Genomic DNA, 57147 nt, shown 5'->3' on the forward strand with positions numbered 1-57147 from the left:
CAAAATTAGCAACCACTACAAAAAATACCCTTAAAAATCCCACAACAGTCCGCAGAGCGGGCCAAACTTATTCCTTCAATCAATAAAAATCCGTAAAATCTCTGGCCAAAATCAGCAACAACTACCACGACATAATATCCTTCAAAAATCAACAATAGTTCGCAGAGCGGGCCAAACTTATTCCTTTAATCAGTGAAAATCCGCTAAATCCGTATAATCTGCGGGCAAAATTAGCAACCACTACAAAAAATACCCTTAAAAATCCCACAACAGTCCGCAGAGCGGGCCAAACTTATTCCTTCAATCAATAAAAATCCGTAAAATCTCTGGCCAAAATCAGCAACAACTACCACGACATAATATCCTTCAAAAATCAACAATAGTTCGCAGAGCGGGCCAAACTTATTCCTTTAATCAGTGAAAATCCGCTAAATCCGTATAATCTGCGGGCAAAATTAGCAACCACTACAAAAAATACCCTTAAAAATCCCACAACAGCCCGCAGAGCGAGCCAAACTTATTCCTTCAATCGCTGAAAATACGCTAAATCCGTATAATCTGTGGACAAAATTAGCAACCACTACAAAAAATACCCTTAAAAATCCCACAACAGTCCGCAGAGCGGGCCAGATGTGTTACAAGCTGGTTAATCCTGCTTTTATAAAACGATAAATCCTATCCAGTGAGAGTTAATCCTTTTGATCCAACATTTCATACGCCGAATTCATGCTTTTGAATTCAGGTACTATCTTCTTCATTTGAGTCACTATCGCATCATTGGCAAACAAATCTGCCAGACGAATCAATTCATTTATATCAGTATGCAACCCCTCGAACTCTTCTTGTATTTCTTGTGCAATCATAATTTTAGCATGATGCGTTGGAATCGACTTTGAAGTATCATTAAGCAACTCTTCATACAGTTTCTCTCCGGGTCTCAAACCAACAATATCAATTTTGATGTCTTTATCAGGAATGAATCCTGCTAACTTAATCATCTTTCGTGCCAAATCAATTATCTTAACCGGTTTACCCATATCAAAAATATAAATTTCACCGCCATTCCCCATAGCTCCCGCTTCCAAAACTAACTGACAAGCCTCAGGAATAGTCATAAAATAGCGAATAATGTCTATATGCGTAATGGTAAGTGGGCCGCCTTCAGCGATTTGTTTGGTAAACAAAGGAACAACAGAACCATTGGAACCCAAAACATTTCCAAAACGAGTGGTAATGAATTTAGTAGCATGAGAATCCTTCTCTTTTTGGTCTTTCAATTGTAATGATTGCACATATTTTTCAGCTATTCGCTTACTGGCACCCATTACATTACTGGGGTTTACCGCTTTATCAGTTGATACCATTACAAATTTTTCGACGCCGTACAAACAAGCTAAATCAGCCAAATTTTTAGTCCCCTTTATATTGGTGAAAATTGCCTGACAAGGATTTTCTTCCATCAGCGGAACATGTTTATAAGCAGCAGCATGAAAAACAACTTCGGGTTTATAAGATGAAAAAAGCCTATCCATTGCCTCTAAGTTCCTAATATCCCCAATAACGGTTCGGATTTTGGCGCGGGTAATAATACTGTCCGTTTCTAATTTGAGATGGTGCAAAGGCGTTTCAGCCTGATCTAAAATAATAATTTTTTTTGGATCAAATAACAAAACCTGTCTCACGATTTCACTCCCTATAGAACCGGCAGCTCCCGAAATCAATATCACTTTGCCTTTCAACTGATTTGAAATGGACTTGTTGTCCAATAAAATTGGTTTTCTTTCTAGAAGATCTTCAATTTGAATGGTCTTTACTTTTTGGGAAATCTCTTTTTGATTTTCCCAATCAGATATTAAGGGTACGGTATATACCTTGTAGTTGTATTCCAAACACTGGTCTACAATGATAAGTTGTTCATCTTTTGACAATCCCTTATCAGCAATGATAACGCCTTCCGCTGCTACCGAACGCATCAAAGCAGGCAACTTTTTCTTTTGCACTAAAATAGGAAGATCCAACATGCGTTTGGAAGCATTCTTATTTTTTTTATCGACAAATCCCACAATTTTAAAACGGGAAGGTGTTTCAAATTTTAAAGCGTTAGCAACCGATATTGCATTGGCATCGGTTCCGTAAATGACAGTTCGTATTAATTCTGAATTGCTCTTTTCAGAAAAATATAGTTCAAATGTTTGCTTCACCACGACTCGATATAAAAACAAGCCGCAAAAAGACAGAACAATATTGATAAAAATAGCGGTATTTAAAAAGGCTTTTGAACCAAGGATAATCTCGTGTAAAAAATTAAAAGCAAGAAACACAATTAAAACGGCCGATTGTGAAAACAATAATTTAACCGCATCAATATTAGAAGAATGCCGGATAATTCCGGAATACGTGCGAAATAGCCAGAAAAAAAACAAATTGATTCCAAAAAAAGAACTAATGAAAATGATAGTATGAGGCGTCGTTATATAATCCAAACCCGTACCTCTAAAGAGTAGAAAAGTAAAAAAGAACGACAACAGCAGAACCATCAAATCAATGCATACGATGATCCAGCGGGGCAAATAACCCAAATTATGCATATTCAATCTAAGGTTCGTTTTTGAAAAAACGTCAGAGACAAACTGTGCTGCCCTTTTATTTACAGGAATACTCAAAGTAATTTATCTTTTTTTAAATGAAACATGGCGAATAATAAATCGGAATCAAATATAGGAAATAAAATAAAGTCTTAAACAAACACCTTTTTTACATATTAACGAATAAAATACGCTGACCGTATGTAGAATCGTTGAACAAATGCAAAAAAGGGCTATATTTTATGATATTGTGCTTGCAGATCTTTAATAAGTCAGGCTATTAACTGATAATCGAAACAATTAGTAATAGCTGATGTGTATAATTATATAAAATTAAGAATTTCAAAAAAGATATAAAAACACCAACTTCAACTTAAGTAAGCGCAGGATTACAACTTAGTAAAAAGAATCGAATAACCCGATTCTGAGTCCATATGGCTATGATTTACTAAATAAAGTGAAAAGTCTTAATAGAAATACTTAAAAACTACGATTTTATGTGTTTAAAAAATAAAACATAGTGAGTTACAAAAACTACTAATAATAATGATAAAAAATCGATTATCCTTTCTTACCAAACAACTGCGACAAAACACGATGAATTCTATTCCGATCTTCTTCCGTTAAATTAGAACCAGAAGGCAGACAAAGTCCATTTTCAAACAGGGTTTCAGCCACTTTTTCTCCATAGTACGGATACTTTTTAAAAATAGGTTGCAAATGCATCGGTTTCCAAAGGGGTCGGGACTCAATATTTTCTGCTTCCAATGCCAATCGAATCGTTTCTCTGGTCATTCCATTCGCCTTTTCAGGATCAACCAATATAGCACTCAACCAATAATTAGCAAAATAATCATCGTTGGGGACGGTAAATACAGTAATAGCTGATATATCATTAAAAAAAGCACCATAAAAATCATGCATTGCCCTGCGTTGCCCAACATGATCGTCCAAGACTTCCATTTGGCCTCTACCAATACCGGCACAAACATTACTCATGCGGTAATTATAACCTATTTCGCTATGCTGGTAGTGTGGTGCATCGTCTCTGGATTGGGTAGCAAAGAAAATAGCTCTTTCTTTTAAAGCTACAGTAGGCATTACAATGGCTCCCCCTCCTGAAGTGGTGATGATTTTATTACCATTAAAAGACAAAACCCCAATATCTCCAAAAGTTCCACATTTCTTCCCTTTATAGCTGCTGCCCAAGGCCTCGGCAGCATCCTCTAAAATGGGAATTGCATACGCATCTGCAACGGCCCTAATCGCTTCAATTTGAAATGGCACACCATACAAATGAACTGCTATAATAGCTTTAGGTTTCTTTCCTTTTGCGATCCGGTCTTTAATGGCTGCTTCCAAAGCTATTGGACATAAATTCCAAGTATCCAATTCACTGTCAACAAAAACTGGAGTTGCCCCCTGATAAAAAATAGGATTAACCGAAGCAGAAAAAGTCATACTTTGGCAGATTACTTCGTCACCTGAGGTCACACCCAATAAAACTAAACCCAAGTGAATGGCTGCTGTTCCGGAACTTAAAACACCTACAGCAACTTCCCCTTTAGATAAATATTTCTCTAAATCTTGTTCCAGCCCAGTAACATTTGGACCAAGTGGAGCTACCCAATTCGTATCAAAAGCCTCCTGCACATATTTCCGCTCACTTCCACCCATGTGTGGGGAAGAAAGCCATATTTTTGATTTATTCATTATCTGAGTATTGTTTTAATAATTATTTTTATATCGATAAATAAATTGTTGCAATAAAAATATTCTAAATTCATTTTCACCTTGTCGGGAAAAATAACGGTATCGTTATAAGTTAATGGATCCTGTTGCTGAGCTAGTAATTGTTCTTCGTTAAAGTATTTCAACGAGGCTGCACTGGTAAGTCCCGGTTTCAACTCTAATATTTTTCTTGATTCCCCTTGCAACTGGTCATAATAACCAGGAATATCCGGTCTTGGTCCAACCATACTCATATTTCCAATTAAAATATTTATCAATTGGGGCCATTCATCTATTTTTATTTTACGAATAAAATTTCCAAAAAGCGAAATTTTTTTAACATCATTATCATACTCTCGTACTGATTTTAATTTAATGATATAAAAAGGTTTTCCAAATTGTCCTATCCTTTTCTGAAAAAAAAACCCATTTGATTTAGTATCTATAACTACAACAAACCATACTAAAATAATTACCCAACCCATAAAGCAAAGTCCAACAATAGCAAATAACAGATCAAAAAATCTTTTTATCATTACATTAATGTTCTGAATCAAATTTCATTGCCTTAGCAAAATTAATTTAGCTTATTATACAGCGGAAAAAATGAAGTATCAGTGCGATTCAACTTCTCATTTCCTGATAGAACTCTTAATTCTGATGCTTTTTCAATGAACTGATCATATATTTTCTGATTTATAATTTTTCTGCCAGTATAATATGAGACCACATCATTTGGAAAAAATGATTTTTTATATTTAAATATTCCATCCTCAAAACCATAACCTCCTCCAAGTACATAATATTTCTTATTTTTAAATCTTGCCCAATTCAGAGCTTCAACTTTTAAAAAATCATTTGGTCTTTTTTCAAAATAGTTTTCATCGGTTCCGCCAAGAAACGAATATATCATTTCTTCCGAAACTAATAACAACTCAGACGAAATTGGAATTGCTTCAAAATAAACCGTACAAATTGCTACATGTTTTTCATTATAATTAATAAAATTTTTAAAATCATCAAAACTATACAAAAAATTTACCGTAGCATTTGTTCTTTTCATTGTGAGCATGTAAATATCATAAAATTCTAAAATCTTATCTTCTTCAATATTTTTATAATGTACTTCGCTTGTCAAATTTTCTCTTTTAGCTTTATTTATATTTTTCCTAACCTTATGATCGAAAGACACCCATTGTGATTCCTCATCAATAATTTTCCCTTTGACATTCAACATTGTAGGAACTACATCTCCTGAATATTCATTATAATTTCCTGAAAGATTAAACCGAATAAATTCGGTCACAACATTATTATCTAAATACCATTGGTCAACATTTTTCCAAAATTCGCAAATATCTAAATCTCTTATATTGGCCGAGAAAAAGGGACCAGTATACCCGTAAGGGGTAATGAAATCAAAATAATCGGTTTTTTCACCACCTATTGCAATGGGTCTTAAATAGCCAGGCATTATGACAATGAAATTATTTTCATCTGAAATAAATGAAAAGCAAATCAGATTTTCTAATCCACCGCTAAAAACATTAATGTAATCTGGTAAATAGTAAGGATTGTTTATACCTAAAGAAGAAAGAAGTAATTTATAATTATCAATTCCTTCTTTGGTATATAATTTATAAATAGTAAGCATTTGTTTCATTTAAATTATTAAAAACATCTTTTATCTTACCATTCATTCTTGCGGAAATTTCTAAAACAATAAATTGATAGTGGCTTACGCTTAAGTCTTTTACATCTTGGTTTGTAATAATAGTATACGTTTGACTTGAAATTCTTTCAAGAATTAATAAATCATGAACCAGAATTGTTCTGTTATTTACAATTGTAGCTACTTTATTATTCTCATAATAAATGCTGTCAAAGCCATTGTTGTCTTTTAAAAAATAAATATCAGATATATTTTCAATATTCAATTTGTTTGAATCCCTTGCAATACTCTTCCATGTTGATTTTTTCTGAATTTCTAAACCAAGACTTAAATACCATTTTAATGCTTTGTGATTAGACAAAAACACATCTAGTTCAAAAATTTTTTGACTGCCGTCGTACGATAAATTCAAACTTTCTTTCAAAAAATGCTTTCCTATTCCTTTTCCTTGGCATGATTCATTCAAACAAATATTATTCAAAAAAATGGTGTTTTCAAACAGTTTAAAATGAATAAAACCGCTCAACACGTTATTGATCTTAAGAACAGAAACAAAATTAGTTGTTTTATTCCGGATTACATTTTTAAAAAAAAATGGAAAATTAGCATCAAAATAAATAAGATGCCCGTCGACAGTTGTTCCTTTTGAAATTAATTTATGTAAGTTGATGATTGTATTAAAATCATCATCAACCTTTTCGTATCTAGTTATTTGTATTACTTCTTTCATCATTTAGATCTTTCATTAAAATACTTGGATCCACACTCACTCCTTGTGAAAATAAAACAACATTTATAGAATTAAAAATTATAGCAATATCATTTCTAAAAGAAATGTTTTTTACATATTCTACGTCAAAGGCAAGCCGCTCATCCCATTTCACTGTGTTTCTTCCATTAACCTGTGCAAGACCTGTAATTCCAGGTCTGACGGTATGACGAAATCTTTCTTGTTCTGTATAAAAAGGAAGATAAGAAACTAATAAAGGTCGAGGTCCTATCAAACTCATATCCCCAACAATCACATTTATTAGTTGAGGGATTTCATCTAAAGACGTCTTACGGACAAAGCTACCTATTTTTGTCAATCGTTTTGTGTCAGCAAGCAAATTTCCTTGTTCATCTTTTTTATCATTCATGGTCTTAAACTTAATGATTTTAAAATTATGCTCACCTTTTCCAGGGCGCATTTGAAAGAAGAATGGTTTGCCTTGATTTGCAAAAAATAATCCAGTGGTAATTAATATAAATATTGGACTTAAAATGAGAATACCAAAAAAAGCAACTAAAAAGTCAATCAAACGCTTGAAGAAATTTTTATACATTTTCAAGTCTTTTTTTTATAAGTTGATAGGAACGGTCAACATGAAATTCTGTTACTAATAGTTTCCATGCATTCTCCTTCATTTGCAAATAATTTTCTTCATCATCGCAAAATTTATTAATTGCGTTTTGCATTTCTTTTTGATCTCCAGATAATATCCAGTAGCCACATTTTGCCTTTTCAATTACTGAACCAACATCAGTATTAGGGTCAGTTGCCGCAAGAACTGGTAATTTAATCTCTAAATAAGATAGCAGTCTTGAAGGGAAATTTGGTATTGTGAAATCTCTGTGTAAAAAAAGCATCCCTACATCACAGGCTCTTAAAAGAAATTCATAATCGTCTTTTGGCAAACCCTTCATCATCATAGCATTTTTGGGTTGCTGTGTTTCAAACCATTTTTTTATTCGATTGTATTCAGTACCACTACCAATCACTAAAAAAAACACATCTTTTCTTTTAGTAGCTGTAATGGTTTCCAAGAGAAAGTCAACACCTTGAGGTTTTCCTAAATTTCCTCCATACACAAAAATTTTTTTGTTTAAAGGAAGTCCATACTTCTTCTTGATAATGTTATTTTCTTCTTTTGCTTGAAATAATTCTAATGGAGAAATTGAATTTGGGTTGACCTCAACTTTCTTTAGAGCAATATTTGGATTATGGGTTAAAAGAAATATCTTATTAGCTTCTGACATGCATCCTATTGCGTCAGAAACTTCATATAATTTTCTTTCTTTTTTCAAGAAAAATTTATGAAGCAGACTTCCTTCCTTCAGCATTTTCATATCAATTGCATTTTGCGGAAAGATATCCTTAAGCATAAGGTAAGAGTAAGCATTATCTCTATTTTTAATGTAGCTTATAACCTTAGAGAATGTAATTGGTGGAGTTGAATATGTAATGAGGTCAAACTCTACATCAGATAAATATTTTTTTATCCCTCTTAAAAATTGATATTCTATTGCAAGTGTCCCTATTCCTTTTTCTATAATATTTGTTTTTTGAATGTTTAAGGTCTGAATATTTAAAATCACGCCTCCTTTTTCTTTAATAATATTGGTTTTTTTGTTTTCTCTTCGTTCCATTGGAGTAACAACATAGACATTGTGACCTTCTTCAAAAAATTTTCTCAAAAGATCTGTATAAACTCCTCTGTCATCGAGAGAACCAATTCTGGCCATTGTTAAAAAAAGTACATTCATATATTTTAATTTAATTCTCTCCAAACAGTTCTTTTCACATAATCCGTATAACTCAGAATAATACGTACCATTTTCTCGGACACATTGGGCATGGAATAATCAGCAACAGGCCTAAAATTTCTTTCAGAGCCTCTTTTCTGATATTGCAATTGTACCAATCCCTGCATGATTCGTTCCGGATTCAATCCCACCATCATAACGGAAGCTTCTTCCATCGCTTCGGGACGTTCGTGCGCATCACGAATATTTAATGCTGGGAAATTCAATGTGGATGATTCCTCAGAAATGGTTCCAGAATCAGAAAGAACAGCATACGATTTCATTTGCAGAGCGTTATAATCATTGAATCCCATTGGTTTCAAGAATTGAACTTCCGGCCGCATAGCAATATTTTTGCTGTCAATCATCTTTTGTGTACGAGGATGGGTACTAACAATGATTGGGTAGCCATACTTTTCTGCAATCAGATTCAAACTATCCATCAAGCCTTTGAAGTTTTTTTCGCTATTGATATTTTCTTCTCTATGAGCCGAAACTACAAAATATTTGTGCGCTTCTAATTGTAAAGTATTTAAAATCTCTGAAGCTTCAATTTCTGGCAAATAATGATTCAAAACCTCAAACATCGGTGAACCTGTTTTAATGATTCTATCTGCCGGCAAACCTTCTCTTAACAAATATTCCCTAGCAATATCACTGTATGTCAAGTTAATGTCCGAAACGTGGTCTACAATTTTTCGGTTAGTTTCTTCAGGAACGCGCTGATCAAAACAACGGTTACCCGCCTCCATGTGAAAAATTGGAATATGCCTTTTCTTAGCTGGAATAGCACAAAGACAGCTATTTGTATCGCCTAAAACTAAAAACGCATCTGGCTTTTCACGCTCCAATAGCGGGTCGATTTTGATTAATATTTGTCCTATAGTCTCAGTAGCTGTTATTCCGGCCGCATCTAGGAAAAAATCAGGCTTACGTATCCCTAAATCGTCAAAGAAAATTTGATTTAGCTCATAATCATAATTTTGCCCTGTGTGCACAATCACATGGTCTATAGCTTCTGAATGGTCTAAAGCTGCCATTACTCGGGATAATCGAATTATTTCTGGTCTGGTCCCAACCACTGTCATTACTTTTAATTTCGTCTTCATATATATTTTATTTCTTATTTGAATCTTTTATCATTTTGCTTTTTCACTTTTTAAAAATTTTAGTGTTTTTGTTTTCACGCAGATTTAAAAGATTCAAAGGATTTTTTTTTATTTATAAAAATCTCATGATTGTTGATATAATCGAAATTTAAGATGATACTTTTAATTCTTCTTATATTTTCTATTTTGAAATCTATATTGAGAATTACAACCATTTAAAAGATTCAAGGACTTTTTTTACTACTAATTGTGTCTTTTCTATTGATACAATTAAAAATTAATCTATATAATTATTTACAATGCTTTTGATGCTTTCCCTAATGGAATCTGTTTTGAAATTTACTAAAATTCCTACTGGGATAGAAGTCAGTTTGAGATATGTTATAATTTGTTTGTAATGTACTTTAGATAATTCTTCAACAGATTTAAGTTCTAAATAACTTTATTTTTTACCAAAATATCAATTCTAAAGGCGACATCTAAAATTATATCTTCGTAATGAACTGGTAATTCCAACTATCTTTTGAATGCTAATCCAGCCTTATCCAATTCATAAAATAATGCAGATTGATAAACAGATTCAAACAAACCTGGACCTAATTTATTATAGACGTTAAAAATACATCCTCTAATTTGATATGTTAATACCTCTTCTTCCATTTCAATCTTTTATTGAAAATTATAATCTTTAAAATCAAAATTTAAAATTATAGAAAATCTTTTAAATCTGCGTGAAGTGATAAAAGACTCTTAATACATATTCAAGCAATTTAAAAATCAAAACTTTATATTATAGAAAAAAAAAAAAAATGAATCCTTTAAATCTGCGTGTAAAATTTTACACATTTTCAAAATACGTATCGGGATCATTCTCATCATAAAATTCATTAATCCAAAAATTAGTATACAAAACCTCATCCCCAATATTTTTGATATTGTGGGTATACCAGATGGGCATGTCTACATACGCTGGTTCAGCACCATCTAAATAAAAATCCAGAACCTCATTAGTTCCAATGCGTCGCAATTGAATTAGTGCCTTTCCTTTAATTACGGCAAAGCGTTCAATTTTTCGTGTATGATAATGATTCCCTCTTGTTATTCCGGGTACCGTTGTAGAGAAAGACACTTGACCGCCAATCCCCAGTCGAATCACTTCGACAAACGAACCCCGAGGATCTATATGCTGGATGAATTTTACTGGAAAATGATTTTTTATATCCATATAACAACGGAAAGTATTGAACAAATTCAACTCAAAGATATTTTTAATGGCGGGTATTTCGCCTTTATCCTGATATTCTGATTTGTATTTTTCCAATAAAGCCAAGATTCCTGAAACTTTTGACTCTGAAGTAGAAGGAATCCAAACCTCATCGCTGCTTACGCCACTTCGAATTTCTTTCAAAATTTCCGCGACCAATTCCCCAACATAAATTAATTTCATGTCGCCATCAACTTCTATTAGAGGAGTTTCTCCGTGTGCCAATTTATGGCAAAAAGTAGCAACCACTGAATTATAATTTGGATGACCAAAAGGCCCGAAAACATTGGGAATAATCATTCCTGTGAATTTTCCCCCTGATTTTTCAGCCCAGCGAATCATCATTTCACGGCCTTCTTTTTTAGATTTTCCATACAAATTATCTCGCTCTTCTTGTGTGGAGGAGGAAAATAAAATATGGGCTTTGCTATTGGTTATAGTGAGCGAATGGATTAGTTTTTGAACCAATCCAACATTGTTATCGTAAATAACCTGTGGCTCATTGTGACGATTCATCGCCGCCAAATGTACAATAACATCGCATTGTGAAACGAAATGATTTAAATCAGTTTCAGTATCAAAAAATTTTCTTTGAAAAGCAATGCATTTAAATTCATCAGGAAACAATCTTAAAGTATTGTATAAATGGGTTCCGACAAAACCGGCCTGACCAGTGATTCCTATTTTTATCATTATCTATTTGTTTCTCGCAAATTATATTTTGTTTTTCGCAAATCTATGCTGATTTTATTTAACGCTGATTTTTTTATACAATTTGCGCTAATCGGCGTTTTTGGATATGCATCAATCCTCGTGAAACTTTAAACGAAGTAATCCACCTCATAACGATATTCATCTTGAATGGCTCCTAACAAATAATCGGATAGGACGAGCAATTTAGAACCTTGCTCTAAAGACTGAATGCTGCTCACATATCCTGATGGCACATGCAATACATCCAATTTTTCTGAATCGACAATATAAGTTAACTGTTCCAAATCTATGGAAGGTTTTTTCCAATGATCAATGGCTATCAACTGAATGCGAAACGAACCCTTTATCACCGAAAACCATCGTTGTTCGATTTGATGTCCTTGCCAAGCCCGAACAAAATCAGTACTGTGATTTTCTATCACATACATTCTTTTGATTGCCGAAAGATCAAAATCATTATTGTAAAACAAAGTCCCTCTTAAATCCGTATGACGGTCTCCTTTTTTTATTGTTGGAATCATTTTCCTAATTTACCGATTACTAACTACTCATCGCTGATTACTGATCGCTGAAAGCTTTTTTCTATCCCGGCGTTTGAGCCACATCTTCTCCAAAAACCTCTTTTTTGAGCAGTGGCAGATTTACTAACAACTTTTTCATTCCTTCAACGCCCAACTGTTCTGTATTATGGGAGTGATAATCTTCAATTAGAGATACATCTTGTTCCCCTTCCGAAAAATACTGCGCATAATTCAGATCCCGGTTATCAGCCGGAATTCTGTAAAAATCGCCCATATCTTCAGCCTTTACCATCTCTTCGCGGGTACACAAGGTTTCATAGAGTTTTTCTCCATGACGGGTTCCGATTATTTTTATTTCATTATCGGCATGACAAAGTTCTTTTAATGCTTGTGCTAAATCACCTATTGTCCCTGCAGGTGCTTTATTGACAAACAAATCGCCTGAATTCCCATGTTCAAAAGCAAATAAGACTAATTCTACAGCTTCCTCTAACGACATCAGGAAACGGGTCATTTTAGGATCCGTAATTGTAATAGTTTTACCTTCCTGAATTTGTTTTAAAAACAATGGAATCACAGAGCCTCTGGACGCCATTACATTTCCGTAACGGGTCAGACAAACCGTGGTGTCTGTAGTATTTCTGGAAGCCGCAATCGCAACTTTTTCCATCAATGCTTTAGAAATTCCCATCGCATTAATCGGATAGGCCGCTTTGTCCGTACTCAGGCAAATTACTTTTTTTACTTTATTGGTTGCTGCTGCATCAATTACATTTTGCGTCCCAAACACGTTGGTTTTAGTCGCTTCCAACGGGAAAAACTCACAGGAAGGCACTTGTTTTAAGGCCGCAGCATGGAACACATAATCAACCCCGCGCATCGCTCTTTCTATACTGGTATAATCACGAACATCTCCAATATAAAATTTGAGTTTGTCATTTTTCAGCTGGTTGCGCATATCGTCCTGCTTCTTCTCGTCACGGGAGAAAATACGTATTTCTTTAAAGTGGTCGGTATGAAGAAATCGGTTCAAAACCGCATTTCCGAATGAACCTGTGCCTCCTGTTATGAGAAGTGTTTTATTTTGTATTTTCATTTACTTTATTTTACAAATTATTTATCATATCAAAAATCTTTTTTACTTGTGATTCTGGATTTTTATTTGTCAGAATAAATTCGGACGCTTTTGCTCCAAAGTCTATCAAATATTTTTCTTCTTTATTGCAAACCTCAATTATTTTATCCTTTAAACCTTCAGCATCTTCTTTTTCTGCAATAAAAAGAAAAGGAAAATATTCAGGTGGAATGGCTGGCAAACGGTGCATTATACAAGGTGTTCCAGATGCTAAATATTCCATTGTTTTTGATGGGAAGGAATATTTAGTGTAATCACCTTGCGACGTACGTGGATTAACAAGTACTGTAGCTCTTTTTTGCATTTTTTGAATTTCAATAAAAGGGAGTTGTCCAAAATATTTAATTCTTTTATCTATTAGTGATTTCTTAATAATTTCACCTTTGTAATCTCCATCGCCACAAATCCATAACTCGTAACTCACATCTTGAATTAACATAAAAGCATTCATCAAATTTTTAATCCCATAAATTTCTGCCAGTGAACCAGTATACAAAATAACTTTTCGACCTTCCTTACTAACCGCATGCACATTTTTAGTAGGCAAAAAAATACCTTCAATTCTAGTCCATGGTTTATTTTCTACCACTATGAAATCAACCATTTGATCACTAAAAAAAACAAAAGAATCGATTGCTCCTAAATACTTCTTTATATTATGTGAATCAATCCATTTGAAAAACACATAAAATATGTTCTTGCTAGCAGACATAAACTGAGGCAAGTCGGGAATCACGAGACAGGTTTTCAAATTATAACCATTAGCTTTCAGTTTGAATACAGCTTTTAGAAATGGAGAATGCATTGCATAGATGATTATTGTTGTCGGTTCATTGGAATCAATTTTTTTTAATGTTTGATATAAATTATAATATTTGCTTACGTGCTTTATAAGGGGCAAATTTAAGAACCCCACACTTTTATCGTTACTTTTTTCCTTATGAAAAAAAAAAGACTTGGAAAAGTAGGCTTTTTTATAATGAAATGGATAAGAACCTACTGCCGGCAAAGTTATTAATTCAATGTCAGGATAATAGCAGTCGAGCCCATTAATTAACGCCCATTGAAAATTATTGGCTGCATTATCAATGTAACCTTTGCTGTTACTAGTTATTTCTTCAGTTCTTTCAATTGGAAAAAAACTCCCTATGTATAATACTCTCATAATTGGTAACATTTTATTTTAGATAATCAAGAGGACAGTAGCCAATAAAGATATTTCACTTTAGACATCTTTTAATGGTCAAAAACACTTTCTAAATTAAGTATCGTATCTGGAATTATTTTTGAATTATCTAAACTAGAATAAAGTGTAAAAATAAACATTGCCCCAAAACCCAATATTAAAATAAACGCCCAGACTCTTTTTGGAAATATTTTTTCTAAAGAGGGTAGTACAATTGGAGCAAAAACTATAAAATAGGTAGCAAATCTAAAGATAAAATAAAAGGAAGGCATCAAATTATATAAAAGAACACCAATAAAAAAAAGGTTGAATACTATTTTGTACTGTACATCTTCATTTCGTTTTTTATAGAAAATTAATAAGATCAGCACCAAATTAAAAAAAAGCGTAAGATACCCAGATTCATTTACTAAAGTAACTTCCTCTTCAAAATACCAATAATAGAGCGTAAAATATTGAGCCAAAAAAGAGGTTAGGTCAATTTTTAATATTTGCCCCACGATATAGGAAACCACTAGTACATTTATTAATAATTTATTTGAATAGAGACGATTAATAATAAAATAAAAAGGCAATAAAAAAATGGCAGAAATATGAAAAGTTGCTGCTAATAAGACACAAAATACATAATGCAGAAATTTACGATTTTCAACGAAGCGGATGCTGTACATGAAAAGCGATGCGGCTCCCATCTGCCTTACCAAATTAAAAGTATTAAAATAGAAAATGCTCCCTGTTAAATAAATGAATATAATCAGAAACGTATTATTGTATCTATAAAAAGAGTTTATAAACAGATAATTGGTCATTAGCGCCATCATCAAAAAGAAGAACACAGGACTTAATTCTGTAAAGTATACGATATTAGAAAAAACTGAAAATCCGGGCTCTTTAAGTGTATATTCGTTAAAATACCCATTAATTAAAAGGTCATGGTATCCGTCATAATCTTGCCCCAGTCCGTCTCTAAAAGCAGCAAAATACACTACTACTGTAATAAGGCAGATTTGCGCAAATTTACGAATATTGGGATTTAATTTTTTATCTGTAGAGATGAAACAGAAAAAAAGCGCAATAATTATAAAATTAATCCAGTACAGCATAAGATTCTTAACTTTTGATTCTAAATTATTTTTTTCCTAAAATCTTATATATTACTGAAATTACAGTTTTATTTTCTGAGTTAATCATCTCATATTTATTCAAGCATTCCTGTTCAAACAAAGCATATTTTTCTGTAGATAAAGTTGCTGAACAATTAATCGTTGCTGCCAGCTCTTTTGCATTACCTCTTGTAAAGAAAAAACCGGTTTTGGGCGACACAATTTCATCCATTCCGTTCACATCACTGACCACAACAGGTTTGCCAACCCTATAAGCTTCTAATACTGGTCCAGCAAAATGCGGGATGGTTGACGGGAATAACAAATAGTCACACGATCTTAAATAATCATACACATTGTTGATAAGCCCTATTTCTATTACCTTATCGCTTTTCCTTAATTTTGCAACCCAATACGATTCAACCATCTTTTTTAAATTTCCAAAAAAACCCGATCTGGATTGGTAGTCGATGTTTCCTGCAAAAAATATTTTCACATTAGCATTTAAATAGGGCAATGCAGAAACAAGGACATAAAAACCTTTGATCATCTGCAGTCCTCCCAGGTACAAATAATATTTTTTGTCCAGATCGGTCTTAATTGCTTGTTTATATGTAATGGCTCTCATTGGATCATAGATTACTGTTGTTTTAGAAAGTAAATTAACACGACTAGCATTGTCATTACTAATGGCAATAATATGATCCACCTTTTTGGAAATAACTAATTTAAATAATGAACGCCTTATCCCTAAAAAACCTTTACCCAGAGGCTCTCTTACATGTACTATAGTTTTCTTTTTATTTAAAATGGTCCAATCTGTTAAAAATGTTGAATTTAAATATAAAATATCAAATTCATATTTTTTCAACACGTTTTTGGAAAAATATAAAGCGTTAAGTATGTAACTTATAAAGAACCGTGGCAAGAGTATCAGCGATGTAAGACTATAGGTAGTTCCTTCAATATGCGGCCAAAAAGAATAGATCTGTTTAAAGAAGAAAGTATTTAAAAAAATCGTCTCAATACCGCTTTCCTGAAAAAAAGATACTGCGGAACTATTTTTTAAACACAAAATTGTAGGTTCAATTTCATCTGCCATAGACAGCACGAGTTCCTTTAAACAAATAGACGCCCCCCCAATACCCGTTCCATGGTGAATAAATAATATTTTTTTTTTTACATTTGCCATTACCGATTATTTTTACTTCCAACGAAACCAATTTTTAATTTTGCGTAATGAATTGTTAAATACTTCATATAATTATAATAGGTATATAACCACCTTAATTTATGTACTTTAAAATGTTTCTTCAGAACGCTAATAACATCTTTATTCTCTTGTAGATCTTTGCTTTCTACAGAAAAATCGAATGAACTATCGGTATCCATTAATTGATCGCGATATATGTTTGATTCAATTATTCCGCCATGCAGCCCACTTCCGTCATGTCCATGATTGCGAACCTTGGAAACAGAAGGAAACAAACAACGCATGTTGTTCTCAATTAAATACATTGAAATAAAAGTGTCAGCCGTCATATGATTATTGTTTATAATCTGCAATAAAGCAGGCATATAATGGCTTGAATAGCGCTCTAACTGGACTGCATTTTTTGGATTAATCAAAAAAGAATTAATTTCATCGGGGTTTAAACTTATTTCGTTCCACTTATCTTTCCAGATGCCACAGCCCCAGGCAGAATATCCTTTCCATAAATACGCGTTTGCTTTGTAAGAATGTGGCATATTGATAGGATAATTATAACCACATACAGCGAAAACATCCTTTCTATCATTGTATAAATTGAGTCCTTTATTTATATATAGTAGAAAGTTATTAGAAAATTCATTATCATCTTCAGTGACAATTAGTCGATCATGTGTTTTAAATAGGTCATCGAACGCTCCAAAAACATTTCTTTCTGCTCCATAGTTAACATCACGTCTGATAACATTTATAGATTTAAAGCCTTTTATAGTAGGTATGTATTGTTCAATTTTATTATAACCTTCCCAATGCGCGTCTTTTGAAGGATAATCAAAAGCAATATGCAAATCCGTTTTATCTGCATCAATACAAGCTAAAAGTGACGCCACACATCGTCTGAAATGGTCATGTCGGTTTAGTACAGTAATTAATATAGGTGCGTGCATATTCATTTTAATTTCTTTTTAAAATAAGTTTCTTTAATTTTTTGAAAAAAGCTTGAAATTAAAGCGGTCTCATTACGCTCAATTCCTATAATATAAACAGCTGCTAGTAACCAAACTATTGATAAAGTACCCATACATAAAAACCGTAAAAGTCCTGCATCGAAAAAATCACGGATAATAAACAACGGTGAAACAAAAATCGAAACGAGCATCATCTTGAAAAACGCTTTTTTAATAAAAAATTCGATATTAAAATTTAAAATTATCTTTAACATTACCAGTTGCACAATAAAAATTATAATGGATGTACAAGTATATACAATTAATATTGAATAAGGAGGCAAGCCAAATGTAAAAGCTATATAAGCAGCAGGCAACCCTAGTAACATTATTGAACTTAACACTATTTGGAAATACTTTATCTTTCCAGTAGCTTGTATTGCTGCTGGCACACCTGCACTCATCGTAGTAATCAGCGCATTCACTAGCATAATTTGTATGAATATCTTTGTAAATATTGGGACTACAGTAAGCCACAGATTTAAAATAAAGTTCGTTTCCAAAAGAAGCGGTAAACTTGGAATAAGCATCAGGAAAAAAGAATATTTCGATGCATAAATTACCAATTGTGCAGTTCTATCTGTCCTGCCACTACTATAGCTTTTTGTTATTTGGGGAATTACGGCTTGACTCAAACTTTGAGAAAACATTTTAACAAAGCTATTGACCTGACTTGCAATACCAAAACCAGAATTTAGAATTGTACCAAAAAAAGAATTAATGATTAACGCCGATCCTTGCGTTTCGCCTACGCTTGCCCCAGCGCCAATCATGATCCAGCCTGAAAAGCCCATCATTTCTTTGTATTTGCTTTTATCTTTTTGCACTTTCCAATTGGTAATACTTGAAAAATTATACCTGCAATATAAATAATAGAGCACTGGAGGAATTGATGTTACTACTGAAACTAAAACAGCATACAACCGCAGCCTATTTCCAGAATAGTTCATAATTAAAATTATGGCCACCAGACTAATCAAACTTTTAATTATTTCAATGGGCGCTGTTATTGTGAATTTTTCCTTTGCAGTGAGTAATCCTTGATAGGGAATGGTAATAATAGATAAAACCACCCCTAGTACCGAAAAGAAAAAGACAAAAAAAGCATCATCAAGTTTACCGTTGTCAACTTTTAAAAAAAACTTGATATAATAAACCCCAAATGTTAATGCGAAAATAACCACGAGGAGTGCAAGTACAAGATGAATGATCAAACTAATATTAAACACTTTATTTACATCCTCTAATTTTCCTCTTACTATTTCAAATGCAATAAATCTGTAAGTTGTTGAAATCATAACGATATTTAAAAATGACATCATGGTAACAACACCTCCTACTACATTATATAAACCAAAATCTGATACTCCCAAAGCCTGAAGTATAAATCTTGATGAAACAAGCCCGATAACTGAAACAAAAATGAGCCTGATATAAAGTACTAAACTATTTTTAACGATTGTTGAATTTTCGCTCATATAAATTATTAATAAAAAATTCCAAATTTCGACCTAAGGATATCACTATTGAAGGCATGGAAACATGGAAATAATTGTAATGCAAAATCATCACAAACAGCAGGGACTTTGGCTAAAGTCGTAGGTTTTATATGTATTAAGCAATTGCAGTGTAGACTATTAAGATTCAATTGCTGTCTATAATCCCAAATAGAGAATAAAATTTTAAAAATATTTTTAATGAGACCCGCTTACTTTGGATCCATCAAGATAAATTAAGATACAGGTCATCATTAATTCTTCACCCTCCGATTCATCTACAATGAAGTGATTTTTTTGATAAACTTTAATAGCTGAAATATTGCTCTTCTTTACATACAAAAACACTTCTTTTAAAGCGAGCATTTTCTTCGCATAAATCAATATTTGAGAGGTTGCCTGATTTGCAACACCTTTTCCCCAAAATGATTTTTCACCAATAAAAATATGAAATTGAGCTTTTGTATCTGCTATGTCTGTTAATTGAACATTTCCCACGTATTGATCATCAACAGTTATAGCAAATCTGCGGCTGGATTCTTCATTGACAACTCTTTGAATCCATTCCATTTCTATCACTGGTGTGATCAATCTATCCGGCCTATTACCTGTTTGAGACCACACTTCAGGATCATTTCTCCATTTCCATGAAATTAACGCATCTTCAATAACTAATGGACGGATTAAAATTTTATACATACTTTAAAATATTTAACATATCATTTGAACCATAACGCTGGTCAATAGGCAAATATACCACCTCAGCCGTTAAGCGGTATTCCAAGCTGGCCGGTCTGCACGATTCTTTTACATTGGGCCAATATGCAGCTGTATAGATTTTTTCCTGAAGCAATCGTTGTCTTAATGCTTTATCTTCAGTCCAATATGGATAAACCATTGGTACCGAATCACTTGATAAACGCAATGTAAGTTTGTTGGTTTGGTGTAAGGCCTTCTCCAAACACCTGTAATTTTCAATTCTTTTTTGAGCTACTGTTTCATAATCGATTGACCCCAGTATAGCTGTAGTTAGTCGTGACATTATTTTGATAGGATTTTGTTCCAACGCCTTGTCATTAGCTACAAAATGACGATATCCGGCTTCCGCCGAATCATCTTTGCGGATCAGTAAATGTGCCATCCTGTCGTAAGAACTATCTTGTTCAAATTTATCTGTAGATTTTGTATCGGTATACAAATAGGCTCCATCCGCTACTCCAAAAAATTTTCTAGCGGAATAAATAGTGGGTTCACCCTGAAATGGTTTGTCAAAAAAAGCTTGTGCATTGTCTACAATCAACTGTTTACATTGCCGGGCAAGTTGTGCCACATAATCACTTTTTAATCCAAAATAATTGGTATATAGAAATGCATCGTCATCGTTCAACGAAGTAAAATCAAACAGGGGCTCCAATTGTTCATCAATAGCATAAAGCCTAACTGGTATGTTTAATTTTGCCATAGGTTCCAACAGTACCTCGCAGGTAAAATATGGTATGTATATTTGCTTGAAAGTGCGAACTCTCAATAAATATTCCAACGCATTCCTAGCCGTATTCAATGCTATAGCCTGCGGATGATAGCAATTTCTTATCTCGCTGGCCTCCAATTCCAGATACCCGCCAATCGCTGTTCTTAGTTTTTCCATTTGACGTCGTACTGCGATATCAGCTCAGCAGTTTGTTCAAAGCCATTAAACAAAAGCATGTCAATGATTGATAATCCAGCTACAAAAGCATCATTGCCTTGATTGTATTGCTTCAAAACTGGTTGAATAAAACCCAATTTCATGTTGATGTTGGAAAATGGTTCAGGAAAAATAAATGATTCTCCACCTTGCGCGTTGATATAATGGGTTGCGTTGAGTTCTTTTGCAATAACCCTTCCCCAGTCTCCTTCTTCCGGCTTTTGTTCAAACCAGAAATTATAGTCTGTATATTTATCAAATTTTGTAGTAAAACCCAAAGCCTTACTAATCTCGATAGTTGACTCTATATTAAAAGATGTCAGATACTCATAATCTTTTTCAAGAATTTTTTCAATTAAGGCCCTAATTTCATAGAAAAATGGCGCTTTATTTTTATAACCGTTCAATTGCTCTAATAATTTCAATTTCCAGTAGTCATGGTTATCTAACTTTACCGTTGTAAATAGCGCTTTGTAATCTGGTTTGATTAGACTGGGTCTAATAAAATAAGGTTCTGCCTTCTCAATATTTAACAGCCTGTTTCGTGACATCCAGGATTTTTTAAGATATTGGACATCATCAAAAAACATAAAATGCTCGACACTATGGATTAAAGAAAAATATCCAGAATACGGAAAAAAATACGGCTGCATTACTGCTACTTTCATAATTAGTTATTTTGAACTCTTAACATTAAACGACAAATCAAATCTACCTCTTCCAATGTCAAATCATGAAATAAAGGAAGACACATTATTCTTTTGGAGATATCTTCCGTAATAGGCATTTCAACGGATTCTAAATAAGGTAATATATTTGACAACGAAGGATAAAAGTAACGCCTTACGAATATTTCATTTAATTTCAGCGTATCAATACATTTATGAAGTAGCTCCTCACTTTCAACTACTATTGGATAATAGGCATAATTTTGTGATCCCTCCTTATGCCATATTTGCTTAATTGCTTTGTAATCTTTTAGTTTTTCATCGTAGCGATCAACAATTTTTTTTCTATTATTATGAATTTCTTGAATAAAGTTCAGATTCACTAACCCCATGGCTGCATGAAATTCTGAATTTTTTCCGTTCAATCCTAACTCGGCAAAAGCCTCTGGGCCATCAAAACCAAAATTTCGCATAAAAGCGAGCTTTTTGAGTAATGCTGTATCTTTTGTAATGACCAATCCTCCTTCGATTGAATGGTACAGCTTTGTTGCATGTAGGCTACAAATGGAAATATCACCATAATCAAAAATAGACTTATCATTTACTTGTACTCCAAAAGCATGTGCTCCGTCATAAATGACTTTAAGATGGTGTTTTTTGGCTATCTTTTCAATAGCAGCCACATCGCATGGATTTCCATACACATGGGTAGCCAATATAGCCGAAGTATTTTCGGTTATGGCACTCTCAATTTTATTGGGATCTATATTCAAAGAATCTTTATCAATATCAACAAATACTGGTTTGCACCCTTCCCAAACGATACTGCTTGTGGTCGCTACAAAAGAAAACGGTGTTGTAATTATTTCTCCTTTTAAGTCTAACGCTCTTATAGCCATTTGTAAGGCTACAGTTCCATTAGTGACAAAAAGCAAGTGGTCTACTGACAAATAGTTTTTTAATCGCATTTCGAGGTCACTTGCTAATGGCCCCATGTTTGTAAGCCATTGGCGTTTCCATATACCCTGAAGATGTTTGTTGTATTCCTCCTGTGGAGGGAGAAAGGGTTTAGTTACTGGTATCATTTATAGTATATTATTAGGATTAAAGGAGATAATTTTCCAAAAACGAGATGATTTTTATTTTTAAAACAGCTATTGTTTACTTACTTTTTTTAAATATTTGAAATAATCTCCTTTTAAGTTCTCGATTTCTTCATATAAAGCAATCTTGTCTATCCAATTGAAATTTATGGCTATCTTTTCCAGACAGACGATTTTCAATGCTGTCCTTTTCTCTACTGCTTTTACAAATTCAGTAGCTTCTGTTAAAGACTCATTGGTTCCTGTATTTAGCTATGCAAAGCCTCGGCTCATAATCTGAACCCCGAGTGAATTGTTGGCCAAATAGCATTGACTGACCTTGATTATTTCTAATTCACCCCGATAAAAGGGCACCACTTTCTTTGCAATTCCTATCACTGAATTGGGATGAAAATATAGACCCACGACTTTTCGTAACCATCATATTCAAAAAACCGGAAACGTCAGCATCATTATTGGCAATGAAATTATTAGTGGATTTTGTAACAGAACCTAAAGCAATCTCGTACAGGATATAATCAATCCATTGAATGGCTTTATGACGATCTGAAATATTTTACAATTAATTTAAAGTTAGGATTGCTTTATAAATGTTTTATGCTCTAGTATTTTTGTCGGCGGCAAAATTATCCAGCCATACTCCTTTACCATCGTATTATAGTAAATGTTCATACAATTTGGGAACAATAAATCCGACTCCACCTATTACCAAAATTGTTTTATTTTCTATTTTTTGTACATTTTTTCTTCCAGTAAAATTTAAATTATTTTATTTCGATTAAGTACATTTTTTAAACAGATTAAACAATTAAATTTTCCCAACCAGTTAAACTCCTCCTAACCAATAAACTTTTCATTACTCAAAATAATTTAAAGTAGTATACCCTCCATCTTTCAAATATTGATCTTTCTGCATCAATTTCAAGTCGGATTGCATCATGTCTTTTACCAAAGCAGGTAAGTCATATTTACATTCCCATCCCAGTTTAGTTCGTGCTTTGGTAGGATCTCCAATCAACAAATCCACCTCAGTAGGCCTAAAATATTTAGGGTCTACCGCTAATACTTCTTTCCCAATTTCTATTTTGTATTCTGGATTAGAGCAAGAAGCAACATACCCTTTTTCTTCCACACCTTTTCCTTTAAATTCTAATTCGACACCTACTTCGGCAAAACTCATACGCACAAACTCGCGTACAGGTGTTGTTTTTCCGGTAGCAATAACCCAATCCTCAGCTTCTTCAGCTTGCAAAATCATCCACATCATACGAACGTAATCCTTGGCATGACCCCAATCGCGCTCAGCATCCAAGTTTCCTAAATAAAATTTATCTTGTAAACCCAAAGCAATTCTCGAAGTCGCTCTGGTAATTTTACGCGTTACAAAAGTTTCCCCACGAATAGGCGATTCATGATTAAACAAAATACCGTTACAGGCATACATTCCATAAGCTTCTCTGTAATTTACGGTAATCCAAAAAGCATACATCTTGGCTACTGCATACGGAGAACGAGGATAAAAAGGAGTCGTTTCGGACTGTGGCACTTCCTGCACTTTACCATACAATTCAGAGGTCGAGGCCTGATAAATACGAGTCTTTTTTTCTAATCCTAACAAACGTACCGCATCCAATATCCTTAAAGTCCCTAATCCATCTGCGTTTCCGGTGTATTCCGGTGTTTCAAACGAAACTGCTACATGACTCATGGCGGCCAAATTGTAAATTTCATCCGGCTGAATTTCCTGAATCAAACGAATAAGGTTGGTACCGTCTGTCATATCGCCATGATGCAAAAAAAAATTACGGTGATCTACATGCGGATCTTGATACAAATGATCAATTCGATCCGTATTAAATAAAGACGAACGTCTTTTTAATCCATGAACGATATATCCTTTTTTAAGCAAAAATTCGCTTAAATAAGCTCCGTCTTGTCCCGTTACTCCAGTAATAAATGCTGTTTTTTGTAATGTACCCATTTTTTTAGCTTAAACGGTTAATCGATTATTTGCTTAGTTGTTTTGCCTCTCGATTAACAAATTAGTTTTATTTTTTTATAAGAAAGACCCGCCTAATTGTTTGATCAATTGGTGAATCGGTTATCTGATTAATTGTTTTTATTCCGATTCATCGATTATACTTTTCCTAAACGATTAACCTTAACTTAAGCAGTTAATCTTTCCTACCCAGTTAACCCCTTTAATAAACAATTAAACTCTTTTTTTCAACGTCTCTTTATTATTGATTTGATACTTATAAAGTGAATTGAGTTTATTTAGAATAGCATCTAATTTTATTCTAAGTTCTGTATATTTTTCTTCTTTAATATTCTTCATATTTAAGGCGGTATTCAAATGATCTATTGTTTCTAAAGCAGTTAAATAGGACATATTAGTGAAATGTGCCTGATCAAAATTAGAAGATCTTCCCGGACCCTCTGCCAAATTAGCGGAGATACTGGCAGATGCTCTATTAATTTGACTGACTAAATAAAATCGTTCTTCTTTTGGAAATAGCTGACTCATCAATTTTATATCTATTTTGAACTTTCTCGTTAGCTGATAAACTTCTAATTTTTCGAACGAATAAATATGATAGCTCATAGTTGTTTAATTGGTTAATCGCATAATTGTTTTAGTATTGCTTAATTCCGTTAATCTTTTCCCTAACCAGTTAATTTTTTTTAAACAGCTAAACGATTAAACTTTTTCTAAACCAGTTAATCTCTTTTAAACGATTAAACTTTTTCCTAACCAGTTAACCTTTTCCTAACCAGCTAAACGATTATCCCCCTTTACATTTTCACTTCCTTAAATCGATCTATGTTCTCTAAAAACCAAGTATACGTCTTCTGTATTCCCTCTTCGAACTGCACCTGATGTTTCCATCCTAATTCATGCATCTTGGTAATATCCATTAATTTTCGTGGTGTTCCATCGGGTTTGCTGGCATCCCAAATGATTTCTCCATAATGTCCCGTTATTTTTTGGATAGTTTCGGCCAACTGTTTGATGGTCAAATCTTTTCCTGTCCCCACGTTGTATAAATAGTCCGGAAGTTTATTTTCCAAAGCAAAAATAACTGCAGCAGCCATATCATCCACAAAAAGAAACTCTCGCATGGGTGTTCCGCTACCCCAAAGAGTTACCGGAGCATGATTGTTTTCTTTGGCTTCATGGAATTTGCGCATCATTGCCGGTAAAACATGAGACGTATTTAAATCAAAATTGTCATGGGTCCCGTACAAATTGGTTGGCATTAAACTCAGGTAATCCTTTCCAAATTGCTTGCGAATGGCTTCACAAGCTTTGACACCAGTGATTTTTGCAATAGCATACCATTCATTCGTAGGTTCCAAAGTACCAGTAAGCAAATATTCCTCTTTTAAAGGTTGTGGCGCCAATTTTGGATAAATACAAGAACTCCCTAAAAAAATAAACTTCTCCACTCCGAATTTTAAAGCAGAATCGATTAGATTATTCTGGATCTGCATGTTCTCCATAATAAATTGGTAGGGATAGTCATTGTTGGCCAAAATACCGCCCACACGTGCTGCGGCATCAATGATCACTTCGGGTTTTTCGGCAGCAATAAAATCAGCAACTGCTTGTTGATTTCTCAAATCCAAGGCAGCACTTGAAACTCCCAATAAATTAGTGTAACCTTTAACTGTCAAAGTTCTCCAAATAGCACTTCCTACCATTCCGTTATGACCTGCTATATAAATTTTAGAATCCTTATTCATAACTAATATTTAGTTTAACAAAACTGAATTTTGTTTTTCCAAAGCACTGTAAACATTTTTAACATCCTGAGAACTCTCTTTTTGAAGAATTAAATTAGCGGTCTCCGTGTAAACAAAAATAGTATTTTTTACACCGACAAAAGCAGTATAATTAGTAGTACCAATTACCATATTCCCATTTGTATCGACCGCATGTCCTGTAGCGGCCAAATAATCATAAACCGATTCAAAAGAACCCAAATCAGACCAAACAAAGGTCGAAGGAACAACTTTTATCTTTTTACTACGCTCCATAACAGCATAATCAATACTGATTGACGGAATATCCAGCGATAAGGCCAAATCTAAATTTCCATCCATATTGGCGTCCCAAGCTATTTTTGATTTTTCATATACTTCAGGAGCAAACAATTTCAATTCTTCCAAAAAAACACCTGCTTTAAAACAAAACATGCCACTGTTCCAAAGAAAATTCCCCTTGGCAATAAAATCAGTCGCCGTAACTTTATTGGGCTTTTCACGAAAAGATACAACATCGTCTCCTTTTCTTTCAATATATCCATAACCCGTCTCCGGTTTAGTTGGGACAATCCCAAAAGTGACAATAAAACCGTTGGAAGCCTTTTCAATGGCCTCTTGAACAGCTTTAAGATACTGTTCCATATCATCGATAATATGATCTGATGGCGTCACAATTAAAATGTCCTCCGGATCAGAAGCCAACGCAGCAAAAGCGATGGCTGCAGCCGTATTTCTTGGAGTAGATTCTATAATGTCAATATAAGAAGTATTCGATTTCTCTAAAACTTGTCTGCTCAAATGGCAGTTGTCAATGTTGCCAACAACCATAACCTGATCCACTAAAGTACGATTGCGTTCTACAGTCATTTCAAATAAAGACTTACCTTCAAATAAATCTAAATATTGTTTAGGTTGGCTTTTTCTGGATAATGGCCACAATCGGCTTCCCACTCCACCAGTAAGAATGACATGAGTGATTGAATGTTTATTTTCCATATTATATTCGTTGTTCGAGATTTGTTATTCGATGTTCGAGATTCGTTGTTCGAGATTCGTCATTCGAGATTCGATGGACGTTAAAAGAAAAACGGTAATCGAGATTCGTTGTTTGAGATTCGATGGACGGTGGTCGAAAATCCTTGGACGTTAAACGAAAATCGATAAACGTTAAACGGATAACGATTTAATTAATTTATACAACATTATTTTTATTCTTATGCACAATTCAAATAAAAACATATAATCAGAATCAGTAATGTAACCTAAATCTTTATACAAATACAAATGACAATTTGTTTCTTCTAATGATCCTTTTGCTATGTATAAGAACTGTATGAACTCTTTTTTATATTGTCTTGCCTGACCTTCAATTATATTTGTGGGAACGCTACTTACACTTCTTCTCACTGGACTCATAAGACCAAATTGTTCAGATTTTGGGAAGTCCTGCGTAATTTTATAGACCTGTAAAGTGAGCTGATGAGCTAATTTCCAAACTTCTAAATTTGATTCCATATTTTATTCGTTGGTCGAAGTTCGTTGGTCGTTGATCGAAATTCGCTAATCGAGATTCGATAGACGGTGGTCGAAAAACGATAATCGAGATTCAATTGACGGTACTCGAAAATCGTTGGACGATGGACGTTGGACGAAAAGCGAAGGACGATACGCGACGCTTACAACTTTCCATCCGCCAAATCCCCCAAAATCCCTTTAACATCGTATAACAAACTGTTCTCATTTTGCAATTTGGAGAAATCAATAGCCAGGAATTCACGATGTGCGACACCTAGAACAACCGCATCGAATTTTTCATTTGGTAAAGTAGCAGTTGTCACTAAAGCGTATTCATGCTGTACTTCTGATGGATTAGCCAAAGTGTCATAAATAGTAATAGCAATTCCATAGTCGGTCAAAGCCGTTATGACATCCACAATTTTTGTATTGCGAACATCAGGACAGTTTTCTTTAAAAGTTATACCAAGCATAAGCAAGGTAGCACCATTTACCGAAATTCCTTTTTTGATCATCAATTTTACAATCTGCGAAGCCACATAATCGCCCATACTGTCATTCAATCGACGTCCTGCTAAGATAATTTCTGGATGATAGCCGAATTCTTGTGCGCGTTGCGCCAAATAATAGGGGTCTACACCAATGCAGTGCCCGCCGACTAGACCCGGTTTGAAAGGAAGAAAATTCCATTTCGTACCAGCTGCTTCTAAAACGGCATGGGTATCAATTTGCATCAGATTAAATATTTTAGCCAATTCATTGACAAAAGCAATATTAATATCCCGTTGGGAGTTTTCAATCACTTTAGCGGCTTCGGCTACTTTGATGGAGGGTGCCAAATGGGTACCTGCGGTGATCACTGATTTATATAAGGCATCGACTTCTTGGCCAATTTGCGGTGTTGAACCTGAAGTTATTTTTAAAATTTTTTCTACCGTATGCTCTTTATCACCTGGATTAATGCGTTCCGGGGAATATCCGACAAAAAAATCAACATTAAATTGCAGACCGGAAACTTCTTCCAAAACGGGGACACATTCTTCTTCTGTTGCTCCAGGATACACGGTAGATTCATAAATAACGATATCTCCTTTTTTCAAAACTTTACCTACCGTTTCACTTGATGTGTATAGAGGAGTCAAATCCGGACGATTGTTTTTATCGACTGGAGTGGGAACCGTTACAATATAATAGGTACAGTTGGCTATAGCAACTATGTCAGTGGTGCAATACAAACCAATAGAATCACTGGGTTCTTGTAACAATACTTGTTGTAAAACTGCGTCCGATACTTCAAAAGTGGTATCAGTGCCGGACTGCAACGAAGTAACTCGGGACTGATTAATATCAAACCCGGTAACAGCATGTTGCGTCGCAAACAATCGGGCCAATGGCAAACCCACGTAACCCAAACCAATTACCGCTATTTTTTTAATGGAATTCATTTTTAAATTATTATCATAACACTTTCAACGCTAATTACTAATCATTGTTTATTATAATGTACCGCTACGCATTCCTTACTCACACAAAACGGAGCAGGAATCTAGTTAAATAAAGAGGCAAATATAGCTACAATCGGCTATCAAAAAGAATACTCCAAAACAATTAAACATTAAATATTTGCAGGCACTTTAAATTAAAGCACTAACGACTGAAAACCAATACTTAAGTACGAATATTTAATTCAATTTTATTTTTATTTTTCAATCTAAAAAACAGTTTTTACCAATTTTTCGCCAACAGTACAGATTTTACGCAAGTAATAAAAGTCTTATTATATTTGCACAAAGCTCACGTTCCTGTAAAACATACAAAAAGGTCATGTAGCACAAGAAACAAACACCCTTTACTTTATTTTCATTTTCAAGACACATCCTAAAGATTCCAAAACCAACACATAATGTGTATTGGTCATTTCTTGAATTGTAGCTGTTTGTGCGGAGAATGGTCCTGATTCCAATTGTATGGAATCCCCAACTTGATAGGACGAAACGGCAACATCAGTTGTATCGGACGTATTGAGCCATTTTTTTATAACTTCAATTTCGTCATTACGGACAATTGCCGGTTTTCCCAACCAAAACAAATACCGCACCACACCAACACATTCAAAAACAGCATTGCGGTCCCCTTCAGCTAACTGAACAAAAACATAGGAATTAAAAAGAGGAACTTCCACTTTTTTCTTTCGGTCAGACCATTGTCGCATTTGTGTAACCAATGGACAATAACATTCAATTCCTCTCTTTTGTAATTGTTCTGCAACTTTCTTCTCCCATTTGGGCTTTGTATACACTACATACCAATTCATCTTCTTTTTTTATTACAATACAATTAGTATTCCGCGTCAAATTTGAAAGTAAACACTTGTACATTATAACACACCGTGCCTCATTAATATCTCTGACTCCATGACGCTATCGCTTACCGCTCTGAAATTCTTTATCTGTATCTACACTGCTTGTTGCTGCGCCTTTCTTAAACTCTTTCTCAATATTTTTTATTCCTTGCTCTTGACCTTATTATTATTGTGGCCCATCATTTCTTTACAACCAGTATATTTAGGAACCGATAGCTTGGTACACAAAACCAATAGCTTTCAAATCAGGACCATTCAACAAATTCCTGCCATCAAAGATAAAAGCGGGCTTTTGCATCGAATCATAAATTTTTTGCCAGTCATACTGAGTGAATTCGTCCCACTCCGTGAGTACAGCGATAGCATGTGCGTTTTGGCAGGCTTCATAAGGATCCGTAAAAGAACTGACGCTGTTGGCATTGCGTTCCGCATTTCTTGTTTCTAAATAATTTAAATCATTCATGATTTGTTTATTCGAAACTTTTGGATCGTAAACAGCAATTTTTGCCTGCTCGTTAATCAAATCATCGGCAACATAAATAGCCGCAGATTCTCTGGTGTCATTCGTGTCTTTCTTGAACGCCCAACCCAAAAAAGTAATTTTTTTATCCGAAACTGTATTGTAAAGCGTTTGTACAATGGTATTGGAGAAACGTCTTTTTTGATGATCATTCATAATGATGACTTGTTCCCAATAATCGGCCACTTGATTTAAACCATACGATTTTGCGATGTAAACCAAATTTAAAATGTCTTTTTGAAAACAAGAACCTCCAAAACCAACGGAAGCTTTTAGAAATTTCGACCCAATCCTGCTGTCCATTCCGATAGCTTTCGCTACTTCCGTGACATCAGCTCCTGTTTTTTCACAAAGTTCTGATATGGCATTGATCGAAGAAATACGTTGTGCCAAAAAAGCATTGGCGGTAAGCTTAGACAGTTCAGAAGACCAAACATTAGTAGTCAATATTTTATCTGAAGCAACCCAATTCGAATATACATCAACCAAGGCCTGAATCGCTTTTTTACCTTCCTCTGAAGCATCACCACCAATAAGGATTCTATCGGGATTTAATAAATCAGAAACCGCTGTTCCTTCCGCTAAAAATTCTGGATTGGACAAAATTTGAAACTGCACACCATTACCGGTATTGTCAAGAATACTTTTAATTGCTTCTGCGGTTCGAACCGGTAGAGTAGATTTTTCTACCACTATTTTATTGTCTTTGGCTACGCGGGCAATTTGTCGGGCACACAATTCAATATATTTCAAATCAGCCGCCATGCCTTTTCCTTTTCCATAGGTTTTAGTAGGCGTATTCACCGATATAAAAATAATCTGAGCTTCATCTATGGCTTTGTCAACAGCAGTGGAAAAAAATAAATTCCTTCCTCTCGCTTCCGCAACAATGGTATCCAATCCCGGTTCATAAATAGGAATATTGGCAGTGTCTTTATCATTCCAGGCGGCGATGCGCTCTTCATTCAAATCGACCACTGTAACTTGTATGTGTGGACATTTTTGAGCAATGACAGCCATCGTTGGACCACCAACATATCCAGCCCCAATGCAACAAATTTTTGTAATTTTCATATTCTTATTTTTTTTGCTCAATTGTACCTTTATATATTTCTGAACCTCATCTATTCAACAAGTATTATCTCATCATCCACTGCTTACCTCATACGATACCCAAACTATGAACATTCCTAACTATTCACAATCCCCTGAACACTATTTCTTGACCCTGTACGTTCCTAACTATTTGCTTTTCTCCCGCAAATTCTCCCAGTACCATTGCACCGCTGCTCGCAATCCTTCTTGCAGAGAATATTTTGGATCGTATCCAAGCAACGTTTTTGCTTTGTCAATACTGGCTAACGAATGCGGAATATCTCCTGCTCGGTTTGGACCATATTCAACAGCAACATTCTCTATTTTTGGATCATGTTCGGCTAAAAATTCTTTCAGATAATCCACCAAATTATTCAACGTATTTCTATCACCATAAGCCGTATTATAAACTGTATTGATTGCCTCCGGATTTTGGGTCAACATTGCCAACTCATTCATTTGAACGACATTATCAATATAAGTAAAATCACGGGAATAATTTCCATCCCCATTTATTTTTGGACTTTCGTGTTGCATAAACTGCATCACAAATTTCGGTATAACGGCAGCATAAGCGCCATTAGGATCCTGCTTTTTTCCAAAAACATTAAAATAACGCAGACCAATTGTTTCTAAACCATACGTCTTGCTGAAAATTTCTGCATACAACTCATTCACATACTTTGTAATAGCATACGGAGATAGCGGTTTCCCAATCACATTTTCAACCTTGGGCAAAGCTTCTGAATCCCCGTAAGTCGAGGAACTTGCAGCATATATGAAACGTTTTACTTTCTCGTCTTTTGCCGCCACCAACATATTCAAAAATCCGGAAACATTCACATCATTAGTGGTAGCCGGATCATTTATAGACCGTGGCACAGAACCTAAAGCCGCTTGATGCAAAACATAATCTACTCCTTTTACTGCAGTGGCACAATCTACCGCATTCCTAATATCTCCTTCTATCAAAGAAAAATTGGGATGATTTATAAAATCTTTTAAATTATGCCTGTGACCTGTGGCAAAATTATCTAAACAAACTACTTTATACCCTTTTAACAAAAAATAATCACAAAGATTAGAACCTATAAATCCCGCACCCCCAGTAATTAAAATCGCTTTTTGTATTTGCTCTTTCATTTCGTTTTGCTTTAAAAACTACCTGTTACTTCGTTGGTTTTTTTAATATTTTTTGCGCTACCTTTTGATAGATACTCTTCGGTTTTTCCTCTTCATAATAGCCATTCGCATACGTTCCGTACCCGTATCCATAACCGTATCCATACCCATAACCCGTTCCGTATTTTGCTTTATTTTCCAAACCGTTTAAGATAATGCTGGTGTTGTTTAACTCCCCACGTTTCACTCGATTGTTTAACAATGTAATCATGTCCTTTTTAGTAAAATTCTGTCTGACAATATACAGCGTTACATCGGAATATTGTGCCAATTCTAACGCATCAGAAACCAAACCAACAGGCGGCGTATCCAAAATAATATAATCGTACTTTTTCTTTAATTCTTCAATTAATTCTTTCATGCCCTCACTCATGATCATCTCAGCCGGATTCGGTGGAATAGGTCCTGATAGAATAACATCCAAATAAGGAATATGGGTATGATTGATAATCTCATCAACTGTTTTTTGTTTAATTAAATAATTAACCACCCCTATTTCATTGGATAAGTTAAACTCCGAAGCTAACCTAGGTTTTCTTAAATCCAACCCGATAACTACTGTTTTCTTTTCACTTAAAGCAAAAACTGTCGCAATGTTTATCGAACAAAACGTTTTCCCTTCACCACTCACCGAAGAGGTAATCATCAAAGTCTTAGCACCATCCACATTTTGCTGCTTGTATAAAAACTGAAGCGAGGAACGAATCGCTCTAAAGGATTCCGACAAAGCAGATTTAGGTTTGTCATAAACTGCTAAATTCGTATTCTCTCTATTGACTCCAACTACTCCAATCAATGGGATTTTTGTTATTTTGCTGATATCTTCTGTATTTTGAATCGAGTTATTAATAAAGAAAACGGCAAAAACAAAAATCAACGGAAACAAAATTCCCAGAAATAATGCCAAAACATAATTAACCGAAGTTTTTGGACCAATTAATCCTCCTCCAACATCTTTTGCAGGATCAATAAAATGAACGTCTGACAAGTTCGCTGCTTTCACAATATCCGCTTCGCTTCTTTTTTGAAGAAAGGTACTGTAAATATTATCGCTTAAATCATACTTCCTCTTAATCTTAATAAGCTCTTGTTGATCCTCTGGAAGTTGTTTTATGGTACTTTCAGTTTCATTTATTTTACTGCTGACCATTGCTAAATCATACTGCAAAGCTGATTTGGCGGTAGCTATATTTTCTAAAAGTACATTTTTGACGGCTTCCATTTGATTGTCAAAATCTTTGAAAATCTTATCACTTTTTACAGCATAAGCCATTTCAGATCTTTGGGTAGATAACGCAATTAATTTAGAAACATTAACAACAATATTTGGATCTTCAATTCCAGCTACAGATGGTGCCGGAAGTTTAGCATAATTCACGCTGTTTTTCAGGTACGCCTTTAAAGAGTTGTAATACGCCATTTTACGATTAACCTCATCTTTTTTGACATCAAATTCTAAAATCTTTTCTGAAAATTTAGCGCCACCTTCCTCAATATCATAGATATTTTTACCTTTTCTAAAAGTTTTCAACTCATTCCCGGTTTCCTTCAATTGGGATTCCATAGTAACCAATGTGCTGTCAATAAAAGCAATTGTATTGGTTGCAAATTGATTCTTACTATCTAATTGTCTTTTGATAAGCATTTTAACAGTCGAATTCAAATACTCAACCATTCTTGCTTTATTGGTTCCTTGCATTCCTAAAGTGATTATGGAACCACCTTTATCATCTGATTGCACACTTATGCCTTTGTATCCGGATACCGTTCCGTTAAAATCATTAAACTGCACAAAATACTCGTTCCCTTTATAAAAACCAGGGGTATCATTTATTTGTAATTTCCAATTCAAAAAAGGTAACGAGACTTGCTGCCCTACTTTATATTTTTTAACAAATTCACCGGTTTCAACGGCGGTGTTACTATAGGAATTATTGGAATACGTAACTATTGAAACGTTTGGATTCTCAAATGGAATTCTGATTTCATATTCACTTTCACTTAAAAACTTAATTCCAATAAGTGTTCCCGCAAGTTGTCCTTTAGATTTATCAATATTTACAGTGAAAGGAACAACACCATAAGCATCGACCAAATTATATTTGCCTTGAGCCAAATAGCTAATATAATATTGTAGCTTATCTACTACCAATTCATTATGAGAACGGGATTGTAATGTTGTAGAAATAGTCTGAACCTGATCCGAAGTACCGCCCCAATTAAAAACCAAACTCGTATTTGACGTAAAAAGAGGGTTGCTTTCTTCCTTTACAGCAATAAGCGTTTCCATACCGTAGATTTTTTCTTTACGAATATTCACCTGATATGCAACAGTAAAAGTGATTAGCAAACTGAGTAAAAACCACTTCCAGTAACTTCCGATTTTTATTAAAAACCCTTTAAAGTCAAAGCTGACTTGATTTTCAAAAATCGAAAAATCTTTTATATCTAACATATTTTAATCGCGGTTTTTAATTTTTTAATAGTAAGAAAGTCGTTGTGGCTAAAGAAAGCAAAGTAATAATAGTTCCCAGCGATTCTATACCCGTTTTTCCGGTCCCCCAAGTTTTCTGTTTGAGAGGCTTTATATAAACATAATCATTAGGCTGCAAGTAAAAATAAGGCGATTTCATCACATTTATATCGGTAAGATCTAAATCATGCATTTCAACTCCAGTTGGTGTTTTTCGCATGATTGTCACTGCTTTTCTGTCTCCGGTTATGGTGATATCTCCAGCATTAGCAATAGCTTCCATAATATTTACGTGTTCCTGAAATAATGTTTTTGTCCCTGGACCGCCTATTTCCCCATTGATTGTATATCGAAAACCCGCCAATTTAACAGTCACAAAAATATTCGCTTCCTTATTAAAATACTCCGCTAATAATTGCTTTTCTAATCGTATTCTGACTTCATCCAGCGTGTATCCAATTACATTCAAATCTCCCAAAACAGGAACTCTTATATTCCCGTGATCGTCCACAGTAAACCCATCAAAATACAATCCCGACTCAGATTTTCCTGCTGCAGCACCTTCATTGGAAGGACTAAATATAGCGACTAATTTTGGATCTATCGCTTTTATAGTAATACTCAAAACGTCATTAATTTGCAATCTATACGGCTTTGTTTCTATAGCTGCAATTGTAGCTTCCGCTTGTGAGCTATCTTTTTTCTGAAGATAAATTAAATCTTTGGTAGGTATACAAGATGAAAGCAACACACTAATAACTAACAACAAATAGAGTACGAATTTGCTCATTTTCAATATTTTTTAAGCGACAAATATAGCTTTTCATTTACGATTTAAAAAGCATCGCTATTCTTTAAATGGATTAATTATTTTTGAAAGACTTTTCAAATGCAACTCTTTGTAAAATACTCCTTCCCAAAGTAACTTCATCCGCATATTCCAGTTCATCGCCTACCGAAATTCCTCTGGCGATTGTTGATATTATTATTTCACAATCGGCAATTTGTTTGTAAATATAAAAATTAGTCGTATCACCTTCCATCGTGGAACTTAAAGCAAAAATAATCTCGTTTACACTTCCTGATTTTACTTTTTCGACCAAAGTTGTAATATTCAACTGACTGGGACCAACGCCGTCAATGGGCGAAATTTTACCTCCCAAAACATGGTAAATACCCCTAAACTGACCTGTATTTTCGATTGCCATAACATCGCGAATATCCTCCACAATGCAAATAATTTGATGATTTCTGGTTTTGTTAGCGCAAATTTCGCACATCATGCTATCCGAAATATTATGACAACTGCTACAATACTTAATATTTTCACGCATAGCAATCAAGGCTTGCGACAGAAATCCTGTTTGCTCTTTGGGTTGTTTTAATAAATGCAGCACCAATCGCAGCGCAGTTCTTTTGCCAATTCCTGGCAGCTGAGACATTTCGTTAACTGCTTTTTCTATTAATTTTGAAGAAAATTCCATAAAAACAAAAGTAGTTAATTTGTCCCAATCGTTAGGGATAGATATTTTGAAAATTTGAGGATTATTTATGTAATTTGGTCAAATACAATATTCATATAATATGACTCCATTCGCTATTCTGTCGCTAATTGTAATCTACTTCGGAATTCTTTTTTTGATTTCGCATTTTGTAAGCAGAAAAGACAGCGGAAATGATGCTTTTTTTAAAGCCAATAAAAATTCAAAATGGTATTTAGTTGCTTTTGGAATGATTGGAACGGCGCTTTCGGGAGTGACTTTTATTTCGGTTCCAGGAGAAGTAGGTTCTCCAAATGGGGAGCAATTCAAATATTTTCAATTTGTTCTGGGCAATGCGATTGGTTTCGTCATTATTGCAAAAGTATTGCTGCCGTTGTATTATCGGATGAATTTAACTTCCATTTACGGTTACATCGAGCACCGATTAGGAGTGTATTCTTATAAAACAGCCGCAACCATTTTCCTGATTAGCAGAACCATTGGATCTGCCTTTAGATTGTATCTTGTTGTTATTGTTTTGCAACGCTTTGTTTTTGACTTTTACGGAATCCCATTTGCAGTTACGGTATTAATTTCGCTGGCTTTGATATTTGCTTACACGTATCGAGGCGGATTGAAAACGATTATAATTACCGATACTTTACAAACCTTTTTCTTAGTTTCATCTGTTTTTTTGACGATTTTCTTTATTTGCAGAAGTTTGAATTTGAATGTTTTCGAAGCTTTTGAAGCAGTAAAAAACAGCAATTATTCTAAGGTTTTCTTCTTTGAAGATTTTGTATCCAGTAAATTTCATTTTGTAAAACAAATTCTGGGAGGAATCTTTGTAACCATTGCCATGGTGGGCTTGGATCAGGATTTAATGCAGAAAAACCTGAGTTGCAAAAACATTGGCGAAGCCCAAAAAAACATGTTTACGTTCACCGTAATATTTGTAGGTATCAATCTCTTTTTCCTCAGCGTAGGTGCTTTACTTTATATTTATGCAGCTAAAAACGGAATAGAAGTTCCAACTGATTTAGTTACCGGAAAACCCAGAACCGATTTACTTTTCCCCGAAATTGCCTTTAACCATTTGACACTGATTCCGTCCGTAATTTTCTTGTTGGGATTAACAGCAGCCACATTTGCAACAACGGATTCTGCATTAACAGCATTAACAACTTCGTTTTGTGTTGATTTTTTAGGAATGGATAAAACAGAAAATCTAAACAAGCCTAACGTAGTTCGAAACAGGCATCTTGTACATATTGCCTTTTCGTTTTTAATGTTTCTGGTGATTATTTTCTTTAATGCTATTAATGACAGCTCTGTAGTAGGAATGATTTTTAGGGTTGCGTCCTATACGTATGGTCCGCTTTTGGGATTGTATTGTTTTGGATTGTTTGTAAAATCAAAAACCGTCAAAGACAAATTTGTTCCTTTTATTTGCTTATTGTCTCCTGCTGTAACTTACTTTATCAGCGAAAATTCGAAGACTATATTTGGAGGATATGTTTTCGATAACGAATTGATTATCGTAAACGGACTAATCACTTTTATTGGATTGTTGTTGATTAGCAAGGATGCCACTTCTGAAACACGATTCTAGTTTTTAGCCCAGATGGCAGCGGCATCCTTTTCTTGTCACGTTTTTTTTTAAACGGGACAAGAAAAGATATAGCGAACAGCTGGAAATAGCTCCTAAAAAATTTAATACTGATTGGTAGCTAACAAAACTAACGTACAAGCTACTTCTACTTTAATATCATTTAGTTTCAACAATTGGTAAAATTCCGGATTCTCAGTTCCCGGATTGAAAATAACACGTTTAGGTTTAGCCTCAACGATATAATTGTAATAATCGCGCTGACGTGTAGGGTTTAAATATAGGGTAACTGTATCGATATTTTTTAATGGAATGGCTTTAGTCTGGATTTTCACACCAGCAACTTCGCCTGCATTTTGGCCTAATGCAAGAACGGAATGCCCTTTTTCTATTAACATATTCACGGCTTTGAAGGCGTAGCGTTCTGGTTTAGTCGTCGCTCCAAGAACCAATGTTTTTTTATTCTTCATGATCTTCTCTAATTGTATTTGGTAAAAGTAATCAAAAAGGTTTATCCGTTTAGTAATTTTAAGGTTTAGTTGTAGCAGCAATAAAAAACATTCCCCTAACATTAAAAAACAAAAAAAGAGTATTTTTACACCCTTAAAAATAAAATATGGATCTTTTTATTTACCTGTTTGTTGCCCTCTTTTCTGTTTTAAACCCTATTGGTACCGTTCCTATTTTTGTGGGACTTACACAACATGACACTAAAAAAGAGCGTTCCCGAATTTCTTTGTGGACAGCAATAAATGTATTTATCATTCTTATCGTCTCGTTTTTTATCGGGCAATATGTATTGCTTTTTTTTGGAATCAGTATTGATGCGCTCCGAATAGCGGGTGGAATTATTATTGTAAGTTCTGGTTTTTCTTTACTTTCGGGAAAATTTACTAAGAAACGAGGTATTAACAAAAAAGCAGAAACTGACGCGCAACAAAGAAACGACATTGCTTTGACGCCACTTGCAATCCCAATGCTTGCCGGCCCGGGCTCTATTTCTTTGCTTATTGCTTTTTATCAGGAACACAATACGACTATGGAGATAATCATCTCTTCCATTGCTATTCTTGCCATTGCTGTTACAATATTTATCATTCTTAAAAGCGCTCATTATTTAGCAAAAATACTTGGAGCATCCGGAATTGTTGCTATATCAAGAATTGTAGGTTTCATTGTAATTGCGATAGGAATACAATATATCGTAAGCGCCATTATCAATATTATAAAAGGAAATCTCTCCTAAATTAAAGCAATAAAAAAACCGCATAAGATTTAGAATCACATCCGGTTTTCTTTTTTAATTTCTTGGTAAGAAAATCTCTGCCATCATACATCTGGCGCTTCCTCCGCCACAAGCTTCGATAGTATCTAAACTTGAGCTCAAAATTTCAGTATGTTTTTCTAATTGTTCTATTTGTTGTGGAGTTAAACTTTGATGTGCAGCTGCACTCATAACCAAATATCGTTTATCATTTGCTCCATGAACTTCAAGCATATTACCCGCAAAATTATTCATTTGGACTTCGGTAATCAAAATGATTTCTTTTCCGTTTTCTTTCAGATTGTCCAGAACCATTTTTCGCTCTTTTTTATCATCAATACAATCCGAACAAATTACTGCAAAAGTTTCTCCCAAGCACATCATCACATTGGTATGATAAATCAGTTTTCGTTCTGAATCAACCGTTTGAAAAGCTTCAAAAATCACTGGTGCATAATCAAAATCCTCGCAGAATTCTATAAATAATTCCTCATCCGCTCTGGGAGATAATGCGCAATACGCTTTAGCATTGACTCTGTCCAAAAGTAAACTTCCTGTTCCTTCCAAGAAAAATCCATCTTCTTCAGCGGAAGTGTAATCTATAATATTATGAATTACGAAACCTTTTTCTTCCAATAAATCTAAAATTTCTTCGCGACGTTCGTGACGACGATTTTCAGCAAACATCGGATATAAAGCTACATCGCCATTCTCGTGAAAAGAAATCCAGTTGTTTGGGAAAATACTATCAGGAGTATCTGGTTCCAACGTATCATCAACAACAGTAACATCAACACCAACTGCTGTCAGTTTTTCGACAAAAGCATCAAATTCTTGTTGCGCTTTGGCATTTACCGTTGCCGGCAAAAGTCCGTCTAATACTTTTTGATAATAATTATTCACCACCGTTTGTTCGTTCATTCTAAACGCAACCGGGCGAATCATCAATATGGAATTTGTGGTTTGTTTCATAATTTTTTAATTTTTATTTTATTGTAGAGACGCATTGCAGTGCGTATCTACTAAATTAATCTCTTATTAAAGGTAAGGTAGAACATCGTAATAATCCTTCTTGTTTTGCGATTTCTGAATATGGAATTTCTTCCACGACAAAACCGTTTGCACGCAACCAATTGTTAAGTCGTGTAAAATTTCTTTCTGAAACGACAACATACGTATCAATAGAAAAAACATTAGAATTCATGTTATACATTTCGTCTCTGGTAATATGAAATAGGTTTTCTTTTGCAAAAAGATTCACTAAAAACAAATAATCCGCTTCTTCTCGAAATCCGTTTTTGTAGATAATCCCTTTGTCATTCCCCACCGGCTGAAAACAACAATCCAAATGCAACGCATTGTCACGAGCTTCAATTTTAGATTTTACCAAATCAAATTCTTTTACAATTTTATTTGGGAATAAATCTTTAATGTATTGAACACCTGCCATGTTTGTTCGAGCCGTAATATAATCTTTGTAGTCACTTCCTTTGTAGGTTCCAATAAAAATATAATCGTTCCACAACATCACATCACCACCTTCTATATGAACTTCCTCTGGAGGGCGCGCCACTTTTTTGGGATTAATTTGGTCAATTATATATTGGATAGCATCTAATTCTCTTTCTCTATCCGGCAAAATATTCGATTTAACAAAAGTGTCATCAATCACAAAACCAATATCTCTTGTAAATATCTGATTATAATTTTTAATCATTTCGGGACGATAAACGGTCACATTATACTTTTTTAATACGGTATTAAATGCTTCCATTTCATTCACCATGTCATGCTCCTGAGGATAGGTTCCTGCTAAAATATGTTCTAATGATTTAGGATCATACGCTTCTTCAACCGACGGCGTAAGTCCATTATTGACTGCTGAACCCAAAATTACAGCTCGGAGTTTCGAGGTTTCATTATTTATATTTAACTCTAACATGTAATTTTAGCTTTTGGCAAATATAAAAAAAGCTTCACAAATTAGTGAAGCTTTTTAAACTGATTTTATCTTTTATCTGTTGGGACAAAATCCCTCAAAGGGTGACCTGTATAGATTTGTCTTGGCCTTCCGATAGGCTCCTTATTTTCACGCATTTCTTTCCATTGTGCTATCCAACCCGGTAAACGACCAATGGCGAACATTACTGTAAACATATCGGTAGGAATTCCTAAAGCTCTATAAATAATTCCAGAATAGAAATCTACGTTAGGATATAAGTTTCTTGACTTAAAATATTCATCTTCTAAAGCTGCTTCTTCTAATTTTTTAGCAATTGCAAGAATTGGATCATCAACTCCTAAAGTTGCCAAAACTTCATTAGCTGCTTTTTTGATGATTTTTGCTCTTGGATCAAAATTCTTGTAGACTCTGTGACCAAATCCCATCAATCTAAAAGGATCATTTTTATCTTTGGCTTTAGCCATGTATTTATCAGCATCCCCACCATTTCTGTGGATTTCTTCTAACATTTCAAGAACTGCTTGATTTGCTCCTCCATGTAGTGGTCCCCAAAGTGCAGAAACTCCAGCAGATATTGAAGCAAATAATCCTGCGTGCGAAGAACCTACCATTCTAACTGTAGAAGTTGAACAGTTTTGCTCATGATCTCCGTGAAGAATAAACAATTTATCCAATGCATCTATAACGACAGGATTTGCAGTATAAGGTTGTGTAGGTAATTCAAACATTAAACGCATGAAGTTTTCTACATATCCTTTTGTATTATCGTAATAATTCAAAGGATAACCCATGCTTTTTCTATACGTCCAAGTTGCAATAACAAGGAATTTACCCATAGTTTTACACACTGCCTCGTACATTTCTTTCTCATTATCAACATTTACCGATTTAGGGTTGAATGCTGTTAGGGCACTTGTCAAAGCTGCTAAAACGCCCATTGGATGCGCTGTCTTAGGAAAACCATCAATGATGCTTTTCATTTCTTCATTGACCAATGTATATTTTCTGATATCCGTTTCAAATTGCGCTAACTGCTTAACAGTTGGCAATTCTCCAAATATTAAAAGGTAAGATACTTCCAGAAAATCTGCTTTGTCTGCTAAATCTTCAATCGAATATCCTCTGTAACGAAGAATTCCTAATTCTCCATCTAAAAAAGTGATGTCACTTTTACAAGAGCCTGAATTTTTATACCCAGGATCCAATGTTATTATACCGGATAGATCACGTAATTTGTTAATATCGATGGCAACTTCATTTTCACTTCCTACAATTATAGGCAGTTCAATTTTCTTTCCATCAATTTCTAATGTTGCTGTTTTTGACATAATATAATTGAAAATAAACTTTTAAAATAATAATTTCTCAAATCTAAGGAATTAAACACTAATTAAAAAGAGAATAACACAATGAAATTGTTAAATATTACAAAAAAAAGCCACTCACACAAGGCGAATGGCTTTATATAAAAATATCGTAAGAATTTATTTTATTTTAAAAGCAGCCTTACCAGGGAAATACGCTGAATCCCCTAATTCCTCTTCAATTCTCAATAATTGATTGTATTTAGCCATACGATCAGAACGAGAAGCGGAACCTGTTTTAATTTGACCACAGTTCAAAGCTACTGCTAAATCTGCAATTGTGTTGTCTTCTGTCTCTCCAGAACGGTGTGACATTACTGAAGTATAACCTGCATTTTTAGCCATATTAACTGCTGCAATAGTTTCAGTCAAAGTTCCAATTTGGTTTACTTTAATAAGAATTGAATTCGCAATTCCTTTTTCGATACCAGTAGACAAACGCTCCACATTAGTAACAAATAAGTCATCCCCAACTAATTGCACTTTATCCCCAATTCTTTCCGTTAGCAATTTCCATCCATCCCAGTCATTCTCATCCATTCCATCTTCAATAGAAATGATAGGATATTTAGTTGCTAATTGCGTTAAATACTCCACTTGCTCTTCAGAAGATCTAATTTTACCTGTTTCTCCTTCAAATTTAGTGTAATCGTATTTTCCATTAACATAAAATTCTGCAGCAGCACAATCTAAAGCAATCATGATTTCGTCTCCAAAAGTATATCCAGCAGTTTCAACCGCTTTTTTGATAGTATCCAAAGCATCTTCCGTTCCTCCAGCAAGATTTGGCGCAAAACCTCCTTCGTCACCCACAGCAGTAGAAAGACCTCTGTCGTGTAATACTTTTTTCAAGCTATGAAAAATTTCAGTTCCCATTTGCATTGCATGTGAAAACGAAGTTGCTTTCACAGGAAAAATCATAAATTCTTGAAACGCAATAGGCGCATCAGAATGGGAACCTCCGTTTATAATATTCATCATTGGTACTGGTAATGTATTCGCCGAAACACCACCTACATATCTGTATAAAGGCAATCCCAATTCATTAGCAGCCGCTTTGGCCACAGCCAATGAAACTCCTAAAATTGCATTTGCTCCTAAGTTTGATTTATTTGGAGTACCATCTAAATCGATCATCGTTTGGTCAATCAGATTTTGTTCGAAAACAGAAACTCCAACAAGTTCTTCAGAAATAATGGTATTCACATTTTTCACTGCATTCAAAACTCCTTTTCCAAGAAATGCTTTTCCTCCATCACGTAATTCTACTGCTTCATGTTCACCGGTTGATGCACCAGATGGTACTGCGGCTCTTCCTAAAACTCCATTGTCTGTAATTACATCTACCTCAATTGTAGGATTTCCTCTTGAATCAAAAATTTGTCTTGCGTGAATTTTGATAATTATACTCATAATACTAAAATTTTTAAATTTTAAAATACAAATATATTCTATCTTTTGGAATCATTTTATGAAAATAATGAATGTTATTAACGAAAACGTTATAATTTTTTTATAAACAAAACATTTCTGCTTTTTTTAGAATTTATTTTTACATAATCTGTTATCTTTTCTTTTTCATTGAAATAAAATCGCAAAAGCGACAATCCATGCAATTTAATTGAAAAATTTACCAAAAATTCATGAACAAACGAACAATTAAATAAGTAAAAAGTATATCTACTTGTTTATTAGCAGTTTATTTAAAATATTGTATTTTTTGTTTAGCTATAAATCCACTTTATTGGAATATCAATTAGATAGTATTATGCATATTCAATCCATAAAATAAAATGTAGAGGAAACTGTAAAAAACTTAAAAAATGCAATAAATTATAATGAAATTATTTCAACGCTGAATAGAACTTCCTTACCATTGGAAAATTCAGAAGATTTAAAACCATCACATAACTACATCGGAGTGGCAAAATATGTTCTTTTGCGAGAAGGCTCACATGGAACACTTGAATATTATACTTAGAGTGCAAAAATTACACAACGGCTCGTTTAAGAAAGAGGATACTCTTTTGTAGGAGTTGAAGGTGAATGGCCAGATTGCTATCGCTTGTACCAGTTTGTAAAAGGATATTTAGATTCCGGAAAAGACATTCGTAACGTTATGAATGAATTGAAAAGCTAGCCAGCTTAAATGTGGACTAATTGGGAAGTAGCATCTTTTATCGATTGGCCGAAGAGCTACAATGAAAATTTATCCACCAATAAAAGAATTGGGTTTTACGGTTTAGATGTTTATAGTTGCAGAGAGTATATAAAAATTATAATGCAGTATTTAGAGAAAAATGATCCAAAAGCACTTGCTGTAGCAAAAAAGAAATGGAATGCTTTAAGCCTTTTGGAAAACATGAAGGACAATCGTATGCTAAGGCATCCTCTTTTGTTCCGGAATTATGTGAAAAAGAAATCCTAAACATGCTGAAAGTAATCGTAAAAAACATCCCCAACTACAACCACGATGTAGAAAATACTTTAAGCACAGAATAAAACGCATACATTACCAGAAATGCAAAAAAATATTATCGAGCAGTGATCAAAAGAGGATAGGATTCTTGGAATTTTCGTGACGAACATGTAGATTCAATCATTGATCCTCTAATGAAATTTTACGAAAAAGATTTAAAAAATTATAGTTTGTGAACACAACACGCAGACTGGTGATGCACGAACTACAGATTATGGCATCTGAGGGACGGGTCAATGTGGGACAACTATAAGAGAACAACAATCAGCCATCGGAGTTGTTGCAGGAGGATTTGGATTATATCAGGGAAGTATAGTTGCCAGAGGAGAATGGGGCAATTAGATGGGCAAATAAAAGCTCCAGAGCTATCGATGGAAGCTGGGAACATGCCTTTAACGTAGCTAATAACGGCCAAAACAGATTATTATTGATGAATAAAGTAATGGAAAAAAATTTCTTTTTTCAACAATAAACCAACGTGCAATGGGCGTGGTTTACAATCCAGAACACGGAAGATATGTAAATTATGTTCCCTCCATACTTCCAGAGAGAAATGATGCATTCATTTTTATATATGAAACAAATGAACTACATTCCATAAATATTGGTTTAATGGAAATCAAATATCTGAAACCAATCCTTCCGGTATGTAAATTAAAAAACAAAAAAAAGAGTTTGACAGTTAATTAAGTCAAACTCTTTTTTAATACATCTGTATCGAAAATATTCGATTATTATCCTTTTATATTTTCAATAAACTGATCGAATAAATAAGAGGAATCATGTGGCCCAGGACTTGCTTCAGGATGGTATTGCACAGAGAAACAATTTTTGTTTTTCACTCGCATTCCCGCTACAGTTCCATCGTTTAAATGAAGATGTGTAATCTCTAAATCAGGATGATTATCAAGCTCTTCTTTATTTACAGCAAAACCATGATTTTGCGAAGTGATTTCTCCTTTTCCAGTAATCAAATTTTTCACGGGGTGATTTATCCCTCTATGACCATTGAACATTTTATAAGTTGAAATTCCATTTGCCAAACCAATTACTTGGTGTCCAAGACAAATTCCGAATAAAGGTTTATTATTTTTCAAAATCTCTTTAGCCACTTGAATAGCTCCAGAAAGAGGTTCAGGATCACCAGGGCCATTTGACAAGAAATAACCATCCGGATTAAATTCAGCTAAATCTTGATATGATGAATTATAAGGAAATACTTTGATGTAGCAATCTCTTTTAGCAAGGTTGCGAAGAATATTTGTTTTAATTCCTAAGTCAAGAGCGGAGATTTTATAGGTTGCATTTTCATCTCCAAAAAAGTAAGGTTCTGTTGTAGAAACTTTAGAAGCTAATTCTAAACCTTTCATATCAGGAACTTTTGCCAAAGCCATTTTAAGTTCTTCTAGTGAAGTTTCATCTGTACAGATTACGGCATTCATAGCACCATTGTCACGGATATAGCTCACCAAAGCACGTGTATCTACATCAGATATACAGATAAGATTTTGTTTAATAAAATAATCCTCTAAACTTCCTGAAGCATCTACACGAGAATAATTGAAGCTAAAGTTTTTACAAACTAAACCAGCAATTTTTATGCTTTGCGACTCAACTTCAGCATCATTTACGCCATAATTTCCAATATGCGCATTCGTAGCAACCATTAGTTGACCAAAGTAAGATGGATCTGTAAATATTTCTTGGTAACCTGTCATTCCTGTATTAAAACAAACTTCTCCAAAAGTAGTTCCGCTAATTCCAATAGATTTTCCGTGGAATATGGTTCCGTCACTTAATAAAAGGATTGCTTTTTGTCGTGTTGTATATTTCATTCTTTGATTTCTATTAATTTTTTAATAGTCTCATGCAACTCGAGCAAACTTGTTTCATGAGTAGTTAAATATTTTGCAAATTTAATTCTTTAAAACAGCGAATGCAATGTTTTATAAAAATTTATGTTTTTTAAGTTTTCTTAGGTACCGAAAAAGTTTTAAAATAGCCCCGATTAAAGTGGAAATCCTTTTTCTTTTTTCTTTAAAAAAGAAAAAGATTGCAACGGAAAGCGGGAGGACTAGTTTTAAAAAACTCTAAATATCGTGCTTCGAAACACATCAAAAAAAAAGGATAAACTACAAATAGCTTATCCTTGATTTTATTGAATGATTATTTTCATAATTACTCAGCAGTCTCTGTAGTTGTTTCAGTTTCGGCAGCTGTTGCTTCAGTAGCATCATCTTTCTTAGCTTTACCACCACGACGGCTTTTTGCTTTTTTAACTTCTTTTTTACCACCATTGTAAAGCTCATTGAAATCTACCAATTCGATCATTGCCATATCAGCATTATCTCCTAAACGATTTCCAACTTTAATGATACGAGTGTATCCACCTGGACGGTCTCCTACTTTGGCAGCTACGTCTCTGAACAAGTCAGTTACAGCATATTTGCTACGTAAGTAAGCAAAAACGATACGACGATTGTGAGTCGTATCCGCTTTAGATTTTGTTATAAGCGGCTCAACAAATTGTTTAAGCGCTTTTGCTTTAGCGACAGTGGTGTTAATACGTTTGTGCTCGATAAGAGAACAAGCCATATTAGCTAACATAGATTTTCTATGCGCAGTCTGTCTGCTTAAGTGATTGAATTTTTTTCCGTGTCTCATTGCTATGTAAATTTAAACCTTGCGGCTTAGATTATTCTTTATCTAGTTTATATTTTGCTAAATCCATACCGAAGTTTAAATTTTTAACTGCAACAAGTTCATCAAGTTCAGTTAAAGATTTTTTACCAAAATTACGGAATTTCATTAGGTCATTTTTATTGAACGATACTAAATCACCAAGTGTATCAACTTCAGCCGCTTTCAAACAATTTAATGCTCTAACAGAAAGATCCATATCAACAAGCTTCGTTTTAAGCAATTGTCTCATGTGTAATGATTCTTCATCATATGATTCTGTTTGTGCAATTTCGTCAGCCTCAAGTGTAATTCTTTCGTCAGAGAACAACATAAAATGGTGTATTAAAACTTTGGCAGCTTCAGTAAGAGCATCTTTTGGATTGATTGAACCATCAGTTTTGATTTCAAAAACTAATTTTTCATAATCTGTTTTTTGCTCTACACGAAAGTTTTCAATTGCATACTTTACATTTTTTACCGGAGTAAAAATGGAGTCAGTAAAAATAGTTCCAATTGCAGCATTCTGTTTTTTGTTCTCTTCAGCAGGAACATATCCTCTACCTTTTTCGATAGTTAAATCGAAATTAAGTTTGATTTTACTGTCTAAATTACAGATAACAAGTTCTGGATTCAAAACTTGGAAACCTGAAATAAATTTTTGAAAATCACCAGCTGTTAATTGATCTTTACCTGAAACAGATATAGTAACTGATTCATTATCGATATCTTCAATTTGACGTTTGAAACGTACTTGTTTAAGATTAAGGATAATTTCGGTAACGTCTTCAACAACTCCTGGAATAGTAGAAAATTCATGATCTACACCTTCAATGCGAACAGATGTAATTGCATAACCTTCTAATGCTGAAAGCAAAACTCTTCTAAGTGCATTACCAACGGTCAATCCGTAACCAGGTTCTAAAGGTCTGAATTCAAACTTACCTTCAAAATCGGTTGAATCGATCATGATAACTTTATCGGGCTTCTGAAAATTAAATATTGCCATAAATTTCGACTAAGTCAATTATTATTTGTTGTACAACTCTACGATTAATTGTTCTTTAATGTTTTCTGGGATTTGAAGTCTCGCAGGTACAGAAACAAAAGTACCTTCTTTGACATCATTATTCCAAGTAATCCATTCATAAACATGACTTGAATTATATAAAGAACGTTCGATAGCTTCTAAAGACTTAGATTTTTCACGAACTGCAACTTTATCACCAGGTTTAAGGTGGTAAGAAGCAATATTTACAACATCACCGTTGACAGTGATGTGTCTGTGAGAAACAAGCTGTCTAGCGCCTCTTCTAGAAGGAGCAATACCCATTCTAAAAACAACGTTATCTAATCTTGCTTCACATAATTGTAAAAGAACTTCACCAGTAACACCTTTAGTAGCTGACGCTTTTTTGAATAAACCTCTGAATTGTTTTTCTAAAATTCCGTAAGAATATTTAGCTTTTTGTTTTTCCATTAACTGGATAGCAAATTCAGATTTTTTTCCTCTTTTTTTAGCCATCCCGTGTTGTCCGGGTGGATAATTTCTTTTTTCGAAAGCTTTATCGTCTCCGAAGATTGCTTCGCCGAATTTACGTGCGATTCTTGTACTTGGACCAGTATATCTTGCCATTTTAAATTGTTTGAGGTAGAGATTATGAATTCAGGTCTTATCCTTCGATAATCGTTATTCTACCCAGGTTATACTAAAAATATATTATTAAACTCTACGTCTTTTAGGAGGACGACATCCATTGTGAGGCATTGGAGTAACATCGATAATCTCTGTAACTTCAATTCCACCATTATGCAAAGAACGAATAGCAGACTCACGTCCGTTTCCTGGTCCTTTTACATAAACTTTTACTTTTTTAAGTCCAGCCTCAAGAGCTACTTTGCTACAATCTTCTGCTGCCATTTGGGCTGCGTATGGAGTGTTCTTTTTAGAACCTCTAAAACCCATCTTACCAGCTGACGACCAAGAAATAACTTCACCTTTTTTGTTTGTCAAAGAAATGATGATGTTATTGAAGGTAGCAGAAATATGAGCCTCTCCCGTTGATTCAACGATAACTTTACGTTTTTTTGCAGTTGCTTTAGCCATATTACTTATTATTTAGTTGCTTTTTTCTTGTTGGCAACAGTTTTTCTTTTACCTTTTCTTGTTCTAGAGTTGTTTTTAGTTCTTTGTCCTCTTAAAGGAAGACCAGTTCTATGACGGATACCTCTATAACATCCAATATCCATTAAACGTTTGATGTTTAAAGAAACTTCAGAACGTAATTCTCCTTCAATTTTAAAAGTCGATACCGCTTCACGAATTGCTCCGATCTCGTCATCATTCCAATCTTGAACTTTTTTATCTTGGCTAACTTGAGCTTTTTCTAAAATCTCAACAGCTCTACTTTTTCCTAATCCAAAGATGTAGGTAAGTGCTATAACACCTCTCTTATTTTTTGGGATATCTACCCCTGCTATTCTTGCCATAATTATCCTTGTCTTTGTTTAAATCTAGGATTCTTTTTGTTTATTACGTACAATCTCCCTTTTCTTCGCACAATCTTGCACTCGGGACTTCTCTTTTTTACTGAAGCTCTAACTTTCATTTTGAATATCCTTTAATATCTATAAGTAATTCTTGCTTTTGACAAATCGTAAGGGCTCATTTCTAGTTTCACTTTATCACCAGGTAATAATTTGATGTAATGCATACGCATTTTTCCAGATATGTGGGCGATTACAATATGTCCATTTTCTAATTCTACACGGAACATCGCATTTGATAATGCCTCAATGATTGATCCGTCTTGTTCTATTGCTGATTGTTTTGCCATAAAGTTAAGCTACTGCTTTTCTATTTTTACCACTTTTCATTAAACCGTCATAATGTCTGTTCAACAAATATGAATTGATTTGCTGCATTGTGTCTATGGCAACTCCAACCATAATTATTAATGAAGTACCTCCAAAAAACATTGCCCAAGATTGTTGAACATCCATAACACTTACAATTATTGCCGGGAACACAGCGATTAGAGCAAGAAATAAAGACCCTGGAAAAGTTATTAAAGACATCACTTTGTCAAGATAATCAGATGTTTCAACTCCTGGTCTGATACCTGGAATAAACCCACCGCTTCTCTTTAAATCATCAGACATCTTGTTAGTAGGAACAGTAATGGCAGTGTAAAAGAAAGTAAACACAATTATTAAAGTTGCAAATACAAAATTATACCAAAAACCAAACATATTGCTAAAAGCGCCAACGACAGACTGTGATGCATCAGATTTAGACAACCCAGCTAAAGCAGCTGGTATAAACATAATTGCTTGTGCAAATATTATTGGCATAACCCCTGAAGCGTTAAGCTTTAAAGGAATCCATTGTCTATTGCCATTCAACATGTCTTGTTCGAAATCACCTGAAGTAGTACGACGAGCATATTGTACAGGAATTCTTCTGACCGCCATTACTAAAAGTACGCAACAAATAATAACCAATAACCAGATGATGATTTCGATAACCAACAACATTGGACCACCATTATTATTGGTAACCCTTGTTGTAAACTCTTGAATAAAGGCTTGAGGAAATCTAGCCAATATACCAACCATAATTAACAATGATATACCATTTCCTATTCCTTTATCTGTAATTTTTTCACCTAACCACATGGCAAAAATTGTACCTGTAACTAAGATAACTACCGAGGAAAATAAGAATTCAAAAGAATTGAATCCTAATAAGAATGCATTACTAGGTAATGTTCTATATAAATTGTAGATGTAAGTTGGACCTTGAACTAAAGTAATCCCTATTGTCAACCAACGAGTAATTTGATTAATCTTTTTTCTACCACTCTCTCCATCACTTTGAAGTTTTTGCAAATAAGGAATCGCAATTCCCATCAACTGAACTACAATAGAAGCAGAAATATAAGGCATAATACCTAAGGCAAAAACGGAAGCTTGCGAAAAAGCGCCTCCAGTAAACATGTCAAGAATTGAACCAATCCCTTCTTTAGTTTGCCCAGCTAAATTACCTAATTGAGTAGCATCAATACCTGGCAGGGTCACTTGTGCCCCAAAACGATAAACCAAAAGTAAACCTAATGTTATTAAGATTCTATTTTTCAGTTCTTCGATTTTCCAAACATTACTTATTGATTCAATAAATTTCTTCATCTTAATTGAAAAATTACATTGTTACTGCTTCTCCACCAGCAGCTTCAATAGCAGCTTTTGCAGTAGCAGTAAATTTGTGAGCGGTTACTTTTAATTTTGCTGTCAATTCACCTCTACCTAAAATCTTAACGATCTCATTTTTAGTAGCTAAACGATTAGCAACATAAACTGTCATATCAACAGTATCTTTAATAACACCATTATCAACTAAAAGTTGAAGTGTATCAAGATTTACACCTTCGTAATCTTTACGATTGATGTTTGTAAAACCAAACTTAGGCACACGTCTTTGAAGAGGCATCTGCCCACCTTCAAAACCAATCTTTTTAGAATAACCAGAACGAGATTTTGCTCCTTTGTGACCTCTTGCAGAAGTACCACCTTTTCCAGAACCTTCTCCTCTACCTAATCTTTTATTTTGATTGTGCGTAGAACCTTCAGCAGGTTGTAAGTTACTTAAATTCATAACAGTATTTGTTATTTAGCTTCTTCAACAGAAACTAAGTGTTTAACTTTATTTATCATCCCAAGGATTGTAGGGTTTGAATCATGCTCTACAATTTGTCCCATTTTACGTAGACCTAAAGCTTCTAATCCTCTCTTTTGAGTAAGAGGACAGTTGATTTTGCTTCTAACTTGTTTTACTAATAATTTAGCCATAATTTCCTTGAATTAACCTTTAAAAACTTTTTCTAAAGAAACACCCCTTTGTTTTGCAACAGTATAAGCACTTCTCATTTGTAATAAAGCATCAAAAGTTGCTTTCACTACGTTGTGAGGATTTGAAGATCCTTGAGATTTAGATAATACATCATGAATTCCAACTGATTCAAGAACTGAACGAACAGCTCCACCAGCAATAACTCCTGTACCATGAGAGGCAGGAATTAAGAATACACGTGCACCACCAAATTTACCTTTTTGTTCGTGAGGAACTGATTGACCATTCAAAGGAATTTTTACTAAATTTTTCTTAGCATCTTCCACTGCTTTCGCAATTGCTTCAGAAACATCTTTAGATTTTCCTAATCCGTGTCCAACCACTCCGTTTTCATCACCTACAACTACAATAGCAGAAAAACCGAAAGCTCTACCACCCTTTGTAACCTTAGTAACACGATTAACACTTACCAAACGATCTTTTAATTCAAGACCACTCGGTTTTACTAACTCTACATTCTTGTATTTACTATTAGACATACTATATTAGAATTTAAGTCCAGCCGCTCTTGCGCCTTCCGCTAATGATTTAATACGTCCGTGATATAAATAACCTCCTCTATCGAAAGTTACTACGTCTATCCCAGCTTTTAAAGCTTTTTCAGCAACTAGTTTTCCAACTGCTGTAGCAACTTCAATGTTCGTACCGTTACCTATTTCTTTTTCTCTTGAAGAAGCCGCCAACAATGTAACTCCGTTTACGTCATCAATAAGTTGAGCATAAATTTCTTTGTTACTTCTAAACACAGATAGTCTTGGATTAGTAGCAGTACCACTAATTGTTTTTCTAATTCTGAATCTAATTCGTTGTCTTCTTTCAGGTTTTGTTAATGACATAATCTTATTTTTTAAGCTGATTTACCTGCTTTTCTTCTTAATACTTCACCTACAAATTTAACACCTTTTCCTTTGTACGGCTCAGGCTTACGGAAACCTCTGATTTTCGCAGCTACCTGACCTAAAAGTTGTTTGTCAAATGATGTTAACTTAACGATCGGGTTTTTACCTTTTTCAGATATAGTTTCTAAAGTTACTTCTGGAGCAATTTCTAAGACTATATTGTGAGAGTAACCAAGTGCTAAATCTAACTTTTGTCCTTGATTTGAAGCTCTATAACCAACTCCTACCAATTCTAATGACTTAGTAAAACCATCTGTTACACCGATAATCATGTTATTGATTAAAGATCTGTACAAACCGTGTTTTGCTCTTTGGTCTTTGTGATCAGAAGACCTATCTACTTGAACTAGATCCCCTTCAACTGTTACAGTTACGTCCGAAAACTCCTGAGTTAGTTGACCATTTTTTCCTTTTACCGTAATAATACCATTAGCAACTGAAACAGTTACTCCTGCTGGTATTGTTACTGGGCTTTTACCTATTCTTGACATCTTATATAGTCTTTAAAATTAGTATACGTAACAAATTACTTCGCCACCAACATTCAATTGTTTAGCTTTCTTTCCAGTCATTAAACCTTTAGAAGTAGAAACAATAGCAATTCCTAATCCGTTAAGGATTCTAGGAATACTTGAAGAACTTGAATATTTACGTAAACCTGGTTTACTAATTCTTTGGATATCTTTAATTACTGACTCTTTAGTATCTTTATCATACTTCAAAGCGATTTTGATTGAACCCTGAACAGCGTTGTCTTCAAATTTGTAACTCAAGATATAACCTTGATCAAATAAGATCTTAGTTATTTCTTTTTTTAGATTAGATGCAGGAATTTCGACAACTTTGTGGTTTGCAGCCACAGCGTTACGAACTCTTGTCAAATAATCTGCAATAGGATCTGTATACATATGTATTAATTTGCGGTTTTGGTTTTCAACAAACGATTTGCCGAACCTAAAACCAATTTATAAATGTTTATGATACAGACAAAACATACGTTAAGTCTGTATCAGGACGCAATAAATTACGTCTTACCAAGATGCCTTTTTAACGCCAGGTATTAATCCGTTATTTGCCATTTCACGAAATGTAACACGTGAAAGACCGAATTGACGCATATACCCTCTTGGTCTACCTGTTAATTTACAACGATTGTGCAAACGAACTGGCGAAGCATTTTTTGGTAACTTTTGCAAACCTACGAAATCTCCAGCTTCTAACAAAGCTTTTCTTTTCTCAGCATACTTAGCTACTGTTTTTTCTCTCTTAACCTCGCGGGCTTTCATTGATTCTTTAGCCATGTCTTAATTCTTTTTAAAAGGTAATCCTAATTCTGTTAATAGAGACTTTGCTTCTTTATCTGTTTTTGCACTAGTTACAAAAGAAATATCCATTCCTGAAATTTTGTTTACTTTATCAATATCAATTTCTGGGAAAATGATTTGTTCCAAAACTCCAAGATTATAATTTCCTCTTCCGTCAAAACCAGTAGCTTTAATGCCACCGAAATCTCTTACACGTGGTAAAGCTGAAGTAATAAGTCTGTCTAAAAACTCATACATTCTTTCTCCACGCAACGTAACTTTTGCTCCAATCGGCATCCCTTTTCTCAATTTAAATGACGCAACGTCTTTCTTTGAAATAGTAGATACTGCTTTCTGTCCAGTGATCTTTGTTAACTCATCAACTGCATAGTCAATAAGTTTTTTATCGGATACAGCTGCACCAACTCCTTTACTCAAAACGATTTTTTCCAATTTTGGAACTTGCATTACGTTTACGTATCCGAATTCCTCTTTAAGAGCAGCAATTACTCTGCTCTTATATTCTTCTTTTAGTCTAGGTATATATGCCATTACTATAGTACTTGATTAGATTTTTTTGAAAATCTTACTTTCTTATCTCCTTCTACTCTAATACCTACTCTGGTTGTTTCCTTAGTTTTAGGATCAATTAAAGAAATATTAGATATTTGTATCGAAGCTTCTTTCTTTACGATACCACCCTGAGGGCTTTTTGCACTAGGTTTCGTATGTTTTGAAACCATGTTTACACCTTCAACAATCGCTTTGTTCTTCTCACGGTAAACACGAACAACTTTACCTTCAGCACCTTTATGGTCTCCAGCAATTACTCTTACAATGTCACCTGATTTTATTTTTAGCTTTATCATCTTAAAAACGAATTAAAGCACTTCTGGTGCTAATGATACAATTTTCATGAATTGTTTTTCACGAAGTTCTCTTGCTACCGGACCAAAAACACGAGTTCCTCTCATTTCACCAGCAGCATTCAATAACACACATGCGTTGTCATCAAATCTAATGTATGAACCATCGGCTCTTCTTACTTCTTTTTTGGTACGTACAACAACTGCAGTTGAAACAGCTCCTTTTTTAACGCTTCCGTTAGGAGCAGTATCTTTGATAGAAACTACAATCTTGTCACCAACAGAGGCATACCTTCTTTTAGTACCTCCTAAAACACGGATAGTTAAAACTTCCTTTGCTCCAGTGTTATCTGCTACTTTTAGTCTTGATTCTTGTTGTACCATAATTATTTAGCTCTTTCTAAGATTTCAACTAACCTCCAACATTTTGTCTTACTTAAAGGACGCGTTTCGCTAATCCTTACCGTATCTCCAACGTTACAGTCGTTCTTTTCGTCGTGTGCGTGATACTTTTTAGTTTTCAACACGAACTTACCGTATAATGGGTGTTTTACTTTACGCACTTCAGCAACAACAATAGATTTATCCATTTTGTCCGAAGTAACAACACCAACTCTTTCTTTTCTTAAATTTCTTTTTTCTTCCATCTTTCAGCAGAC

63 protein-coding genes and 2 pseudogenes are annotated in these 57147 nt (G+C 34.2%); 6 read left to right on the plus strand and 59 right to left on the minus strand.

From position 1 onward, the window contains the following. Positions 1–689 precede the first annotated feature (689 nt). From BMZ76_RS04895 to BMZ76_RS04995, 22 genes are all read right to left on the minus strand, one after another. Positions 690–2588, minus strand: a complete 1899-nt coding sequence (locus BMZ76_RS04895) for a polysaccharide biosynthesis protein (RefSeq protein ID WP_091203614.1) — start codon at positions 2586–2588, stop codon at positions 690–692. Between the two features lie 558 nt (positions 2589–3146). Beyond that, a complete protein-coding gene (locus tag BMZ76_RS04900) occupies positions 3147–4298 on the minus strand; it encodes a DegT/DnrJ/EryC1/StrS family aminotransferase (RefSeq protein ID WP_091203615.1) in 1152 nt (383 codons plus the stop codon). Continuing rightward, positions 4298–4852 (minus strand): sugar transferase, encoded by a 555-nt coding sequence (locus BMZ76_RS04905; RefSeq protein ID WP_091203616.1) that lies wholly within the window; start codon positions 4850–4852, stop codon positions 4298–4300. Before BMZ76_RS04905 ends, BMZ76_RS04900 begins: the two co-directional genes overlap by 1 nt. Positions 4853–4893: 41 nt before the next feature. Then, entirely contained in the window at positions 4894–5979 is a 1086-nt protein-coding gene (locus BMZ76_RS04910) for a GNAT family N-acetyltransferase (RefSeq protein WP_091203617.1), read from the minus strand. Beyond that, positions 5954–6721: a GNAT family N-acetyltransferase gene (locus BMZ76_RS04915; RefSeq protein ID WP_091203618.1), complete on the minus strand. Its 768-nt coding sequence runs from the start codon at positions 6719–6721 to the stop codon at positions 5954–5956. Before BMZ76_RS04915 ends, BMZ76_RS04910 begins: the two co-directional genes overlap by 26 nt. After that, entirely contained in the window at positions 6693–7313 is a 621-nt protein-coding gene (locus BMZ76_RS04920; RefSeq protein ID WP_091203619.1) for a sugar transferase, read from the minus strand. The genes BMZ76_RS04915 and BMZ76_RS04920 overlap by 29 nt, the downstream gene beginning before the upstream one ends. Further along, a complete protein-coding gene (locus BMZ76_RS04925; protein ID WP_091203620.1) occupies positions 7306–8514 on the minus strand; it encodes a glycosyltransferase family 4 protein in 1209 nt (402 codons plus the stop codon). Before BMZ76_RS04925 ends, BMZ76_RS04920 begins: the two co-directional genes overlap by 8 nt. 5 nt (positions 8515–8519) lie before the next feature. Beyond that, complete coding sequence (gene wecB, locus BMZ76_RS04930) at positions 8520–9662, minus strand: non-hydrolyzing UDP-N-acetylglucosamine 2-epimerase (protein WP_091203621.1); 1143 nt, start codon at positions 9660–9662, stop codon at positions 8520–8522. A 277-nt stretch (positions 9663–9939) separates the two neighbouring features. Beyond that, complete coding sequence (locus BMZ76_RS16365) at positions 9940–10050, minus strand: GxxExxY protein (RefSeq protein ID WP_317615053.1); 111 nt, start codon at positions 10048–10050, stop codon at positions 9940–9942. Between the two features lie 128 nt (positions 10051–10178). Beyond that, positions 10179–10322 carry a GxxExxY protein gene (locus BMZ76_RS16370; RefSeq protein WP_317615050.1) on the minus strand — a complete coding sequence of 48 codons (144 nt, stop codon included), beginning with the start codon at positions 10320–10322 and terminating at the stop codon, positions 10179–10181. Positions 10323–10500: 178 nt separating this feature from the next. After that, complete coding sequence (locus BMZ76_RS04940; RefSeq protein WP_091203622.1) at positions 10501–11619, minus strand: polysaccharide biosynthesis C-terminal domain-containing protein; 1119 nt, start codon at positions 11617–11619, stop codon at positions 10501–10503. Positions 11620–11747: 128 nt separating this feature from the next. Next, entirely contained in the window at positions 11748–12161 is a 414-nt protein-coding gene (locus BMZ76_RS04945; protein WP_091203623.1) for a WxcM-like domain-containing protein, read from the minus strand. A gap of 61 nt (positions 12162–12222) precedes the next feature. After that, on the minus strand, positions 12223–13257 hold the full coding sequence (locus BMZ76_RS04950) for a polysaccharide biosynthesis protein (RefSeq protein ID WP_091203624.1): 1035 nt from the start codon (positions 13255–13257) through the stop codon (positions 12223–12225). A 10-nt stretch (positions 13258–13267) separates the two neighbouring features. Further along, positions 13268–14461, minus strand: coding sequence for a glycosyltransferase (locus BMZ76_RS04955; RefSeq protein WP_167547421.1), 1194 nt, complete (start codon positions 14459–14461; stop codon positions 13268–13270). Between the two features lie 71 nt (positions 14462–14532). Then, positions 14533–15585 carry an EpsG family protein gene (locus BMZ76_RS04960; protein ID WP_091203626.1) on the minus strand — a complete coding sequence of 351 codons (1053 nt, stop codon included), beginning with the start codon at positions 15583–15585 and terminating at the stop codon, positions 14533–14535. Between the two features lie 25 nt (positions 15586–15610). Further along, positions 15611–16777 (minus strand): glycosyltransferase, encoded by a 1167-nt coding sequence (locus BMZ76_RS04965; RefSeq protein ID WP_091203627.1) that lies wholly within the window; start codon positions 16775–16777, stop codon positions 15611–15613. Then, on the minus strand, positions 16777–17748 hold the full coding sequence (locus tag BMZ76_RS04970) for a glycosyltransferase family protein (RefSeq protein WP_091203628.1): 972 nt from the start codon (positions 17746–17748) through the stop codon (positions 16777–16779). The genes BMZ76_RS04965 and BMZ76_RS04970 overlap by 1 nt, the downstream gene beginning before the upstream one ends. Beyond that, on the minus strand, positions 17745–19280 hold the full coding sequence (locus BMZ76_RS04975; RefSeq protein ID WP_091203629.1) for an MATE family efflux transporter: 1536 nt from the start codon (positions 19278–19280) through the stop codon (positions 17745–17747). Before BMZ76_RS04975 ends, BMZ76_RS04970 begins: the two co-directional genes overlap by 4 nt. A gap of 216 nt (positions 19281–19496) precedes the next feature. Further along, positions 19497–19997, minus strand: coding sequence for a GNAT family N-acetyltransferase (locus BMZ76_RS04980; protein WP_091203630.1), 501 nt, complete (start codon positions 19995–19997; stop codon positions 19497–19499). Next, positions 19990–20946 (minus strand): hypothetical protein, encoded by a 957-nt coding sequence (locus BMZ76_RS04985; protein WP_091203631.1) that lies wholly within the window; start codon positions 20944–20946, stop codon positions 19990–19992. The genes BMZ76_RS04980 and BMZ76_RS04985 overlap by 8 nt, the downstream gene beginning before the upstream one ends. After that, the gene (locus BMZ76_RS04990) at positions 20934–21653 is read right to left on the minus strand and encodes a WbqC family protein (protein WP_091203632.1); all 720 of its coding nucleotides are present in this window, start codon (positions 21651–21653) and stop codon (positions 20934–20936) included. Before BMZ76_RS04990 ends, BMZ76_RS04985 begins: the two co-directional genes overlap by 13 nt. A gap of 2 nt (positions 21654–21655) precedes the next feature. Then, positions 21656–22738 (minus strand): DegT/DnrJ/EryC1/StrS family aminotransferase, encoded by a 1083-nt coding sequence (locus tag BMZ76_RS04995; RefSeq protein ID WP_091203633.1) that lies wholly within the window; start codon positions 22736–22738, stop codon positions 21656–21658. Between the two features lie 380 nt (positions 22739–23118). Between BMZ76_RS04995 and BMZ76_RS15870 the strand changes: the two genes are divergently transcribed. Further along, entirely contained in the window at positions 23119–23274 is a 156-nt protein-coding gene (locus BMZ76_RS15870; protein ID WP_167547422.1) for a hypothetical protein, read from the plus strand. Positions 23275–23612: 338 nt separating this feature from the next. On the opposite strand, the gene gmd is transcribed toward BMZ76_RS15870, so the two are convergent. The 12 genes from gmd to recR all read right to left on the minus strand — a co-directional run bounded on the left by gmd (position 23613) and on the right by recR (position 37155). Further along, entirely contained in the window at positions 23613–24737 is a 1125-nt protein-coding gene (gene gmd / locus BMZ76_RS05005; protein WP_091203635.1) for a GDP-mannose 4,6-dehydratase, read from the minus strand. A gap of 231 nt (positions 24738–24968) precedes the next feature. Continuing rightward, positions 24969–25361, minus strand: a complete 393-nt coding sequence (locus BMZ76_RS05010; RefSeq protein WP_091203636.1) for a four helix bundle protein — start codon at positions 25359–25361, stop codon at positions 24969–24971. A 191-nt stretch (positions 25362–25552) separates the two neighbouring features. Then, positions 25553–26503, minus strand: coding sequence for a GDP-L-fucose synthase family protein (locus BMZ76_RS05015; protein ID WP_091203637.1), 951 nt, complete (start codon positions 26501–26503; stop codon positions 25553–25555). Between the two features lie 9 nt (positions 26504–26512). Next, positions 26513–27520 carry a mannose-1-phosphate guanylyltransferase gene (locus tag BMZ76_RS05020; RefSeq protein ID WP_091203638.1) on the minus strand — a complete coding sequence of 336 codons (1008 nt, stop codon included), beginning with the start codon at positions 27518–27520 and terminating at the stop codon, positions 26513–26515. Between the two features lie 171 nt (positions 27521–27691). Beyond that, entirely contained in the window at positions 27692–28039 is a 348-nt protein-coding gene (locus BMZ76_RS05025; RefSeq protein ID WP_091203639.1) for a four helix bundle protein, read from the minus strand. 161 nt (positions 28040–28200) lie between these two features. Beyond that, on the minus strand, positions 28201–29484 hold the full coding sequence (locus tag BMZ76_RS05030) for a nucleotide sugar dehydrogenase (RefSeq protein ID WP_091203640.1): 1284 nt from the start codon (positions 29482–29484) through the stop codon (positions 28201–28203). A gap of 404 nt (positions 29485–29888) precedes the next feature. Next, on the minus strand, positions 29889–30353 hold the full coding sequence (locus BMZ76_RS05035; protein ID WP_091203641.1) for a UpxY family transcription antiterminator: 465 nt from the start codon (positions 30351–30353) through the stop codon (positions 29889–29891). A 250-nt stretch (positions 30354–30603) separates the two neighbouring features. After that, a complete protein-coding gene (locus BMZ76_RS05040) occupies positions 30604–31995 on the minus strand; it encodes a UDP-glucose 6-dehydrogenase (RefSeq protein ID WP_091203642.1) in 1392 nt (463 codons plus the stop codon). A gap of 168 nt (positions 31996–32163) precedes the next feature. Continuing rightward, entirely contained in the window at positions 32164–33159 is a 996-nt protein-coding gene (locus BMZ76_RS05045; protein WP_091203643.1) for an SDR family oxidoreductase, read from the minus strand. Positions 33160–33184: 25 nt separating this feature from the next. Then, positions 33185–35653, minus strand: coding sequence for a polysaccharide biosynthesis tyrosine autokinase (locus BMZ76_RS05050; protein ID WP_091203644.1), 2469 nt, complete (start codon positions 35651–35653; stop codon positions 33185–33187). Positions 35654–35669: 16 nt separating this feature from the next. Beyond that, on the minus strand, positions 35670–36461 hold the full coding sequence (locus tag BMZ76_RS05055; protein ID WP_091203645.1) for a polysaccharide biosynthesis/export family protein: 792 nt from the start codon (positions 36459–36461) through the stop codon (positions 35670–35672). A gap of 73 nt (positions 36462–36534) precedes the next feature. Further along, positions 36535–37155 carry a recombination mediator RecR gene (recR, locus tag BMZ76_RS05060; RefSeq protein ID WP_091203646.1) on the minus strand — a complete coding sequence of 207 codons (621 nt, stop codon included), beginning with the start codon at positions 37153–37155 and terminating at the stop codon, positions 36535–36537. A gap of 100 nt (positions 37156–37255) precedes the next feature. Here recR and BMZ76_RS05065 point away from each other — a divergent pair, with 100 nt between their 5' ends. Then, complete coding sequence (locus tag BMZ76_RS05065; RefSeq protein WP_091203647.1) at positions 37256–38764, plus strand: sodium:solute symporter; 1509 nt, start codon at positions 37256–37258, stop codon at positions 38762–38764. 101 nt (positions 38765–38865) lie between these two features. Here the strand turns inward: BMZ76_RS05065 and BMZ76_RS05070 are convergent, their stop codons facing one another. Further along, the gene (locus tag BMZ76_RS05070) at positions 38866–39231 is read right to left on the minus strand and encodes a CoA-binding protein (protein WP_091203648.1); all 366 of its coding nucleotides are present in this window, start codon (positions 39229–39231) and stop codon (positions 38866–38868) included. A 146-nt stretch (positions 39232–39377) separates the two neighbouring features. Here BMZ76_RS05070 and BMZ76_RS05075 point away from each other — a divergent pair, with 146 nt between their 5' ends. Then, positions 39378–40007, plus strand: coding sequence for a MarC family NAAT transporter (locus BMZ76_RS05075; protein ID WP_091203649.1), 630 nt, complete (start codon positions 39378–39380; stop codon positions 40005–40007). Positions 40008–40061: 54 nt separating this feature from the next. On the opposite strand, the gene ctlX is transcribed toward BMZ76_RS05075, so the two are convergent. From ctlX to eno, 4 genes are all read right to left on the minus strand, one after another. Then, positions 40062–40997: a citrulline utilization hydrolase CtlX gene (gene ctlX / locus BMZ76_RS05080; RefSeq protein ID WP_091203650.1), complete on the minus strand. Its 936-nt coding sequence runs from the start codon at positions 40995–40997 to the stop codon at positions 40062–40064. Between the two features lie 55 nt (positions 40998–41052). Then, positions 41053–41967 carry a dimethylarginine dimethylaminohydrolase family protein gene (locus BMZ76_RS05085; RefSeq protein WP_091203651.1) on the minus strand — a complete coding sequence of 305 codons (915 nt, stop codon included), beginning with the start codon at positions 41965–41967 and terminating at the stop codon, positions 41053–41055. A 65-nt stretch (positions 41968–42032) separates the two neighbouring features. After that, entirely contained in the window at positions 42033–43316 is a 1284-nt protein-coding gene (locus BMZ76_RS05090) for a citrate synthase (RefSeq protein WP_091203652.1), read from the minus strand. Positions 43317–43472: 156 nt separating this feature from the next. Further along, on the minus strand, positions 43473–44765 hold the full coding sequence (eno, locus tag BMZ76_RS05095) for a phosphopyruvate hydratase (protein WP_091203653.1): 1293 nt from the start codon (positions 44763–44765) through the stop codon (positions 43473–43475). 736 nt (positions 44766–45501) lie between these two features. On the opposite strand from eno, the pseudogene BMZ76_RS16425 reads away from it, so the two are divergent. From BMZ76_RS16425 to BMZ76_RS16430, 3 genes and pseudogenes are all read left to right on the plus strand, one after another. Next, positions 45502–45657: pseudogene (locus tag BMZ76_RS16425) on the plus strand (erythromycin esterase family protein); the annotation flags it as partial. 29 nt (positions 45658–45686) lie between these two features. Continuing rightward, the gene (locus BMZ76_RS16085) at positions 45687–45854 is read left to right on the plus strand and encodes a hypothetical protein (RefSeq protein WP_244281751.1); all 168 of its coding nucleotides are present in this window, start codon (positions 45687–45689) and stop codon (positions 45852–45854) included. Between the two features lie 433 nt (positions 45855–46287). Then, positions 46288–46521 (plus strand): annotated as a pseudogene (locus tag BMZ76_RS16430) (erythromycin esterase family protein); the annotation flags it as partial. 44 nt (positions 46522–46565) lie between these two features. Here the strand turns inward: BMZ76_RS16430 and carA are convergent. The 20 genes from carA to rpsQ all read right to left on the minus strand — a co-directional run bounded on the left by carA (position 46566) and on the right by rpsQ (position 57135). Continuing rightward, positions 46566–47666 carry a glutamine-hydrolyzing carbamoyl-phosphate synthase small subunit gene (gene carA, locus BMZ76_RS05110; RefSeq protein WP_091203656.1) on the minus strand — a complete coding sequence of 367 codons (1101 nt, stop codon included), beginning with the start codon at positions 47664–47666 and terminating at the stop codon, positions 46566–46568. A 343-nt stretch (positions 47667–48009) separates the two neighbouring features. After that, positions 48010–48495: a 50S ribosomal protein L17 gene (gene rplQ, locus BMZ76_RS05115; RefSeq protein ID WP_091203657.1), complete on the minus strand. Its 486-nt coding sequence runs from the start codon at positions 48493–48495 to the stop codon at positions 48010–48012. 31 nt (positions 48496–48526) lie between these two features. Further along, positions 48527–49519 (minus strand): DNA-directed RNA polymerase subunit alpha, encoded by a 993-nt coding sequence (locus BMZ76_RS05120; protein WP_091203658.1) that lies wholly within the window; start codon positions 49517–49519, stop codon positions 48527–48529. A 21-nt stretch (positions 49520–49540) separates the two neighbouring features. Then, complete coding sequence (gene rpsD / locus BMZ76_RS05125; RefSeq protein WP_091203659.1) at positions 49541–50146, minus strand: 30S ribosomal protein S4; 606 nt, start codon at positions 50144–50146, stop codon at positions 49541–49543. An 87-nt stretch (positions 50147–50233) separates the two neighbouring features. Beyond that, positions 50234–50617 (minus strand): 30S ribosomal protein S11, encoded by a 384-nt coding sequence (gene rpsK / locus BMZ76_RS05130; RefSeq protein ID WP_024981527.1) that lies wholly within the window; start codon positions 50615–50617, stop codon positions 50234–50236. Between the two features lie 8 nt (positions 50618–50625). Beyond that, the gene (gene rpsM, locus BMZ76_RS05135; RefSeq protein ID WP_091203660.1) at positions 50626–51000 is read right to left on the minus strand and encodes a 30S ribosomal protein S13; all 375 of its coding nucleotides are present in this window, start codon (positions 50998–51000) and stop codon (positions 50626–50628) included. A gap of 2 nt (positions 51001–51002) precedes the next feature. Then, positions 51003–51119 (minus strand): type B 50S ribosomal protein L36, encoded by a 117-nt coding sequence (ykgO, locus tag BMZ76_RS05140; RefSeq protein ID WP_008992256.1) that lies wholly within the window; start codon positions 51117–51119, stop codon positions 51003–51005. A 12-nt stretch (positions 51120–51131) separates the two neighbouring features. Further along, the gene (gene infA, locus BMZ76_RS05145; RefSeq protein ID WP_007136545.1) at positions 51132–51347 is read right to left on the minus strand and encodes a translation initiation factor IF-1; all 216 of its coding nucleotides are present in this window, start codon (positions 51345–51347) and stop codon (positions 51132–51134) included. A 4-nt stretch (positions 51348–51351) separates the two neighbouring features. Continuing rightward, positions 51352–52698 (minus strand): preprotein translocase subunit SecY, encoded by a 1347-nt coding sequence (gene secY, locus BMZ76_RS05150; protein ID WP_091203661.1) that lies wholly within the window; start codon positions 52696–52698, stop codon positions 51352–51354. Positions 52699–52711: 13 nt separating this feature from the next. Then, a complete protein-coding gene (rplO, locus tag BMZ76_RS05155; protein ID WP_066081007.1) occupies positions 52712–53164 on the minus strand; it encodes a 50S ribosomal protein L15 in 453 nt (150 codons plus the stop codon). Positions 53165–53175: 11 nt separating this feature from the next. Beyond that, a complete protein-coding gene (rpmD, locus tag BMZ76_RS05160) occupies positions 53176–53358 on the minus strand; it encodes a 50S ribosomal protein L30 (protein ID WP_091203662.1) in 183 nt (60 codons plus the stop codon). Positions 53359–53370: 12 nt separating this feature from the next. Then, a complete protein-coding gene (rpsE, locus tag BMZ76_RS05165) occupies positions 53371–53898 on the minus strand; it encodes a 30S ribosomal protein S5 (protein WP_035668102.1) in 528 nt (175 codons plus the stop codon). A gap of 6 nt (positions 53899–53904) precedes the next feature. Beyond that, positions 53905–54255 carry a 50S ribosomal protein L18 gene (rplR, locus tag BMZ76_RS05170; protein WP_039110219.1) on the minus strand — a complete coding sequence of 117 codons (351 nt, stop codon included), beginning with the start codon at positions 54253–54255 and terminating at the stop codon, positions 53905–53907. A gap of 11 nt (positions 54256–54266) precedes the next feature. Beyond that, positions 54267–54809 carry a 50S ribosomal protein L6 gene (gene rplF / locus BMZ76_RS05175; protein WP_091173708.1) on the minus strand — a complete coding sequence of 181 codons (543 nt, stop codon included), beginning with the start codon at positions 54807–54809 and terminating at the stop codon, positions 54267–54269. A gap of 18 nt (positions 54810–54827) precedes the next feature. Further along, the gene (rpsH, locus tag BMZ76_RS05180; protein WP_026707006.1) at positions 54828–55226 is read right to left on the minus strand and encodes a 30S ribosomal protein S8; all 399 of its coding nucleotides are present in this window, start codon (positions 55224–55226) and stop codon (positions 54828–54830) included. Between the two features lie 123 nt (positions 55227–55349). Continuing rightward, positions 55350–55619, minus strand: coding sequence for a 30S ribosomal protein S14 (rpsN, locus tag BMZ76_RS05185; RefSeq protein ID WP_007136553.1), 270 nt, complete (start codon positions 55617–55619; stop codon positions 55350–55352). Between the two features lie 3 nt (positions 55620–55622). Continuing rightward, positions 55623–56174, minus strand: a complete 552-nt coding sequence (gene rplE, locus BMZ76_RS05190; RefSeq protein WP_091203663.1) for a 50S ribosomal protein L5 — start codon at positions 56172–56174, stop codon at positions 55623–55625. 2 nt (positions 56175–56176) lie between these two features. After that, positions 56177–56491 carry a 50S ribosomal protein L24 gene (gene rplX, locus BMZ76_RS05195; RefSeq protein WP_091203664.1) on the minus strand — a complete coding sequence of 105 codons (315 nt, stop codon included), beginning with the start codon at positions 56489–56491 and terminating at the stop codon, positions 56177–56179. Positions 56492–56503: 12 nt separating this feature from the next. Next, positions 56504–56872, minus strand: coding sequence for a 50S ribosomal protein L14 (gene rplN / locus BMZ76_RS05200; protein ID WP_026717863.1), 369 nt, complete (start codon positions 56870–56872; stop codon positions 56504–56506). 2 nt (positions 56873–56874) lie between these two features. Then, a complete protein-coding gene (gene rpsQ / locus BMZ76_RS05205) occupies positions 56875–57135 on the minus strand; it encodes a 30S ribosomal protein S17 (RefSeq protein WP_091203665.1) in 261 nt (86 codons plus the stop codon). Positions 57136–57147 lie beyond the last annotated feature (12 nt).

Source organism: Flavobacterium xueshanense (genome assembly GCF_900112975.1).
GTDB classification, from domain to species: domain Bacteria; phylum Bacteroidota; class Bacteroidia; order Flavobacteriales; family Flavobacteriaceae; genus Flavobacterium; species Flavobacterium xueshanense.

What these genes read in the sequence shown, in the direction of transcription:
- BMZ76_RS05085 (WP_091203651.1), bottom strand. Translation starts at nt 41,967, where the DNA reads ATGTTAGAGTTAAATATAAATAATGAAACCTCGAAACTCCGAGCTGTA.
- BMZ76_RS04940 (WP_091203622.1), bottom strand. Translation starts at nt 11,619, where the DNA reads ATGATAAAAATAGGAATCACTGGTCAGGCCGGTTTTGTCGGAACCCAT.
- BMZ76_RS04985 (WP_091203631.1), bottom strand. Translation starts at nt 20,946, where the DNA reads ATGGAAAAACTAAGAACAGCGATTGGCGGGTATCTGGAATTGGAGGCC.
- BMZ76_RS04900 (WP_091203615.1), bottom strand. Translation starts at nt 4,298, where the DNA reads ATGAATAAATCAAAAATATGGCTTTCTTCCCCACACATGGGTGGAAGT.
- BMZ76_RS04910 (WP_091203617.1), bottom strand. Translation starts at nt 5,979, where the DNA reads ATGAAACAAATGCTTACTATTTATAAATTATATACCAAAGAAGGAATT.
- BMZ76_RS04905 (WP_091203616.1), bottom strand. Translation starts at nt 4,852, where the DNA reads ATGATAAAAAGATTTTTTGATCTGTTATTTGCTATTGTTGGACTTTGC.
- rpsM (WP_091203660.1), bottom strand. Translation starts at nt 51,000, where the DNA reads ATGGCAAGAATAGCAGGGGTAGATATCCCAAAAAATAAGAGAGGTGTT.
- rpsE (WP_035668102.1), bottom strand. Translation starts at nt 53,898, where the DNA reads ATGTCTAATAGTAAATACAAGAATGTAGAGTTAGTAAAACCGAGTGGT.
- rpmD (WP_091203662.1), bottom strand. Translation starts at nt 53,358, where the DNA reads ATGGCTAAATTATTAGTAAAACAAGTTAGAAGCAAAATCAACTGTCCT.
- BMZ76_RS05010 (WP_091203636.1), bottom strand. Translation starts at nt 25,361, where the DNA reads ATGAGCTATCATATTTATTCGTTCGAAAAATTAGAAGTTTATCAGCTA.
- BMZ76_RS05070 (WP_091203648.1), bottom strand. Translation starts at nt 39,231, where the DNA reads ATGAAGAATAAAAAAACATTGGTTCTTGGAGCGACGACTAAACCAGAA.
- rpsQ (WP_091203665.1), bottom strand. Translation starts at nt 57,135, where the DNA reads ATGGAAGAAAAAAGAAATTTAAGAAAAGAAAGAGTTGGTGTTGTTACT.
- wecB (WP_091203621.1), bottom strand. Translation starts at nt 9,662, where the DNA reads ATGAAGACGAAATTAAAAGTAATGACAGTGGTTGGGACCAGACCAGAA.
- BMZ76_RS04915 (WP_091203618.1), bottom strand. Translation starts at nt 6,721, where the DNA reads ATGATGAAAGAAGTAATACAAATAACTAGATACGAAAAGGTTGATGAT.
- BMZ76_RS05020 (WP_091203638.1), bottom strand. Translation starts at nt 27,520, where the DNA reads ATGGAAAATAAACATTCAATCACTCATGTCATTCTTACTGGTGGAGTG.
- BMZ76_RS05040 (WP_091203642.1), bottom strand. Translation starts at nt 31,995, where the DNA reads ATGAAAATTACAAAAATTTGTTGCATTGGGGCTGGATATGTTGGTGGT.
- recR (WP_091203646.1), bottom strand. Translation starts at nt 37,155, where the DNA reads ATGGAATTTTCTTCAAAATTAATAGAAAAAGCAGTTAACGAAATGTCT.
- gmd (WP_091203635.1), bottom strand. Translation starts at nt 24,737, where the DNA reads ATGGGTACATTACAAAAAACAGCATTTATTACTGGAGTAACGGGACAA.
- rplF (WP_091173708.1), bottom strand. Translation starts at nt 54,809, where the DNA reads ATGTCAAGAATAGGTAAAAGCCCAGTAACAATACCAGCAGGAGTAACT.
- ykgO (WP_008992256.1), bottom strand. Translation starts at nt 51,119, where the DNA reads ATGAAAGTTAGAGCTTCAGTAAAAAAGAGAAGTCCCGAGTGCAAGATT.
- BMZ76_RS05015 (WP_091203637.1), bottom strand. Translation starts at nt 26,503, where the DNA reads ATGAATAAGGATTCTAAAATTTATATAGCAGGTCATAACGGAATGGTA.
- BMZ76_RS04925 (WP_091203620.1), bottom strand. Translation starts at nt 8,514, where the DNA reads ATGAATGTACTTTTTTTAACAATGGCCAGAATTGGTTCTCTCGATGAC.
- rplE (WP_091203663.1), bottom strand. Translation starts at nt 56,174, where the DNA reads ATGGCATATATACCTAGACTAAAAGAAGAATATAAGAGCAGAGTAATT.
- BMZ76_RS16085 (WP_244281751.1), top strand. Translation starts at nt 45,687, where the DNA reads ATGGAATGCTTTAAGCCTTTTGGAAAACATGAAGGACAATCGTATGCT.
- BMZ76_RS04980 (WP_091203630.1), bottom strand. Translation starts at nt 19,997, where the DNA reads ATGTATAAAATTTTAATCCGTCCATTAGTTATTGAAGATGCGTTAATT.
- BMZ76_RS05120 (WP_091203658.1), bottom strand. Translation starts at nt 49,519, where the DNA reads ATGGCAATATTTAATTTTCAGAAGCCCGATAAAGTTATCATGATCGAT.
- rpsN (WP_007136553.1), bottom strand. Translation starts at nt 55,619, where the DNA reads ATGGCTAAAGAATCAATGAAAGCCCGCGAGGTTAAGAGAGAAAAAACA.
- BMZ76_RS04920 (WP_091203619.1), bottom strand. Translation starts at nt 7,313, where the DNA reads ATGTATAAAAATTTCTTCAAGCGTTTGATTGACTTTTTAGTTGCTTTT.
- rplQ (WP_091203657.1), bottom strand. Translation starts at nt 48,495, where the DNA reads ATGAGACACGGAAAAAAATTCAATCACTTAAGCAGACAGACTGCGCAT.
- BMZ76_RS04945 (WP_091203623.1), bottom strand. Translation starts at nt 12,161, where the DNA reads ATGATTCCAACAATAAAAAAAGGAGACCGTCATACGGATTTAAGAGGG.
- carA (WP_091203656.1), bottom strand. Translation starts at nt 47,666, where the DNA reads ATGAAATATACAACACGACAAAAAGCAATCCTTTTATTAAGTGACGGA.
- rplR (WP_039110219.1), bottom strand. Translation starts at nt 54,255, where the DNA reads ATGTCATTAACAAAACCTGAAAGAAGACAACGAATTAGATTCAGAATT.
- BMZ76_RS05050 (WP_091203644.1), bottom strand. Translation starts at nt 35,653, where the DNA reads ATGTTAGATATAAAAGATTTTTCGATTTTTGAAAATCAAGTCAGCTTT.
- rpsH (WP_026707006.1), bottom strand. Translation starts at nt 55,226, where the DNA reads ATGTATACAGATCCTATTGCAGATTATTTGACAAGAGTTCGTAACGCT.
- ctlX (WP_091203650.1), bottom strand. Translation starts at nt 40,997, where the DNA reads ATGAAACAAACCACAAATTCCATATTGATGATTCGCCCGGTTGCGTTT.
- BMZ76_RS04995 (WP_091203633.1), bottom strand. Translation starts at nt 22,738, where the DNA reads ATGATACCAGTAACTAAACCCTTTCTCCCTCCACAGGAGGAATACAAC.
- BMZ76_RS04960 (WP_091203626.1), bottom strand. Translation starts at nt 15,585, where the DNA reads ATGCTGTACTGGATTAATTTTATAATTATTGCGCTTTTTTTCTGTTTC.
- BMZ76_RS04955 (WP_167547421.1), bottom strand. Translation starts at nt 14,461, where the DNA reads ATGAGAGTATTATACATAGGGAGTTTTTTTCCAATTGAAAGAACTGAA.
- BMZ76_RS04965 (WP_091203627.1), bottom strand. Translation starts at nt 16,777, where the DNA reads ATGGCAAATGTAAAAAAAAAAATATTATTTATTCACCATGGAACGGGT.
- rplN (WP_026717863.1), bottom strand. Translation starts at nt 56,872, where the DNA reads ATGGTACAACAAGAATCAAGACTAAAAGTAGCAGATAACACTGGAGCA.
- BMZ76_RS05030 (WP_091203640.1), bottom strand. Translation starts at nt 29,484, where the DNA reads ATGAATTCCATTAAAAAAATAGCGGTAATTGGTTTGGGTTACGTGGGT.
- rplO (WP_066081007.1), bottom strand. Translation starts at nt 53,164, where the DNA reads ATGAATTTAAGTAACTTACAACCTGCTGAAGGTTCTACGCACAATCAA.
- BMZ76_RS16370 (WP_317615050.1), bottom strand. Translation starts at nt 10,322, where the DNA reads ATGGAAGAAGAGGTATTAACATATCAAATTAGAGGATGTATTTTTAAC.
- rpsK (WP_024981527.1), bottom strand. Translation starts at nt 50,617, where the DNA reads ATGGCTAAAGCAACTGCAAAAAAACGTAAAGTTATCGTTGAATCAACG.
- BMZ76_RS05045 (WP_091203643.1), bottom strand. Translation starts at nt 33,159, where the DNA reads ATGAAAGAGCAAATACAAAAAGCGATTTTAATTACTGGGGGTGCGGGA.
- BMZ76_RS05035 (WP_091203641.1), bottom strand. Translation starts at nt 30,353, where the DNA reads ATGAATTGGTATGTAGTGTATACAAAGCCCAAATGGGAGAAGAAAGTT.
- BMZ76_RS05075 (WP_091203649.1), top strand. Translation starts at nt 39,378, where the DNA reads ATGGATCTTTTTATTTACCTGTTTGTTGCCCTCTTTTCTGTTTTAAAC.
- BMZ76_RS04970 (WP_091203628.1), bottom strand. Translation starts at nt 17,748, where the DNA reads ATGAATATGCACGCACCTATATTAATTACTGTACTAAACCGACATGAC.
- BMZ76_RS05065 (WP_091203647.1), top strand. Translation starts at nt 37,256, where the DNA reads ATGACTCCATTCGCTATTCTGTCGCTAATTGTAATCTACTTCGGAATT.
- secY (WP_091203661.1), bottom strand. Translation starts at nt 52,698, where the DNA reads ATGAAGAAATTTATTGAATCAATAAGTAATGTTTGGAAAATCGAAGAA.
- BMZ76_RS04990 (WP_091203632.1), bottom strand. Translation starts at nt 21,653, where the DNA reads ATGAAAGTAGCAGTAATGCAGCCGTATTTTTTTCCGTATTCTGGATAT.
- BMZ76_RS04950 (WP_091203624.1), bottom strand. Translation starts at nt 13,257, where the DNA reads ATGAAAATACAAAATAAAACACTTCTCATAACAGGAGGCACAGGTTCA.
- BMZ76_RS04895 (WP_091203614.1), bottom strand. Translation starts at nt 2,588, where the DNA reads ATGCATAATTTGGGTTATTTGCCCCGCTGGATCATCGTATGCATTGAT.
- rpsD (WP_091203659.1), bottom strand. Translation starts at nt 50,146, where the DNA reads ATGGCAAGATATACTGGTCCAAGTACAAGAATCGCACGTAAATTCGGC.
- BMZ76_RS04975 (WP_091203629.1), bottom strand. Translation starts at nt 19,280, where the DNA reads ATGAGCGAAAATTCAACAATCGTTAAAAATAGTTTAGTACTTTATATC.
- BMZ76_RS05090 (WP_091203652.1), bottom strand. Translation starts at nt 43,316, where the DNA reads ATGTCAAAAACAGCAACATTAGAAATTGATGGAAAGAAAATTGAACTG.
- BMZ76_RS05055 (WP_091203645.1), bottom strand. Translation starts at nt 36,461, where the DNA reads ATGAGCAAATTCGTACTCTATTTGTTGTTAGTTATTAGTGTGTTGCTT.
- infA (WP_007136545.1), bottom strand. Translation starts at nt 51,347, where the DNA reads ATGGCAAAACAATCAGCAATAGAACAAGACGGATCAATCATTGAGGCA.
- BMZ76_RS05025 (WP_091203639.1), bottom strand. Translation starts at nt 28,039, where the DNA reads ATGGAATCAAATTTAGAAGTTTGGAAATTAGCTCATCAGCTCACTTTA.
- rplX (WP_091203664.1), bottom strand. Translation starts at nt 56,491, where the DNA reads ATGATAAAGCTAAAAATAAAATCAGGTGACATTGTAAGAGTAATTGCT.
- eno (WP_091203653.1), bottom strand. Translation starts at nt 44,765, where the DNA reads ATGAGTATAATTATCAAAATTCACGCAAGACAAATTTTTGATTCAAGA.